The organism is Dokdonella soli, assembly GCF_039523175.1.
Classification (GTDB): Bacteria; Pseudomonadota; Gammaproteobacteria; order Xanthomonadales; family Rhodanobacteraceae; genus Dokdonella_A; species Dokdonella_A soli.
The window spans coordinates 115344-172396 of sequence record NZ_BAAAEU010000006.1; the positions used below are offsets into that span (position 1 = coordinate 115344).

General features: G+C 66.9%; 52 protein-coding genes and 2 pseudogenes (2 of these 54 cut by a window edge). 28 read left to right on the plus strand and 26 right to left on the minus strand.

What is annotated here, in order from left to right; all coding sequences use genetic code 11:
- The 7 genes from ABD002_RS06220 to ABD002_RS06250 form a co-directional block, all read right to left on the minus strand.
- On the minus strand, positions 1 to 1149 hold the 5' portion of the coding sequence (locus tag ABD002_RS06220; RefSeq protein WP_343788267.1) for an aspartyl/asparaginyl beta-hydroxylase domain-containing protein. It extends 162 nt beyond the left edge of the window; the window shows 1149 of its 1311 coding nt (coding positions 1-1149); its start codon is at positions 1147 to 1149; the stop codon falls past the left edge of the window.
- 103 nt (positions 1150 to 1252) lie between these two features.
- Positions 1253 to 2362: a PQQ-dependent sugar dehydrogenase gene (locus ABD002_RS06225; RefSeq protein WP_343788269.1), complete on the minus strand. Its 1110-nt coding sequence runs from the start codon at positions 2360 to 2362 to the stop codon at positions 1253 to 1255.
- Between the two features lie 10 nt (positions 2363 to 2372).
- Entirely contained in the window at positions 2373 to 4451 is a 2079-nt protein-coding gene (locus ABD002_RS06230) for a tetratricopeptide repeat protein (RefSeq protein WP_343788271.1), read from the minus strand.
- A gap of 145 nt (positions 4452 to 4596) precedes the next feature.
- Positions 4597 to 5661: a YheT family hydrolase gene (locus ABD002_RS06235; protein WP_343788273.1), complete on the minus strand. Its 1065-nt coding sequence runs from the start codon at positions 5659 to 5661 to the stop codon at positions 4597 to 4599.
- On the minus strand, positions 5654 to 6460 hold the full coding sequence (locus tag ABD002_RS06240) for a lysophospholipid acyltransferase family protein (protein WP_343788274.1): 807 nt from the start codon (positions 6458 to 6460) through the stop codon (positions 5654 to 5656). The genes ABD002_RS06235 and ABD002_RS06240 overlap by 8 nt, the downstream gene beginning before the upstream one ends.
- An 87-nt stretch (positions 6461 to 6547) precedes the next feature.
- On the minus strand, positions 6548 to 7501 hold the full coding sequence (locus ABD002_RS06245; protein ID WP_343788275.1) for a serine/threonine protein kinase: 954 nt from the start codon (positions 7499 to 7501) through the stop codon (positions 6548 to 6550).
- Between the two features lie 4 nt (positions 7502 to 7505).
- Complete coding sequence (locus ABD002_RS06250) at positions 7506 to 7943, minus strand: hotdog fold thioesterase (protein WP_343788277.1); 438 nt, start codon at positions 7941 to 7943, stop codon at positions 7506 to 7508.
- Between the two features lie 223 nt (positions 7944 to 8166).
- Between ABD002_RS06250 and ABD002_RS06255 the strand changes: the two genes are divergently transcribed.
- From ABD002_RS06255 to ABD002_RS06265, 3 genes are all read left to right on the plus strand, one after another.
- Positions 8167 to 9219: a CDP-6-deoxy-delta-3,4-glucoseen reductase gene (locus ABD002_RS06255; RefSeq protein ID WP_343788279.1), complete on the plus strand. Its 1053-nt coding sequence runs from the start codon at positions 8167 to 8169 to the stop codon at positions 9217 to 9219.
- A gap of 67 nt (positions 9220 to 9286) precedes the next feature.
- Positions 9287 to 9862 carry a DUF2845 domain-containing protein gene (locus ABD002_RS06260; RefSeq protein WP_343788281.1) on the plus strand — a complete coding sequence of 192 codons (576 nt, stop codon included), beginning with the start codon at positions 9287 to 9289 and terminating at the stop codon, positions 9860 to 9862.
- A gap of 49 nt (positions 9863 to 9911) precedes the next feature.
- Positions 9912 to 10064 carry a DUF2845 domain-containing protein gene (locus tag ABD002_RS06265; protein WP_343788283.1) on the plus strand — a complete coding sequence of 51 codons (153 nt, stop codon included), beginning with the start codon at positions 9912 to 9914 and terminating at the stop codon, positions 10062 to 10064.
- A gap of 35 nt (positions 10065 to 10099) precedes the next feature.
- On the opposite strand, the gene ABD002_RS06270 is transcribed toward ABD002_RS06265, so the two are convergent.
- Genes ABD002_RS06270 through ABD002_RS06280 form a run of 3 tightly spaced genes read right to left on the minus strand, consistent with a single transcriptional unit; the run spans position 10100 to position 13348 of the window.
- A complete protein-coding gene (locus ABD002_RS06270) occupies positions 10100 to 11362 on the minus strand; it encodes a heme biosynthesis HemY N-terminal domain-containing protein (RefSeq protein WP_343788285.1) in 1263 nt (420 codons plus the stop codon).
- Positions 11359 to 12483, minus strand: a complete 1125-nt coding sequence (locus ABD002_RS06275) for a uroporphyrinogen-III C-methyltransferase (RefSeq protein ID WP_343788287.1) — start codon at positions 12481 to 12483, stop codon at positions 11359 to 11361. Before ABD002_RS06275 ends, ABD002_RS06270 begins: the two co-directional genes overlap by 4 nt.
- A gap of 55 nt (positions 12484 to 12538) precedes the next feature.
- Positions 12539 to 13348 (minus strand): uroporphyrinogen-III synthase, encoded by an 810-nt coding sequence (locus ABD002_RS06280; protein WP_343788289.1) that lies wholly within the window; start codon positions 13346 to 13348, stop codon positions 12539 to 12541.
- Positions 13349 to 13447: 99 nt separating this feature from the next.
- Between ABD002_RS06280 and ABD002_RS06285 the strand changes: the two genes are divergently transcribed.
- From ABD002_RS06285 to ABD002_RS06310, 6 genes are all read left to right on the plus strand, one after another.
- A complete protein-coding gene (locus ABD002_RS06285) occupies positions 13448 to 13939 on the plus strand; it encodes a YiiD C-terminal domain-containing protein (RefSeq protein ID WP_343788291.1) in 492 nt (163 codons plus the stop codon).
- A gap of 46 nt (positions 13940 to 13985) precedes the next feature.
- On the plus strand, positions 13986 to 14411 hold the full coding sequence (locus ABD002_RS06290; RefSeq protein ID WP_343788293.1) for a hypothetical protein: 426 nt from the start codon (positions 13986 to 13988) through the stop codon (positions 14409 to 14411).
- 160 nt (positions 14412 to 14571) lie between these two features.
- A complete protein-coding gene (locus ABD002_RS06295; RefSeq protein ID WP_343788295.1) occupies positions 14572 to 15015 on the plus strand; it encodes a rhodanese-like domain-containing protein in 444 nt (147 codons plus the stop codon).
- 228 nt (positions 15016 to 15243) lie between these two features.
- On the plus strand, positions 15244 to 17037 hold the full coding sequence (locus ABD002_RS06300) for a peptide-N4-asparagine amidase (protein ID WP_343788296.1): 1794 nt from the start codon (positions 15244 to 15246) through the stop codon (positions 17035 to 17037).
- A 99-nt stretch (positions 17038 to 17136) separates the two neighbouring features.
- Complete coding sequence (gene secB, locus ABD002_RS06305; RefSeq protein WP_343788298.1) at positions 17137 to 17637, plus strand: protein-export chaperone SecB; 501 nt, start codon at positions 17137 to 17139, stop codon at positions 17635 to 17637.
- A 32-nt stretch (positions 17638 to 17669) separates the two neighbouring features.
- A complete protein-coding gene (locus ABD002_RS06310) occupies positions 17670 to 18698 on the plus strand; it encodes an NAD(P)H-dependent glycerol-3-phosphate dehydrogenase (RefSeq protein WP_343788300.1) in 1029 nt (342 codons plus the stop codon).
- Between the two features lie 66 nt (positions 18699 to 18764).
- Here ABD002_RS06310 and trmL read toward each other — a convergent pair whose 3' ends face one another.
- The 4 genes from trmL to ABD002_RS06330 form a co-directional block, all read right to left on the minus strand.
- Positions 18765 to 19250, minus strand: coding sequence for a tRNA (uridine(34)/cytosine(34)/5-carboxymethylaminomethyluridine(34)-2'-O)-methyltransferase TrmL (trmL, locus tag ABD002_RS06315; RefSeq protein ID WP_343788302.1), 486 nt, complete (start codon positions 19248 to 19250; stop codon positions 18765 to 18767).
- 50 nt (positions 19251 to 19300) lie between these two features.
- Positions 19301 to 19639, minus strand: a complete 339-nt coding sequence (locus ABD002_RS06320; RefSeq protein ID WP_343788304.1) for a hypothetical protein — start codon at positions 19637 to 19639, stop codon at positions 19301 to 19303.
- 284 nt (positions 19640 to 19923) lie between these two features.
- Complete coding sequence (locus tag ABD002_RS06325) at positions 19924 to 20187, minus strand: hypothetical protein (RefSeq protein ID WP_343788306.1); 264 nt, start codon at positions 20185 to 20187, stop codon at positions 19924 to 19926.
- 190 nt (positions 20188 to 20377) lie between these two features.
- Positions 20378 to 21070, minus strand: a complete 693-nt coding sequence (locus ABD002_RS06330) for an SDR family oxidoreductase (RefSeq protein WP_343788308.1) — start codon at positions 21068 to 21070, stop codon at positions 20378 to 20380.
- 167 nt (positions 21071 to 21237) lie between these two features.
- Between ABD002_RS06330 and ABD002_RS06335 the strand changes: the two genes are divergently transcribed.
- Together ABD002_RS06335 and ABD002_RS06340 are read left to right on the plus strand one after the other, a co-directional pair.
- A complete protein-coding gene (locus ABD002_RS06335; protein WP_343788310.1) occupies positions 21238 to 24075 on the plus strand; it encodes a M16 family metallopeptidase in 2838 nt (945 codons plus the stop codon).
- Between the two features lie 75 nt (positions 24076 to 24150).
- On the plus strand, positions 24151 to 24552 hold the full coding sequence (locus ABD002_RS06340) for a DUF4156 domain-containing protein (protein WP_379988734.1): 402 nt from the start codon (positions 24151 to 24153) through the stop codon (positions 24550 to 24552).
- 12 nt (positions 24553 to 24564) lie between these two features.
- Here ABD002_RS06340 and ABD002_RS06345 read toward each other — a convergent pair whose 3' ends face one another.
- Positions 24565 to 25956 (minus strand): hypothetical protein, encoded by a 1392-nt coding sequence (locus ABD002_RS06345; RefSeq protein ID WP_343788312.1) that lies wholly within the window; start codon positions 25954 to 25956, stop codon positions 24565 to 24567.
- Between the two features lie 153 nt (positions 25957 to 26109).
- Here ABD002_RS06345 and ABD002_RS06350 point away from each other — a divergent pair, with 153 nt between their 5' ends.
- Genes ABD002_RS06350 through ABD002_RS06370 form a run of 5 tightly spaced genes read left to right on the plus strand, consistent with a single transcriptional unit; the run spans position 26110 to position 30369 of the window.
- Positions 26110 to 26790, plus strand: a complete 681-nt coding sequence (locus ABD002_RS06350) for a ubiquinone biosynthesis accessory factor UbiJ (RefSeq protein WP_343788314.1) — start codon at positions 26110 to 26112, stop codon at positions 26788 to 26790.
- Between the two features lie 5 nt (positions 26791 to 26795).
- Positions 26796 to 28556: an AarF/UbiB family protein gene (locus tag ABD002_RS06355; protein WP_379988788.1), complete on the plus strand. Its 1761-nt coding sequence runs from the start codon at positions 26796 to 26798 to the stop codon at positions 28554 to 28556.
- 34 nt (positions 28557 to 28590) lie between these two features.
- Positions 28591 to 29310: a hypothetical protein gene (locus tag ABD002_RS06360; RefSeq protein ID WP_343788318.1), complete on the plus strand. Its 720-nt coding sequence runs from the start codon at positions 28591 to 28593 to the stop codon at positions 29308 to 29310.
- 40 nt (positions 29311 to 29350) lie between these two features.
- On the plus strand, positions 29351 to 29776 hold the full coding sequence (arfB, locus tag ABD002_RS06365; protein WP_343788319.1) for an alternative ribosome rescue aminoacyl-tRNA hydrolase ArfB: 426 nt from the start codon (positions 29351 to 29353) through the stop codon (positions 29774 to 29776).
- Positions 29773 to 30369 carry a 1-acyl-sn-glycerol-3-phosphate acyltransferase gene (locus ABD002_RS06370; protein ID WP_343788321.1) on the plus strand — a complete coding sequence of 199 codons (597 nt, stop codon included), beginning with the start codon at positions 29773 to 29775 and terminating at the stop codon, positions 30367 to 30369. Before arfB ends, ABD002_RS06370 begins: the two co-directional genes overlap by 4 nt.
- A 70-nt stretch (positions 30370 to 30439) precedes the next feature.
- On the opposite strand, the gene wsfD is transcribed toward ABD002_RS06370, so the two are convergent.
- Entirely contained in the window at positions 30440 to 31867 is a 1428-nt protein-coding gene (gene wsfD / locus ABD002_RS06375; protein WP_343788323.1) for a glycan biosynthesis hexose transferase WsfD, read from the minus strand.
- Positions 31868 to 32125: 258 nt separating this feature from the next.
- Between wsfD and ABD002_RS06380 the strand changes: the two genes are divergently transcribed.
- Positions 32126 to 34216, plus strand: coding sequence for a serine/threonine-protein kinase (locus tag ABD002_RS06380; RefSeq protein WP_343788325.1), 2091 nt, complete (start codon positions 32126 to 32128; stop codon positions 34214 to 34216).
- Positions 34217 to 34330: 114 nt separating this feature from the next.
- On the plus strand, positions 34331 to 34930 hold the full coding sequence (locus tag ABD002_RS06385) for a DUF1579 domain-containing protein (RefSeq protein WP_343788327.1): 600 nt from the start codon (positions 34331 to 34333) through the stop codon (positions 34928 to 34930).
- 48 nt (positions 34931 to 34978) lie between these two features.
- Here ABD002_RS06385 and ABD002_RS19780 read toward each other — a convergent pair.
- Positions 34979 to 35767, minus strand: a pseudogene (locus tag ABD002_RS19780) (3'-5' exonuclease); the annotation flags it as partial.
- Positions 35768 to 35923: 156 nt separating this feature from the next.
- A pseudogene (locus ABD002_RS19785) lies at positions 35924 to 37327 on the minus strand (UvrD-helicase domain-containing protein); the annotation flags it as partial.
- A 68-nt stretch (positions 37328 to 37395) separates the two neighbouring features.
- Between ABD002_RS19785 and ABD002_RS06395 the strand changes: the two are divergent.
- Positions 37396 to 38853: a M61 family metallopeptidase gene (locus ABD002_RS06395; protein WP_343788331.1), complete on the plus strand. Its 1458-nt coding sequence runs from the start codon at positions 37396 to 37398 to the stop codon at positions 38851 to 38853.
- 67 nt (positions 38854 to 38920) lie between these two features.
- On the opposite strand, the gene ABD002_RS06400 is transcribed toward ABD002_RS06395, so the two are convergent.
- From ABD002_RS06400 to ABD002_RS06420, 5 genes are all read right to left on the minus strand, one after another.
- Positions 38921 to 39556 carry a TIGR00645 family protein gene (locus tag ABD002_RS06400; protein ID WP_343788333.1) on the minus strand — a complete coding sequence of 212 codons (636 nt, stop codon included), beginning with the start codon at positions 39554 to 39556 and terminating at the stop codon, positions 38921 to 38923.
- Between the two features lie 83 nt (positions 39557 to 39639).
- A complete protein-coding gene (locus ABD002_RS06405; protein ID WP_343788335.1) occupies positions 39640 to 40686 on the minus strand; it encodes a saccharopine dehydrogenase family protein in 1047 nt (348 codons plus the stop codon).
- A gap of 91 nt (positions 40687 to 40777) precedes the next feature.
- Positions 40778 to 41107 (minus strand): DUF4410 domain-containing protein, encoded by a 330-nt coding sequence (locus ABD002_RS06410; RefSeq protein ID WP_343789375.1) that lies wholly within the window; start codon positions 41105 to 41107, stop codon positions 40778 to 40780.
- A complete protein-coding gene (locus ABD002_RS06415) occupies positions 41104 to 41298 on the minus strand; it encodes a hypothetical protein (protein WP_343789419.1) in 195 nt (64 codons plus the stop codon). Before ABD002_RS06415 ends, ABD002_RS06410 begins: the two co-directional genes overlap by 4 nt.
- A 697-nt stretch (positions 41299 to 41995) precedes the next feature.
- Complete coding sequence (locus ABD002_RS06420) at positions 41996 to 48436, minus strand: toxin TcdB middle/N-terminal domain-containing protein (RefSeq protein ID WP_343788337.1); 6441 nt, start codon at positions 48434 to 48436, stop codon at positions 41996 to 41998.
- A gap of 580 nt (positions 48437 to 49016) precedes the next feature.
- On the opposite strand from ABD002_RS06420, the gene ABD002_RS06425 reads away from it, so the two are divergent.
- Complete coding sequence (locus tag ABD002_RS06425) at positions 49017 to 49421, plus strand: helix-turn-helix domain-containing protein (protein WP_343788339.1); 405 nt, start codon at positions 49017 to 49019, stop codon at positions 49419 to 49421.
- A gap of 155 nt (positions 49422 to 49576) precedes the next feature.
- Here ABD002_RS06425 and ABD002_RS06430 read toward each other — a convergent pair whose 3' ends face one another.
- Positions 49577 to 49942 (minus strand): VOC family protein, encoded by a 366-nt coding sequence (locus ABD002_RS06430; protein WP_343788341.1) that lies wholly within the window; start codon positions 49940 to 49942, stop codon positions 49577 to 49579.
- 86 nt (positions 49943 to 50028) lie between these two features.
- Here ABD002_RS06430 and ABD002_RS06435 point away from each other — a divergent pair, with 86 nt between their 5' ends.
- A complete protein-coding gene (locus tag ABD002_RS06435) occupies positions 50029 to 50337 on the plus strand; it encodes a helix-turn-helix domain-containing protein (RefSeq protein ID WP_343788343.1) in 309 nt (102 codons plus the stop codon).
- A gap of 48 nt (positions 50338 to 50385) precedes the next feature.
- Here the strand turns inward: ABD002_RS06435 and ABD002_RS06440 are convergent, their stop codons facing one another.
- Both ABD002_RS06440 and ABD002_RS06445 read right to left on the minus strand, forming a co-directional pair.
- A complete protein-coding gene (locus tag ABD002_RS06440; protein WP_343788345.1) occupies positions 50386 to 51111 on the minus strand; it encodes a 2OG-Fe(II) oxygenase in 726 nt (241 codons plus the stop codon).
- Between the two features lie 83 nt (positions 51112 to 51194).
- Positions 51195 to 52217 carry a class 1 fructose-bisphosphatase gene (locus tag ABD002_RS06445; RefSeq protein WP_343788347.1) on the minus strand — a complete coding sequence of 341 codons (1023 nt, stop codon included), beginning with the start codon at positions 52215 to 52217 and terminating at the stop codon, positions 51195 to 51197.
- Between the two features lie 143 nt (positions 52218 to 52360).
- Here ABD002_RS06445 and ABD002_RS06450 point away from each other — a divergent pair, with 143 nt between their 5' ends.
- From ABD002_RS06450 to ABD002_RS06480, 7 genes are all read left to right on the plus strand, one after another.
- Positions 52361 to 52735 (plus strand): VOC family protein, encoded by a 375-nt coding sequence (locus ABD002_RS06450; protein WP_343788349.1) that lies wholly within the window; start codon positions 52361 to 52363, stop codon positions 52733 to 52735.
- A gap of 87 nt (positions 52736 to 52822) precedes the next feature.
- The gene (locus ABD002_RS06455) at positions 52823 to 53314 is read left to right on the plus strand and encodes a hypothetical protein (RefSeq protein ID WP_343788351.1); all 492 of its coding nucleotides are present in this window, start codon (positions 52823 to 52825) and stop codon (positions 53312 to 53314) included.
- 31 nt (positions 53315 to 53345) lie between these two features.
- The gene (locus tag ABD002_RS06460) at positions 53346 to 53960 is read left to right on the plus strand and encodes a DJ-1/PfpI family protein (protein WP_343788353.1); all 615 of its coding nucleotides are present in this window, start codon (positions 53346 to 53348) and stop codon (positions 53958 to 53960) included.
- A 222-nt stretch (positions 53961 to 54182) separates the two neighbouring features.
- Positions 54183 to 54701, plus strand: coding sequence for a cupin domain-containing protein (locus ABD002_RS06465; protein ID WP_343788355.1), 519 nt, complete (start codon positions 54183 to 54185; stop codon positions 54699 to 54701).
- A gap of 27 nt (positions 54702 to 54728) precedes the next feature.
- Entirely contained in the window at positions 54729 to 55142 is a 414-nt protein-coding gene (locus tag ABD002_RS06470; RefSeq protein ID WP_343788357.1) for a VOC family protein, read from the plus strand.
- A 52-nt stretch (positions 55143 to 55194) separates the two neighbouring features.
- Positions 55195 to 55893 carry a helix-turn-helix transcriptional regulator gene (locus ABD002_RS06475; RefSeq protein ID WP_343788359.1) on the plus strand — a complete coding sequence of 233 codons (699 nt, stop codon included), beginning with the start codon at positions 55195 to 55197 and terminating at the stop codon, positions 55891 to 55893.
- A 100-nt stretch (positions 55894 to 55993) separates the two neighbouring features.
- Positions 55994 to 57053, plus strand: the 5' portion of a protein-coding gene (locus ABD002_RS06480) for a DUF885 domain-containing protein (RefSeq protein ID WP_343788361.1). The gene runs 680 nt beyond the window's last position; the window shows 1060 of its 1740 coding nt (coding positions 1-1060); it begins with the start codon at positions 55994 to 55996; its stop codon lies beyond the right edge, outside the window.

Genomic DNA, 57053 nt, shown 5'->3' on the forward strand with positions numbered 1-57053 from the left:
GCTGAAGCAGCGCCCTTCCTCCCAGCGCCGCAGCTCGCCGCTGACATTCAGCGCCAGATCTCCGTCCGGCACGACCAGCGGCAGATGCGTGACCACGCGCGTGTTGGTCACGCCGTGGTGCGGCAGGATGTGCGAGCCGGGCGTCAGCACCGAGAAGCAGACTTCCGGCGCATGTTCGCGGACGTGGCACAGCGGTGTCGCGTCGAGTGCGGCCGCAGCACGCGGGCAGCGCAGCGCGTTCGCATCGTGGCGCACGCCGTGGCGATAGAAGAAGAACGCGTTCCACGCCGGCGCGCCGCGGTCGCCACGCAGGTAGTCGTGCAGCGTCTGCTTGTCGTCGACGTGCCCGAGGAACGGCTCGAAGTCGCGATCCTCGGCCAGCAGCGCGAGCATCTCGTCACGGATCACCGCGGTCTGCGCCTCGAGTTGCGCATACCACGGGAACAGTTCGCGATCGAAGAAGCGCGGCGCGGGAAGATCCGGGAAATACAGGAATTTCGGACGTTGCTTCGGCTCGGGATAGTTCGGCGGCAGCTCGCCCAGATAGATCGCCAGGCTCTTCTCCACGCGCGCGAGCGCTGCGCCGCCGTGACGCTCGCGCAGCGGCTGCAGCAGCCCGAGGAACAGTTCACGTCGACCGGCGCTGACCAGACGCATCGCATGCTTGACCAGCGGCTGCAGTTCCACCGCGGTCGTCGCATCGCTGAGCCAGTGCCCGTGCTCCTGCGCGGTCATGATCGCGCCGAAATAGACCGGCAACGCATCCGCGTGGCGACCCAGCGCCTGCAGGATCTCGCCCAGTCGCAGGCGCGCGGCGAACAGATCCGGCGCCAGTTCCGTGCCGCGCTTCATCGCGGCGTGCGCCTCATCGAGATGGCCGCGTTCGCGCTGCAGGGCGCCGAGGTTGACCAGGGTGATCGCATCGTCCGGCTGTGCGCGGTGTGCACGGCCGAGCAGCTCGAGCGATTCGTCGATCTGGCCGCGGCGGTGCGCGCAGATCGCGAGGAAATTCAGCGCGTCGACATCGTCGGGAAGTTCACGCAGCAGATCGCCGAACGCGCGCTCGGCCTCGAGCATGCGGCCCTGGTTGGCCAGTGCGAGCGCCGCAGCGCGACGCTCCGCGTGCGGAAGCGGGGAAGCCTGGTTCATGCCGGATCAACCGTGCTGGAATCAATCGCGCATGCTAGCAGCGAACGCGAGCACGGCGTGCGGAAACTGACGCGTCGGGAATGCCACGCTGCCGCCGCGTGCTTCACTTCTTCGCTGAGGGCATCGGCGCTGCATAACTCACACGGTAGACCGCCCCGACCAGATCGTCCGAGACGAGCAGCGCGCCATCGGGCATGACCAACACGTCGGCCGGCCGGCCCTGCGCAATCTCGTCGTGCTGGAAGCCATCGATCAGCGGCTCGTAGCCGAGCACACGGCTGCCATCGAGGCGCACCGTCATCACACGGTAGCCGGACTTCTTCGAGCGGTTCCACGAACCGTGCTCGGCGATGATCGCGGCGCCGCGATACGCGGCCGGAAACATCGTGCCGGTGTAGAAGCGCATGCCGAGCGAGGCGACATGCGCGCCGAGCTTGAGCACCGGCGGCGTGTAGTCCTTGCACGACTTGCCCTTGCCGAACTCCGGATCCAGCGTGTCGCCCTGGTGGCAGTATGGGAACCCGAAGTGCTCGCCCGTTCGCGTGATGCGGTTGAGTTCGTCGGACGGCAGGTCGTCGCCGAGCTCGTCGCGACCGTTGTCGGTAAACCAGAGCTGCTGCGTGCCCGGCTGCCAGTCGAAGCCGACCGAGTTGCGGATGCCGAGCGCGACATCGCGCCAGTCCGATCCGTCCGCCTTCATGCTGATCAGTTTCGCGAAGTCCTTGCCGGGTTTGCAGACGTTGCACGGCGCGCCGGTCGGCACGTAGAGCCTTCCATCGGGGCCGAACGCGAGGAACTTCCAGCCGTGATGGGTCTTGTCCGGCAGCTTGTTGGTGACGACGATGGGCTTGGGCGGATCGTCGAGATGCTGCTCGATATCGCGCAGCACGAGGATGCGGCTGACCGCGCCGATATAGAGATCGCCGTCGTGGAACGTGATGCCGCTCGGCATCTGCAGGCCGCTCGCGACCACGCGTACGCGCGCAGGCTTGCCTTCGTGGCCGGCGTCGGTCAGCGCATACACCTTGCCGGCGTCGCGCGAGCCGACGAACACGGTGCCGTTCGCGCCGCGCACGAGTTCACGCGCGTTCGGCACCGCGTCGGCATATACCTCGATGTGGAATCCGGACGGCAGCGACAACGAGTCCAGCGCAACCGCGGCGGAGCAGGCCGGCGCAACGAACAGCAGGATGGACAGCGCGAATCCGCGCATCGCAGTCTCCTTAGTCGAAGTGTCGGAACGCCTCCGCCAGCGCATCCCGGTAGCCCTGCCAGTGTCCGCCCGCGAAGCGCGTCGGCAAACCGCCGAAGCCACGCTGTGCGGCCGCGAACTGGGATCCCGGCTGCAGCGCATCGACGCCGAGGAAGCGCGCGAGCTCCACGCCACCCAGCTGCGCGTTGTCGAGCAGTGCATCTGCGGCGACGACCAGGCGGCGCGGATCGCCGAGCTCGCCGCCATGGCCGAGATGGCGACGCGCGCGAGCGAGCCATTCCGCCGCGACCTCGGGTTGCGCACACGGAAAGCCGTCCGCCCAGCCGAACGCAAGCCAGTTCAGCAGCGCATCGCGCGGATCCCGCTCGACGATGACCAGGCGCGTGCCGGGCATCGCGCGGCGCACCAGCGCAAGCAGATGCGCGTCCCAGCGCGGCAGCCAATCGATGACCGGTCGATCCAGCGCGACACCGCTCGCGCGCAGCGGCGTGAGCCAGCGCTCGCGCAGCGCCTCGCGATCGGCGGCGCCGAGTTCACCGCAGTAGTACGGGAAGCGCGGCCGGTTGAAGTCGTCGTCGCGCAGCAATCCGCCGATGCGGTCGCGCAGCACGATCAGCTGCGGCTGGTCGGCGAGCAGCGCGGCGACCTGTTCGACGCCGCTGCCCGGCGTGCCGAGCAGCAGGATCGGCGCCTGCGCCCACGGTTCCGCGACCGGTTCGGCGAGCGCCGCCTGCAAATCCGGATGCGGATCGTCCAGTCGCGGCATCGCGGCGGACAGACCACGCTGCGCTTCGCTGAAGCAGCGCACTGCCTCGACGGCTTCGCCGGCACGGTCGTGCAGCCGGCCGAGATAGTTCCAGCACAACCGGTTCTGGCTGTCGTTCAGCGCCTGCGACGCGAGCGCCTCCAACGAGGCGCGCGCGGCGACATTCTCGCCGTCGCGCATCTGCGCGCGGACCCGTACCAGCTGCATGTCCGGATCGACCGGCCGCGCATTCAGCACCAGATCGGCGTGGGCGCGCGCGGTATCGAGCTGTCCCAGGTGTTCGGACAACAGCGCGAGCCGGCTGCGCGCCTGCAGGTCGGCAGGATTCTCGTCGAGCAGCCCCTTCCAGTCCGTCGCCGCATCCGGCAGCCGGCCAATCATCATCAGCAGATCGGCACGCGCGGTGCGCACCGCATGATCGTCCGGCACCTTGGACAGGTGCGCGTCATAGGCCTCTATCGCTTCGTCATTGCGACCCTGCTGCGCCAGCGTCCACGCGAGCGCGCGCGTGGCCATCGAATGCGTGGGCGCCGCCATGAGCGCCGCGCGATAGCCGGTGGCGGCCTCGTCGAAGCGATGCTCGGCACGCGCGACATCGCCGAGGCCGATGTACGCCTCCACCGCGAAGTCGCGGATCGGCAGCAACTCGCGAAACTGCGCCTCGGCTTCGTGGAAGCGCTTGGCCTTCAGCAACAGCGAACCCAGCCAGAGTCGCACCTGGTGCAGATCCGGACGCAAGCGCAGCGCGTTCAGGAATGCCTGCTCCGCGAACGCCGGGGTATCGCGCTTCATGAAGGCCTGGCCGAGCGTCATCTGGATCATCGCGTCCTGCGGCGCGAGATCGGCGGCGCGACCGAGATGGCGCAGCGCGCCCTCGATGTCGCCGCGCTCGAGCAGCAATGCGCCCAGACCGGCCAGCGCATGCGGCTCCTCGCCGGCACGCAGCGCGATCCGGAAATGCTGCTCGGCCAGCGCGTGCTCGCCCTGCATCAAGGCGATCTGGCCGATGCCCGCATGCGCGCCGCCGAGGTTCGGATCGAGCGCCAGCGCGCGCTCGAAGTGCGGCTTCGCGGCGGCGTGGTCGCCCTCGCGGAAACGCAGGGAGGCGAGGCTGAGTTCGATGTTCGCATCCTGCGGCGCCAGCTCGTGCGCCCGCCCGAGCAGGCGCGCGCCCTCCTGCGCATCACCGCGCTGGTAGCGCAGCATGCCGAGCAGGTGCAAGGCGTCCGCGTCGTCGGGGTGTTCCACGAGCTGCGCGCGATAACCCTGTTCGGCTTCGTCGAGGCGGCCCTGGCGGTGCAGATCAATGGCTTCTTTGAGCATGCGGAGGAGATTCTTGCGATGGAAAGGGATGGCGGCGAAGCGCCGCCACGAGGCAGAAGGCGCCGGCATTGCCGGCACGCGGCGCGACAGGGCGTCTGAAATTATGCCGCATACCGCGCAGCTTGCGCGGCGCGGACCGGCAAGGCTAGGCCAGCGCCTCGGCGGACGCCGGCTCCACGGCTTCGGTGTCCGTGGCCAGATGCCAGCACATGCGTTCGGCAATGTAGTTCTCGGTGAAACTGCGCAGAGCGAGATCCTGGACAAAGCCGCAATGGCCGCCGTGCGCGGCGATATCGAGTTCCACCTGCGGCGGCAGCTCCAGCGCCAGGAAATCCGCGACCGGGATCACCGGATCGTCCGCCGCGGTCAGGATCGTCGCCGGCATGCGCAGCCCGCGCAGGCGGCTGCCGGCGATCGAATAGCCGTCGAGATAGTTTTCCAGCGAGCCGAAATCCGTGTGGCGCAATACCAGCGCGCGCGTGAGTTCGCGCAGGTTGCCGGCGAGTTCGGCCGGCGTGAACCAGTCGACATCGGGAAACAGCGCCTGCTTGCGCCGCAACGAGCTGCGCCACTTGTGCAGGAAGTAGCGCTGGTAGAACCACGGTCCAGCCTCGAGCCCGAACAACCCTGCGGCCGGACTGATCACCGGACACACCGCGAGTGCGTAGGTCAGCTCAATGCCCGCATCCGGCGCGCGCAACGCGACGCGCAACGCAAAATTGCCGCCGAGCGAGAAACCGGCGATCGCGAGCGGACCGCGCGCGAACTGCCGCTGCACCGCGCGGACCGCGCCGACGACCTCGTCGATGCGGCAGGAATGGAACAGGTCGCGATTGAGATGATGCGTATCGCCATGGTCGCGGAAGTTCAGGCGGAATACGTCGAAGCCTTCGCGCAACAGGCGCGCGCCGGTGTTCACGACATAGGCCGAGCGCGTGCTGCCCTCCCAACCGTGCAGCAGCACGACCAGCCCGCGCGGCGTAGCGAGCGCGCGCTGCGCGGTGTGGAAACCCTGCAGGCGCGCGCCGTTGCCGCAATCAATGACCTGTTCGGTCGCGTCACGCTCGATCTCGCGCAGACGGCGCGCGGACAGCCAGCGGCGCAGGCCGCTCGAGGCGAGCACCGATTGCAGGTGCGGACTCGCGAGCAGCCACGGCGGCCGGAAATCCGCCGCGCCGAGCGGCACGCCGGGCGTGCCCAGCTCAGGCATCGCCGTAGCCGAGCAGGCGCACGATGCGCGCGCGGCTTTCCTCGGCCATGCGCCGGCGTGCCTCCGGCGTCGCCGGAACCGGCTCGAGGAAATGGATCTCGGCATCCATCGACGGTCCGCCGAGGATACGCAGGAAATTGCCGAAGAAGCTTTCCCTCACGCCGAACGGCACGCGCGGATCCTGCGCGCCATCGCGGCCATAACGCAGCGCGACCGGCTGCACCGGCACGTCCGCATCGAGCGCGGTCTGGAATATGCGCGCGTGGAACGTGCCGACCGTGACGCCGTGTCCGCTGCCGCCTTCCGGAAACACGCCGACCGGTTCGCCCGCGCGCAGGCGCTCGACGACGCGGCCCATCACCGCGTTCAGCGAATCGGTGCTGCCGCGGCGATGGAAGATCGTGCCCGCGCGCGCCGCCAGCCAACCGACGAATGGCCAGCGCGCGATCTCGCTCTTGGCGACGAAGCTGATCGGACGCTGGCTGTGCATGAGTTCGATGTCGAGCCAGGAAATATGGTTCGCGACATACAGCACCGCGCCCGGCAGCGGTTCGCCGAAACGGCGGACGCGGAACCCGAAGATCCGCACCAGCGCCCCGGACCACCAGCGGATCATGAATTTCTCCAGCGTGGTGTTGCCGACGCGGAGGCGCGCGGCGAGCGGATTCAGCACCATCACGGCCAGCGGCGCCGCGATCAGCGCGTGCAACAGCAGCAGCGGCGTGCGGATCGCATAGCGCAGCACGCGCAGGCGGTCACTGGGCGGTGATACGGTCGAGATTTCGGCGGCTCGGTTCATCAGGATCGCAATGGTAGCGGATGTTCGATGCAGCGCAGCAATTCCCGCGCCGCCTATTTGCGGTCGGCCACGCCGCGGGTTGTGAGGTCAGTCGTCGACGAGATGGCTCTCGGCCTCAGCGAGATCGTTCAGATGCTGCTCCCACCAGCGCGCCTCGCCGACGTAGCCGAACGCGCGCGGGAAGGCCGGATCGTGCCAGCGCGCGGCGACCCAGCCGGCCCAGTGCACCTGGCGCATGATGCGCAGCGGTTCGATCACGCTGAGTTCGCGGAAGTCGAAGTCGCGGAACTCGGCGTAGCCTTCGAGCAGCGTGTCGCGCGCGCGTGACGACGGCGCGAGCATCCACAGGTCCTGCACGGCCGGGCCCATGCGCGCGTCGTCGAGGTCGACGAAATGCGGGCCGGTGTCGGTCCACAGCACGTTGCCGCCGTGGCAGTCGCCGTGCAGGCGGATGCGCGTCGGTTCGATCGCGGCGAAGCGCGCATCGATGATCGAGGCGAGTGTGTCGGTGCGTGCGCGATACGTGCCGTCGAGACGATCGGGCAGCAATCCCGACGCAAGCACGGCGCGCGCGGCGGCGCGGATGAACGTGTCCGTGTCGATCGAACCGCGTTCGCAAAAGCGCGCGCGTGCGCCGACGCCGTGCATGCGCGCGAGCAGACGGCCCATCCAGGCGAGGTGATCGGCCGATTCGAGTTCCGGGGCGCGGCCGCCGCGCCGCGGGTAGAGCGCATAGCGGAAGCCGGCGTGTTCGAGCAGGGTGCGACGGCCGATGACCAGCGGCGCCACGACCGGCAATTCCGCATCCGAGAGTTCCAGCGCGAACGCATGCTCTTCGGCGATCGCGGCATCGCTCCAGCGACCGGGCCGGTAGAACTTCGCGACCAGCGGCGCGCCGTCCTCGACGCCGACCTGATAGACGCGGTTCTCGTAGCTCGCCAGCGCGAGCAGACGACCATCGGTCGCGAAGCCGGCCGCGTCGACCGCATCGAGCACGAGATCCGGCGACAGGTCCGCATACGGTGTCGCGGCCGCGCTCATCGCATCAGATCGCATGCGGCGACGGGCGCGGCACCACAGCCAGGGTCAGGCGCGAGATGCAGACCAGACGCGCGCGCTCGTCTTCGATGCGGATTTCCCAGACCTGCGTGGTGCGTCCGACATGCAGCGGCCGCGCGGTGCCGGTAACGACGCCGTCGGTGACCGCGCGCAGATGGTTCGCATTGATGTCGAGTCCGACCGCCATCTCGCTCGATTCGATGCACAGGACGCCGGCGAGACTGCCGAGCGACTCGGCCAGCGCGACCGAGGCGCCGCCGTGCAGCAACCCGAACGGCTGCTTCGTGCGCGCATCGACCGGCATCGTGCCGCGCACGTAGTCGTCGCCGACTTCGGTGATACGCATGCCGAGATGCTCGACGAGGCAGCCGCGGTTCCATGCGTTGAGGCGGTCGAGGTCGGTGGGTTGTTTCCAGAGGCTCATGGTGCGGCACCGGTAGGTGAGCGATCGACTATAGCAGCGCGGCTTGTCCAACCCTTTTGCTTTCGTAGGAGCGGCTTCAGCCGCGATGCTGTCCTGTTGCGCCGGAGAAGCAGAGCATCGCGGCTTAAGCCGCTCCTACAAAAGCTGACGATGGTTCGGGCGCGCGGTCGCGGCAACAGCGCGACTTCGGCGACAATCGCGGCATTCCCCGGCGATTCGACACGTGCCCCACTTCGTCACCCTGCAGGCCAGCGGCAAGCGTTTCCGCGTCGACGCGGGCGAAACCGTGCTCGAGGCCGCCCGCCGTGCCGGGTTGGCGCTGCCGTATTCGTGCCTCGCCGGCGTCTGCGGCAGTTGCAAGGCGACCTTGATCGAGGGCGAGTGCGTCTATCCGCGCAATCCGCCGAGCGCGCTCGACGCGGCCGAGCGGATGCGCCACCAGGCGCTGCTGTGCCAGGCCGTGCCGGCCAGCGATCTGGTGATCGCGGTCCGCGAGGTCGCCTCGGTCGCCGACATCCCGCGCCGCGTGTTCACGCTGAAGCTGGTCGACAAGACCCTGCTCGGCCACGACGTCGCGCGCCTGACCTTGCTGACCGCGCGCGGCGAGCGCATGCGCCGCCTGCCCGGCCAGTACCTCGACGTGCTGCTGGGCAATGGCAAGCGCCGCGCGTTCTCGATCGCGAACGCGCCGCACGACGACGACACGATCGAACTGCACGTGCGCCGTGTCACCGGCGGCGGGTTCACGACCACGGTGTTCGACGCGATGAAGCCGGGCGCACAGCTGCGCGTCGAGGGCCCGCTCGGCACCTTCGTGCCACGCGAGGACAGCGAACGGCCGATGCTGCTGATGGCCGGCGGCACCGGCTTCGCGCCAATCAAGGCGCTGATCGAGCATTTCCTGCACCTCGGCACGCTGCGCCCGATGACCCTGTACTGGGGTGCGCGCGAACCCGCCGATCTGTACCTGCGTGGCCTGCCCGAGCGTTGGGCGCGCGAGGTGCCGGCATTCCGCTTCGCACCGGTGATCTCGGATCTCGAGCATGCCGGCGCGCTTCGAGGCGGCCTCGTCCACGAGGCGCTGCTCGAGGATCATCCGGATCTTTCCGGATTCGATGTCTACATGAGCGGCCCGCCGACGATGGTCGACGCCGGCCGGCGCGCGTTCGTTCAGGCCGGGCTGCCCGAGGAGCGGCTGTATTACGATTCGTTCGACTATGCGCCCGACGTGATCGCCGCGATCCTCGGCAGCCGCGCCGGCATCCACGGCCTGTGACGTGAACTTCACATCGGCCCGCGCGGTCGATGCAAGACCACTTCGATCATCCAGCTTGCGAGGTCCCATGCGTCGACACCTGCTGCCGATCATCGTTCTGCTCCTCGCCAGCCCAAGCGCGTTCGCGATGCGCTGCGGCAATCGCCTCGTCAGCGATGGCGCGCAGGACTTCCAGGTCCGCGAACGCTGCGGCGAGCCGTTCTGGACCGACCGCTACACGAACATCGAGGTGATCGGCGCCAACGGCCCGCTCGAACGCCAGCGTTCGCTGCAGTTCGACGTCTGGTACTACAATTTCGGCCCTCGCCAGCTGATGCGCCGCCTGGTGTTCCGCGAAGGTGTGCTGTTGCGCGAAGATGCACTCGGCTACGGCGTCGATGCGATCGGCAGCGACTGCAATCCGAATCGCCTGGCCGACGGTCTCAGCAGCGGCGAGCTGGTCGCGCGCTGCGGCGAACCCGCTAGCCGCCGCGACCTCTCCGAAACGATCGTGCGTCGCCCCGCGCCCGGCGTCGAGCTGTGGCGCGACCATCGCCGCGAGGAATGGGTCTACGACTTCGGCGACAACCGCCTCGTGCGCATCGTGCGCATCGTGCGCCTGAGCGACGGTCGCGTCAGCGGCGTGGATGCGGTGTCGCGATGACGGCGTAGGTTGGGCCGAGCGCAGCGATGCCCAACGCCGACCTTGCTCGATGTTGGGGTTCGCAAGCTCACCCCAACCTTCGGCCCTGTGGCGCGACCGTCGCCGCGAGGAATGGGTCTACGACTTCGGCGACAATCGCGTCGCGCACATCGTGGTCCTGAGCGATGGCCGCGTCAGCGGCGTGGATGCGGTGTCGCGATGAGGGGGCGATCTTTGCGTGATCACGTTGCCGGTTTGCTACTTCACACCCGGCAACCGCGGCACCCCATGCTCGCTGCGTTCCTCGAACGCGAGCGGATGGGTGTCGACCGCGCCGCGCGGCTGGCGCGGGCCGATCGGCGTGGTCGGCTCACCGCGCGCGAGGCGCAGCGCGTTCGCGTAAGCCGTGTTCGCGCTGGCGAGGTCGCCCTCGCCCTTGCGGCAGTCGCCGAGCGCTTCCCATGCGGCCGGCGATTCGGCAAGGCCGAGCGCTCGTTCGAGCGACTCCTCGGCCTGTGGCCACTGCGACTGCTGGCCGTATAGACGGCCAAGCGCGGTGAGCAGCGCCGGGCTGTTCGGCGCGACGGCGAGCCAGCCCTCGGCTTTGCGCGCGCGGGCAGGCACTTCGGCCGAACCCAACTCGCCATAGGCCGTCGCGAGCTCGTCGCTCCACTCGCGGCGCTGCGCGGATTCGATCTCGTCCATCGCGGCCAGGGTCTGGCCGAGTGCGGCGGCACGGCGCGCGAACGCGGCCACGAGTTCGGGACGGCGCCGTTGCGCGCGGCTGGCGCCGCTCCACAGCGCATTGAGTCTGGTCGCGTCAGGTGCGCCTGCGAGCGCGGCTGCGAGCACGCGCGTCTCCAGCGCGGCCTGGGTATCTGGAGTCAGCGACTGGCTGCGCGCCAGCGCCGGCAGCGCATCCAGCGCGGCGCGGGTGTCGCCGGTCGCGAGCGCGGCGTCGATCAGCAGGCGCCAGCCGCGCGCCGACAGGTTGTTGGCCGCCGCACCCTTCTTCAGCAGCGCGAGCGCCTCGGCATTGCGGCCGCCCTCGATCAGGAAGCGCGCACGCATTGCTTCGGCGGCGCGATGGCCGCTGTCACCGACCTCGTCGAGCGCCTGCCTCGCGCGATCGGGGGCACCGCGCTCGTGCGCGGCGCGCGCGAGCACGAGCAGGGCCGGCGTGCGAAATGCTTCGTGGTTCGCGGCCTTGGCCAGATCGCGCTCGGCCTGCGCATATTCGCCTTCGGAGAACGCGGTGAGACCGCCGGCGAGACGTTCGCGACCGCGCCGCTTGACCGTGCGGCCCCAGGCCCGGAACGGCCATCGCAGCAGCCACCAGCATGCGGTGATCGCCGCCCACAGCAGGAGCAGGAATGCGACCGCGACGACCACGCTGGTTTCGATCGTGGTCTGGCGGATGCGCAGCTGCAGGTAACCGGGGTCGGCCGCCAGCCAGTGCCAGGCGAACGCGGCGGCGACCGCGACGATCAACAGCAGCAGCACCGTGCGCCAGAGCTTCACAGGGCGGCTCCGTCGTGCTTCGCCGGGACGGCGGCCGACGCGGGCAGCTCGGAGGATTTCGATGCCGGCGGCTGCGACAGCACGCGTGTCGCGCGCAGGTTGCGCAGCTCTTTCAACGCGCTGCCGAGTTCAGGCATGGCTGGCGCCAGCGGCGTGGCGGCGAGCCGATCGAGCTCGGCCAGCGCGCTCTTGGTCGGCGCGGACCCGGCATCGAATGCCACGGCGATGCCGGCGCGCGCACGCTTCAGCGCGGCCTGCCACGCATCCGCATCGCGCGCGAGCAGCGCCGCTTCGGCGCTGCGCAGATCGAGTGCCGCGAGCGAACGGGTCAGGCCGATATCGCGGTCGCCCGCAGTGCCGGTGTCACCGCTGTGGCTGATGTGCACGAACTGCGCAAGAAAGCTCTGCCAGTGTGAGGGTGATGCGGTTTCACCCACCGCAACCTGTGGCAGCGGCAGCGTCGCCAGATCGGAGCGCACGCGCTCGAGCGCGGCGAGCGCGCCCTGCGTCTCGACCGGCTTGCTCGCTTCCAGCGCATGCTTTTCCGCGTTGATGGTCTGGCGCACCGACGCGAACATCGGATCCTCGGTCGCCGCGAGCGCGGAATCAGCCAACTGGTAGGCGGCGATCGCGGCCTGCGCATCGTGGAACAGCGCGAGGCGCTCCTGCGCCTGCTGGAGCAGGAACTCGGCCTCGTTCATCGCCAGCGCGTCGCGCCCGCTCATGCGCTGCTCGGCGAGGTTGGCGACCGCATCCTCGAGATGGCGCGAGCGTTCGCCGAGGCCAAGCAATTCCTCGCGCACGCTCTTGTTGACGCTGTCGGCGTCGGTGAGGCGTGCGCGCAGGCTGTCGAGATCACGCTTGCGCTGGTCGAGGCCGCGCGAGAGGTCGTCGACGCGCGCGGCGAGTTCGTTGCGCATCGCGACCTGTGCATCGGCCTGACCGTGCTCGATCGCGTAGGCACGCCACAACGCAACACCGCCGACGCCGAGCGCGCCCAGCGCAATCAGCAAAGCCACGCCGATTCCCCCAGCGCGCGGCGCTGGCGCGCGCGCTTCCGCTGCGCGTGGAGTCGATTCGTTCGTCGTCGCGACCGGCGCGGTGTCGATGTCTTCGCTCATGCGGGCATGCTAGCCGAACTGCGCGGTGGCGGCAGCAAGGCGATGCCCACGGCTGTTACAGACGGTGTCGGGCGAGTGCCCAGCGCGCTCCATCGAGCAGATCGCCAGGCAGCGCGGAAGCGGCTTCAACGATGTCGCCGAAACCGTGGTCGCGCGCGAAGCCGGCAATGCGCGAACTGCTGACGACAAGCGGCTGGTGATGCAGGCGGGCCAGCAACGGCGCGGGCAGCAGCGAGACCAGGTTCCGGAGTGCCTCGCCGCTCGAAATCAGCATGACGAGCGGATCGGGCGCCGCGACCAGCGCGTCGAAATGACGCCGGGTCAGGCGCGGCGCCACGCGCTGGTAGACATGGATCGCCTCGACGGTCGCGCCGCGCCGGCGCAAGGTTGACGCGATCAGGTCGCGGCCGCCCTGCGCGCCGATCAGCGCAATGCGCCGGCCGCGCACGTCGGCCAGTTCGGGCAACGCGAGCAGTCCCTCGCTGTCCGCGTGTTCGTGCGGCGCGATTGCCCAGATCCCATGTCGCGCCAGGGCGCGCGCCGTACCGGCGCCGACCCCGAACGCCTGCGCGCGGCGCGGCATCTGCAACGACGGCGACAGCCGGAACGCGAAGCGCACCGCGGCCGGACTCGTGAAGATCCACAGATCCGCAGCGCGCGCCGCACGCAGCGATGCGCGCGCACGCGCCGCATCCGGCGCTTCACGCAAGGACAGGCCCGGCACTGCGACCGCGTCGCCGCCGAGCAAGCGAGCGCGCGCGACGAGCGTCCGCGCGGTTCCGGCCGGCCGCGTCACGATCAGGGTCGCTCCTGCGAGCGCACTGGTGCTTCGCGACGTAGCGGATGTGGACGGGGGGATGGACATCGGCCTCTCCCTGCGGATGTGCGCGCGCCGATCATACGCGTGCGTTTGGGCGCAGCGCGGGCCTTGCGCACACTCGTGCCTGTCCCGCACGATCCCGGCATGAACGATCACTCCGGGCCCGACGCCAGCGCAAGGGCCGCACGCGCCGCCGCCGCACTCGGGCGCGAGATCCTCGCCGACATTCCGCTGACGCGCGCGATGGGCTTGTCGATCGTCGCCTGCGACAGCGGCTCGCTGACTCTGGCCGCGCCACTGGCGCCGAATATCAACGATAAGGGTTGCGCGTTCGGTGGCAGTTTGGCGAGCCTGATGACACTGGCCGGCTGGGGCCTGATCAAGCTCGCGACCGATGCGCGCGAACTGGACTGCGAGATCTACGTGCAGGACAGCACGATCCGCTATCTGGCGCCGGTCTGGCAGGACTTCGTCGCGGTCGCGCGGCTCGCCGAGGGCGAACACTTCGACGATTTCTTCGGCGCGATCACGGCGCGCGGCAAGGGGCGCCTGCGCGTGCACTGCACGGTGCCGCTCGCCCACGGCGGCGCGGCGGCGACGCTGGAGGCGCGCTTCGTGGCGCTCGCCAAGCGCTGACGCGCGGCGCGGGTTCAGTGCACAATCGCGGCTTCGGAGGATCGCCATGCATCGTCACCTGATCACCTGTGGGCTGCTGTTGTCGACCGCGCTGCTCGGCGCCTGCGCGACTGACCCGATGCGTTCGAAGCAGAAGATCCTCGACGATACGCTGCGCTCTTATGCAGCGACGATCCGCTGGGGCGACGTCGAACAGGCGCAGGCGTTTCTCGATCCGAAGCTCCGCGAGGAACATCCGCCAAGCGCGCTGGAGCTCGCGCGCTTCAAGCAGGTGCAGATCACCGCCTACAACGAACAACCGCCGCTGCCGGTCAGCGACAACGAGGTGCGCCAGATCGTCGAGATCGGCCTCGTCAACGTGAACTCGCAGAGCGCGCGCAGCGTAATCGACCGCCAGGTCTGGAAGTACGACGAACAGACCAAGCACTGGTGGCTGACCACGGGATTGCCCGACATCAGCCGGCACGAGTGAGGTCGAAACCGGCCTCAGCCGGTTGAGGGGGAGGCAGGATGCCGACCGGGGAGAGCCCCATGGATGGGTGCTTGAGACTCAGTGCTGTCTGCTTTGCCTCGCCGGCACCACTCCCGGATAATCCGCGTCCGCGCAGCTGCGCCCTCTTCCGCGAAGCCCCATGTCCGACATCCTGCACCGCCTGCCCGAGTTCCTCGGCAATCATTTCTATCTCACGCTCGGCTTCGTCGGCGTGCTGTTCGCTCTGCTGGTCACCGAGGCGCAGCGCTTCATGCGCGGCTACACCGCGCTGACACCAGCCGGCCTGACCCAGCTGATCAACCGCGAGAATGCGCTTCTGATCGACGTGTCCAGCCTGCAGGATTTCGAGAAGGGTCACATCCCGGGCGCGAAGCAGGTCGCGATGAGCCAGTTCGACCCGGAGAGCAAGGATCTCGCGAAGGTGCGGGAGCTGCCGGTTGCGATCGTCTGCAAGACCGGCCAGGCCTCGGCGCAGGCGGCACAGCGCCTGAAGAAGGCAGGTTTCACCAAGGTGTTCTGGCTCGAAGGCGGGCTCGTTGCATGGAATGAGGCGCAGATGCCGTTGGCGAAGGGCCGCAGTTAGCGGCAGCGCAATACCCTGCGGATTTTCCAGTTGGACAGGGCCACGAGGAAGTCCGGCCACGTCCTCCGGGGAATACACCGCTTGCATGACCGCTTTGCAGGCGACAAATCCCTGCAATCGTCAGGGTGCTGAAAGGGGTTTTTCAGCATCCTGCGGGATCGGAAGCCTCACCGTTCAGCCGGGTGGTACGGCGCGGTGATCGCGCAGGTCAACCAAGGGAGGATGGTCATGAGCCGCAAGGTCCCGTTGCATCTGGATGGTTTGTTCGTGCTGGCGCTGTTCGCCACGCTGTTGTCTCCAGCGATAGCGGCCGCCGATTCGCCAACGATCGGTTCGCCGAACGTCGCGGTCGCCGATCCGTTGATTCCACAGCCGTTGATGGCGCCGTGCACGGTCACGCTGTACCAGAATCAGGCGTTCGCCGACTACAACGCGAAGCCGTTCGCCTATGCCCCGCCGGCGGGTTGCCCGGGCCCGTGGCAGAAGGTCGTGCTGAGCGCCGACTACTCGGTGACGATGGGTCGCCAGTTCGATCGCACCGCGACGATCTGGCTCGGCGGCGCGATCATCTACTTCGGCACCACGCAGGAACCGTCGGCGACGGTGAGTCCGTCCTGGCATATCGAGCGTGACCTGACCGACTACAGCGCGTTGTTCGCTGACGCGCACAACGGGCGCGCGATCCTCGGCAACACGGTCGACCACACCTATACTGGCATCCTTCACGGCACCGCGCAGTTGCTGTTCTTTCCGCTCGCGCCGACCGTGCCGGATCATCCGCCGCGACCCGATCTGCTCCTGCCGATGGCCGGTAGCGCGGACGGCAGCACCGCCGACCTCGCCAAGCCGAGCGACCAGCTCGCGGTCACGTTCAATACGCTGCCCACCAATATCGAACGCGCGTTTCTCGATGTCTACGCGCAGAGCCAATCGGACGATGAGTTCTGGTACTTCAACCTGCCCGACGACATCGCGGCGACCTTCCAGGACGGCGGCAGCACGGCGTTCCGCGAAGCGGAAATCAGCATCGACGGACAGCCGGCCGGCGTTTCGCCGATCTACCCGTGGATCTACACCGGCGGCGCAGATCCGCTGCTGTGGCGGCCGATTCCGGGCGTGCAGACGCTCGCATTCGAGCCATACCGCGTCGATCTGACCCCGTTCGCCGGCCCGCTCAGCGACGGCCGGTCACACAAGATCGCGCTCAGTGTATTCAACACGATCAATCATTTCGCGACCGCGGCGAACCTGTTGCTTTATCTGGATCACGGCGCGACCCGGGTGACCGGCAGCGTCACCAACAACACGCTGACCGCCGCGCCGACGCCGACTGTGGTCGAGAACGTCACCACGAACAGCGGCGAAACCAGTGGCAGCGTGTCGGTGACCTCGAACCGCTCGTTCACGATTGCCGGAACGCTCGCCACGTCGCACGGCGTAGTGACGACGCAGATCCAGCAGAAGATTGCGTTCTCGAACGTGCAGCAGCTCGACACGTCCAGCACGGTATACAAGCAGGACATCGTGCAGAACACGACGATCGACTCGATCACCCAGCGCACCGACGGCGCGGCGACCAGCATCGTGCACGAGCAACGCAGCTATCCGCTGTCGTTCAACTTCGACCAGACGCCGAGCGCCAATGGCGGCCAGATCCAGGCCACCAAGGTCGATCAGGAATTCAAGCAGCAGTTCGACATCGGTTACCAGGGTTACACCGCGCGCACGGCGACCCGCGACAACCATGTCGTCACCAGCGCCACGCGCTCCTTCGATGCGGGCGGCAGCACCACCGACCTTCAAGCGGATGCGACGCAGACATACGCCTACGGTGATCCGTTCGGCGCCTGCTACGGCCGGACGATCAGCTCAAGCCGGCGCGGCCTCGCCAACCCCGCCACATTGACGGCGACGGCTGACGGCAACGGTTGCCCGTCGAGCACCAACGCGCTGTCGTGGTTCGACGACTATTACAACTACGGCTCGTCCGTGAGCAACGCGACCGTGCAGCTGTTGCGGTAGGCCCGGTCGCCACCGCCACCCGGCGCAGCCGCGCCGGGTGCGCCGCCCGTGTGTCCGTGGGATAATCGATACCCTTTTTCCTTCACACGAGCAGTACCCATGGCAGAGAACAGCAACGGCGCGGCCAACGGCCAGGCGCATCCGCAGCAGGACCAGGCCCAGCTGAGCCTGCAGCGCATCTACGTGAAGGATGTCTCCTTCGAGGCGCCGGGCGCGCCGCAGATCTTCCAGGTGCAGGGCCAGCCGAATGTCGAGCTGAACCTCAGCCAGCGCGTCGCGCAGATCGGCAGCGACACGTTCGAGGTCGTGCTCAGCGTGACCGCGACCTGCAAGCTCGAGGACAAGACCGCCTACCTCGCCGAGGTCCACCAGGCGGGCATCTTCGGTCTTTCCGGTTTCGACGCGCAGGGCCGTGACACCGTGCTCTCGACGTATTGCCCGAACGTGTTGTTCCCGTACGTGCGCCAATCGATCTCGGACCTGGTCCAGAACGGCGGCTTCCCTCCGTTCTTCCTGCAGCCGATCAACTTCGACGCGCTCTACGCCGAGCAGCTGCGTCGCCGCGCCGATGCCGCCGCCGGCGAAGGCGCCAACGCCTGATCGGACATGGGCCGATCGGACATGCAGGGGCCATGAGCGTCCCCCGGCCGGTTGCCGTGCTCGGCGCCGGCTCCTGGGGCACGGCGCTCGCCGTGCAATTGGCGCGCAACGCGGTGCCGACCACGCTGTGGGGCCGTACGTCGCAGGCGGTGGTCGACATGGCCGGCACACGGCGCAACGCGCGCTACCTGCCGGACCTCGAACTGCCGGACACGTTGCAACTGTCGGCGATGATCGAGCCGACCGTGCGCGATGCCGGCACCGTGCTGATTGCGGTGCCAAGCCACGCGTTCGATGAACTGCTCGGTGCGATCGCGCCGTGGGTCGCGCCCGGCGTCGGCATCGCCTGGGCGACCAAGGGCTTCGATCCCGCCTCCGGCCGCTTCCTGCACCAGCTGGTCGCGGAGCGCCTGCCCGGCCATGCCGCGGCAGTCGTGACCGGCCCCTCGTTCGCGCGCGAAGTCGCGATCGGCCTGCCGACCGCGCTGACCGTGCATTCGTCCGATGCGGAGTTCGCGCAGGACGTCGCGCAGAAGCTGCATTCGCCGCGCTTTCGCGCCTACACCGGCAGCGACCTGCTCGGTGCCGAGCTCGGCGGCGCGATGAAGAACGTGCTCGCCGTTGCGACCGGCGTCGCCGACGGCATGCAGATGGGGCTGAACGCGCGCGCCGGTCTGATCACGCGCGGTCTCGCCGAGATGCTGCGCCTCGGCGCAGCGCTCGGCACGCGCGCGGAAACCCTGATGGGCCTTGCCGGCCTCGGCGATCTCGTGCTGACCTGCACCGGCGACCTGTCGCGCAACCGTCGGCTCGGTCTCGCGCTCGGCCGGGGCATCGGACTCAAGCAGGCGATCGCCGACATCGGCCAGGTCGTCGAGAGCGTGCAGACCGTCGACACGGTGATGAAGCTCGCGGCCGCGCACGCGGTCGAGCTGCCGATCAGCGCGCTCGTGCAGCGCGTGCTGCACGAGGAGCTGACGCCGGCGGAAGGCATGCATGCCTTGCTGTCGCGCGAACAGAAGCCGGAATACCCCGAATCCGGCGAGACTAGCGCACGGTAGGAGCGGCTTCAGCCGCGATGCTCCTGTGCTTTCCTCTGTGTCAAAGCATCGCGGCTGAAGCCGCTCCTACGAATGGCCGCCATCGTCTCGCGCCTCACCCGTGAAGCCGAGCTGGCGCCACGCCTCGTAGACAACGACCGCAACCGCGTTCGACAGGTTCAGGCTGCGGTTGCCGGGACGCATCGGCAGGCGCAAACGCTGCGACGCATCGATGCCGTCGAGTACACCCTGCGGCAGGCCGCGGGTTTCCGGACCGAACAGCAGCGCGTCACCGTCGGCGTATGCAATCGCGTCGTAGCGCACGCAACCGCGTGTCGACAGTGCGAGCAGGCGGCGAGGTTGCGCGGCGGCGACGAAGGCGGCGAGATCGTCGTGCACCGCGACCGTCGTGAATTCGTGGTAGTCGAGTCCCGCGCGGCGCAGCTTCGCGTGGTCGAGTTCGAAGCCCAGCGGCCGCACCAGATGCAGCGCGGCGCCGCTGTTCGCGCAGAGGCGAATCACGTTGCCGGTGTTCGGCGGAATCTCAGGCTGGAACAGGACGACATGCAGCACGCGCGCATTATCGGGGCATCGTCCGCGCGCGCATAGCCGATGGCGCGTCCTCAGTCGCGCGCGCTGGCGATGCGCGCATCGACCGAGTCCGTCGCGATTGTGGTGATGAATGCGGACACATGCGCCGTGACATGCACCGTCGGCAGCAGCGTCACCGGCAGCGACTCGACCGCAGCGACGCGAAGCAGCGTGGTGGCGGTCGCATCTGTCGCTGCAGCGACGACGCTGACCGTCGGCAACAGGCTGGCATGCAGCGGCGCGCGCGCATCCACCGACATCGTGACCGAATCCTGCGCGGCAAGCGCATGCGGAGCGTGGGTGATCGCCACGAAACCGCCGAGCAATACAGCGGCGATCGCGGCGCGTATGAAGACGGTGCGGATGTTCATTGCGCTCTCCTGGACACTTCAGGCTTCGCTGAGCAAGCACCATGCCAGTCGCGAAGCCGTGCGGTGTGTGCGGAGTTGGATGCGCCGGCGCGCTATTGCGTTGCTAGTCCGGAAGTCATGCCCGCGGTGCCGGCCGACAGCGAATGTCCGTGCGCGCTCGCAAGCGGTCGCAGGCGATCTGCCTGATCGTCGTCTTGGCCGAATCAATCGCGCCGACGTGGCGGCGCACGGACACTCTGAGGACCCGCCGCGCACGGGCAGGCATGCCCGTGCGACAAGGCCGGTTACAGCACCCCGACACCCGCAACGCGCGCATCCGCTGCCTGCTCAGCGGCCGCGTGCATGCGTCCCGCAGGCACCAGGTTGAGGCGTGCATCGATCAGGGTCGGGGTTTTCTGCACGGGATCCAGCAGCAGGATGCGCTGCGGCTTTGTGGATTTCGCTTGTGGACACACGGGCAGCGGCGGGACATAGGTCTCCGCCGCGGCAATGCCGCCGATCACGACGAGTGCCGAGATCGCGCGGACCAGTTGCAAACGTAGTTTCATGGCTTCCTCCCACGGACTCGCCAATCGACGTGCTGCAACCATCGCGCCGACGTCGTCCGCGCGAGGTTACCCCATTGAGACGTGTGAGCGGTGCAAAAGGTTGCTAGGCCGGAAGTCATGCCTGCCGATACACGCCGGCGTCCGCGGACGGCGAACGGACAGTGCACGGACGGCATCGTGGCCGTCCGCCTCACCACGCGATGTCCGCTCCGTGCTGGTCGAGAAAGCGGCCATTGTCGGCGGCGATCAAGCGGTCGATCACGCCCAGCATGCTGGCGACCGAGTCCTGCGGCGCCTGCGGCGCGTTCGCGCCGCCCATCTCGGTGCGTACCCAGCCCGGACTCATCGCCACAACGATCGCCGCATGTTCCACAAGCGCGATCGACAACAGCTTGCTGGCCATGTTCAGCGCGGCCTTGCTGATCGCATAGCTCGGCGTATAGAACTCGTCCGTGCCGGCGATCGAGCCGAGGCCGCTCGACAGGTTCACGACCTTCGCCCCCGCAACGAGGCTCGATGCGAGCGCCTGGCTCAGCAGGAACGGACCCGCCGCGTTTGCCGAGAACGCAGTGCGCAGGCCGTCCAGCTCGATGCTGCCGAAGCGCTCGCCGGAAACGCTCAGTCCCGCATTGTTGATCAGCAGACCGATGCGCAGACCGAGCGCCTCGACCTCGCGCGCGAGTTCGGCGATCGAGCGCGCCTCCGGCAGGACCAGCGGCAGCACGGCCAGGTGGCCCGGATGCGCGCCGGCCAGCCGGGTCAGCTCGAGCGCGCGGCCCGGCTGACGGCAGGTCGCGATGACCCGCTCGCCGCGTGCCAGCAGCTGGCGCGTGAATTCCAGACCGAGGCCGCGGTTCGCGCCGGTGACGAGGACGTGGGTCATGCCGGTCTCCGCAACGAAACTTTACGCTACGACGGCGAGTCTACCGCCAGCCCGTGACGAACGTCCGTTGCGGTGGAACGCAGCGGCGGCTAGCCTGCCAAACCGTCCGCCGGAACGATGATTCGTGCATGCGTTCCGCTCGCTCACCACGCGCCGCAAGGAGAATCATGCGCAAGCCCCTCACCACCGCCCTCGCGGCCACGTTCCTGGCCCTCGGTCTCACGCACGGCGCGTCCGCCGCGACGACAGACGCCATCGACATTCCATTCGCGCGCTTCACGCTGCCGAACGGACTCACCGTCGTGGTCAGCGAGGACCACAAGGCGCCGGTGATCGCGGTCAGCGTCTGGTACCACGTCGGTTCCGCCGATGAGCCGCAGGGCAAGACCGGCTTCGCGCACCTGTTCGAGCACCTGATGTTCCAGGGCTCGGAAAACCACAAGGGCGAATTCTTCCGCCCGTTCGAGCTGGCCGGTGCGACCGACCAGAACGGCACCACCTGGTTCGACCGCACCAACTATTTCGAGACCGTGCCGACCACCGCGCTCGACATGACCTTGTGGATGGAATCGGACCGCATGGGCCACCTGCTCGGCGCGATCGGCCAGAAGGAACTCGACCTGCAGCGCGGCGTGGTGCAGAACGAAAAGCGCCAGGGCGAGAATCAGCCCTATGGCCGTGTCGACGAGCGCATCAGCGCGAACGCGTTCCCGGCCAACCATCCGTATCACCACGACACGATCGGCTCGATGAAGGATCTCGACGCCGCCTCGCTGGCCGACGTCAAGCACTGGTTCGGTTCGTACTACGGCGCCGCGAACGTGACCGTGGCGCTGGTCGGTGACATCACGCCCGAGCTCGCGAAGGCGAAGATGCTCGAATACTTCGGCGACATCCCGGCCGGGCCGCCGGTCGCGCGCCAGCAGCCATGGACCGCGCTGCGCACGGAATCGACGCGCGACACGATGCAGGACCATGTCGCGCAGACGCGCATCTACCGCGAATGGAACGTGCCCGGCCTCGGCGACGCCGACGCGATGCAGCTCGAACTCGCGGCCGCGGTGCTCGGCGGCGGCAAGACCTCACGCCTGTATGAGCGCCTCGTCTACAAGGACAAGTTCGCCGATGGCGTTACGGTCGGCGTGGAATCGTTCGCGCTGGCCTCGCAATTCAAGCTGCAAGTCGACGTGAAGCACGGCGTCGATCCGGCCAAAGTCGAGGCCGCGGTTGCGGACGAGTGGAAGAAATTCCTGAAGGAGGGCCCGAGCGCGGACGAGCTCGCGCGGGTCAAGGTCAACACGAAGGCCTCGTTCATCCGCAGCCTCGAAAAGGTCAACGGCAAGGCGACGATCCTTGCCGAGGGGCAGGTCTACAGGAACGATCCGGGCGCCTACAAGACCGACCTCGCGCAGATCGAGGCAGCGACGCCAGCCAGCGTGCGCGCGGCGGCGGACAAGTGGATCGCCAAGGGCGACTACACGCTGACCGTGACGCCGGCCGCGAAGGATGCGGATTTCTCCGCGCAGGACGAGATGGAGCAGCCAGGTCGCGCGACACTGGCTGGCCGGCCGGAGGCGAAGCTGCCGCCGAAGCAGGAGTTCAAGACGGTTGCATCCAACATCGACCGCAGCAAGGGCGTGCCGACGGTCGCGACGTTCCCGGATCTGACGTTCCCGAAGCTCGAGCACGGCAAGCTGAAGAACGGCATCGCGGTCGTGCTCGCCGAGCGCCACACGATTCCGGTCGTGCAGCTGCAGCTGCTGTTCGATGCCGGCTACGCCTCGGACCAGGGCCGCAAGCTGGGCACCTCGGCGTTCACGATGGCGATGCTCGACGAGGGCACCAAGGAGCTCGATTCGCTCGAGATCGCACGCCGCGCCGAACGCCTCGGCGCGGAGATCGGCGCCGGCTCCGGCCTCGACAGCTCGAGCGTGAAGCTCAATGCGCTGAGCTCGCAGCTCGAACCGTCGCTGCGGCTCTACGCCGACATCGTACGCAATGCCGCGTTCCGCGATGCCGACGTCGCGCGCATCCGCGGCCAGTGGCTCGCACGCATCGCACAGGAGAAGACCCAGCCGACCGGACTCGCGCTGCGCACGCTGCCGCCGCTGCTGTACGGAGCGAGCCATGCGTACGCGATTCCGTTCACCGGCTCGGGCACCGAGGCCTCGATCCAGTCGCTGGGCGCCGATGACATGCGCGCGTACGTGCGCGACTACATCCGCCCGGACAACGCGACGATCCTGGTCGCCGGCGACACCACGATGGACGCGATCGTCGAGAAGTTGAACGGCGTGTTCGGCGACTGGCAGGCACCCGCCTCAGCCGTGCCGAAGAAAAACATCGCGAACGTGGCCACGCCGGCCCAGCCGCGTGTGTATCTGATGGACAAGCCGGGCGCGCTGCAGTCGCTGATCCTCGCCGGCGTGGTCGCACCATCGACCAAGGCGAAGAACAACCTCGAGATCCAGACCATGAACGGCGCGTTCGGCGGCAGCTTCACCTCGCGCCTGAACATGAACCTGCGCGAGGACAAGCACTGGGCTTATGGCGCCGGCAGCTTCCTCTCGAACGCGGTCGCACAACGCCCGTTCATGATGTATGCGCCGGTGCAGACCGACAAGACTTCGGAGTCGGTCGCCGAGATCCTGCGCGAAGCGAAGGAGGTGATCGGCGCCAAGCCGCTGACGCGTAGCGAGATCGACAAGATCAAGGTCGGCGACGTGCGCAGCATGCCGGGCGAGTACCAGACGACTGGCGCGGTGCTCGGCGCGATGAACGGCATCAAGCTCTACGATCGCCCCGACGACTACGTGCAGACGCTGAAGCCGCGCATCGAGGCGCAATCGGACGCGGCCGTGCAGGCGGCAGCCAAGGAGGTCATCCGGCCGGACGCGTTGACCTGGATCGTCGTCGGCGACCTGAAAAAGATCGAGCAGCCGATTCGCGCGCTGAAGATCGGCGAGGTCAAGGTCATCGATGCGGACGGCAAGGTCGCGCGCTGACGCCGACGACCGCAACGGACATGCGGCGTGCTAAGCCACGCCGCGCTAGGATGGCGTACCCCTGTGGAGATCCTGATGAAAACCCTGCCGCTGATTCTCGCCGCCACGTTGCCGCTCGCCGCGTGCAGCTGGGGCATCAAGCTCGATTCCGGTGGCGAGAAGGTGCGCACCGCGTGGAACGGCGATGTCGCCGGCTGCAAAGCGATGGGCACGGTCACCGTGTCGGTGCTCGACCACGTCGGCCCGGTCGACCGCAGTGATCTCAAGGTACGCGACGAACTCGAGGTGATGGCGCGCAACGAGGCGGCCGGCATGAGCGCCGACACGATCAAGCCGCTCGGCGATCCGCGCGACGGCCAGCAGAGCTGGGGCGCCTACCACTGCGGTCCGCAAGCGCGCGCGGAGCGGCCGGCGATGCGCATCCAGCAGAAGGACGCGAACGGTACGGTCGAGACCTATCCGGTCAAGGATCACTGATCCCCGCCGCACTCACGGCTCGGCCGGCACGCGCTGGCCCGAGCGCCCGCCGCGAGGCTGCAGCAGAACCGGTGGAATCGGACGCGCGGAGTGTACGCCCGCCGGCACCGGAACCGGCACACGCGGGCGCACGATGCTGTCGAACGGCGCGACGACCGCAGCGGCATCGAAGCGGCACGGCCCCGCGGCCGTGCCGGCGGCGGCCAACGTCGTGCACGCGGCCTGCAATGCGGCGACGTCCGGTTGCGGCGCGCCATCCTTCCACGCGCGCAACGCCTCCCAGCCGGCCAGACCCTCAGCGGTGGTGAAGCCGCAATGCGTCGGTGCGCCTTCGTCGACGATCGCGCTGGTCACCTGGTCGGCGGGCAGCACCTTGCGCACGAATTCCTGGTTCGCCGGAATCACGAGCTGGTCGCGGCTGGTGTGCATCGACAGCACTTTCGCCGTGCCGACCGCACCGCCGAAATCCGAGGCCTCGCGAAAATGCGCGGCGGCCATCCGATCGGCGACGATGCGATCGATGCCGGCATCGATCGCGGGATCGCTGCCGTAGTCGACGCCCGCCGTCGTGAATGGATTGCGTCCACCGAGCTTGTCCGGCGCGCGCACGACGTCGCTCAGCACGAAGGTCGAGTAGCCGACATTGGTCACGAAGAAATCCTCGTCGGTGATGTGCGTGAACGCCATCAATTCGTCGAGGCGGCGCTGCATCGCGTCGTTGCGCAGGTACGACGGCAGGTTCACGCCGGTGCACTGGTTCAGCGGCAGCAGTGCGCGCGCGACCTGTGTCCAATCCAGCAGATCGCCGAGGTCGTCCGGAATCTGGCCGGGATTGAGCGCCCACGGCAGCGGCGGCTGCCCGGTCGGCAGGTCGCCTGCGCCGCGGCAGACCGCGTCGTAGGCAAGGCGCAGATCGATCGCCGAGTCCCACAGCCGTGCACCGCCGGCCGCCGGGCACAACGCGAAGACTCCACGCACCAGCGGGAAACCCGGCGCCTCGGCAAGCTTCAACGCGGTCAGACCACCGAGCGAGCCACCGAACGGAACGATCTCGCCCGGCGCGCCGGCCAGTTGCTTGAACAGCTGCAATAATTCGCGGTTGTCGTCGATCGCGGTGAACAGCGCCCAGCCGCGCTGGCGATAGCTGCTCGCCGCGATCGCGTAGCCTTCGGCGAGCATCACATCGCGCAGCGGACCGAGTCCGGGCGGGCTCGTCGCGGTCTTGAAGTCGAGTCCGTGCTGATACATGACCAGCGCGCCGCCCGGCCGCCAGCCGTCCGGAATCGCGATGTGATACCAGGCGCCGGACGGCGTGGTTCCTGTCAGTTCCCGACTCGCGGCATGCAGTGTTCCGGCGCATGTCAGGCAGAGCAAACCCAGCGCAGTGGCCAGATAGCGGATCATCGCCAGACTCCCACGGCGCCGTCGCCGCGGCGCCCTTCGTCAACATGGAGCGTGCACGCTAAGACGGCCTGACTGAGCGGAGGATTAAGGGGCGTTTTCCGTGGCTGCCACGAATCTGCGCGCCAGCGTGGCGCTGACAGGTAGAATCCGGCCATGCCCGATGTCAACGACGCCGGATCGGCCGGCCCCCAAGGCGGTGCCGCGCGCTCGCCGAATCCGCTGCTCGCCGTGCTCGGCCGCGTACTCGAAACCGCGCTGAACCGCGCGCTCGATCTCGATCCGGACACTAAAGCGCAGGTTGCCGCGCTCGACGGCCGCGCGATCACGCTCGAATTCAAGGGCACGCCGCTGGCGATGCGCGTCACCGCCGAGCACGACCGCCTGGCGATCGGCCCTGCGTTCGCCGGCGTCAGCGCGCTGCGCATCGCGGCGACGCCGGCCGCGCTGCTCTCGCTCGCATGGTCACGTGACGGCGGCGCCCTTCCGCCGGGCCGCGTCGAGATCGCCGGCGACGCCGAACTTGCGCGCCGGCTCGAACAGATCGCGACGCGCTTCGCGCCGGATTTCGACGCGGCGTTCGCGCGCGCGTTCGGCGACGTCGCTGGCTTCCAGATCGCACGCACGCTGCGGCGCGCGTTCGCGTGGTCGCGCACATCGGCGCGCGCGTTCGCGCAGGACTCCGTGGAGTTCCTGACCGAGGAGGGCCGCGACCTCGTCGCGAAACCCGAAGTCGAGACCTTCCTCGATGAGGTCGACGCCTTGCGCGAACGCGCCGACCGGCTCGACGCGCGCGTGCACCGCCTGGCTGCGCAACGCGGGAACCCTCGCGCATGACGCCGCTGCGCCAGATTCCGCGCCTGTTGCGTATTGCACGCGTGCTGGTGCGCTACCGGCTCGACGATCTCGTCGACGCCGGGCATCGCTCGCGCGTCCTCGCCATCGCACGCGTCGTGCTGCCGCGGTCGCGCGCTGACATCGCGACGCTGCCGCGCGGCGAGCGGTTCGCGCTCGCGCTGACCGAGCTCGGGCCGATCTTCGTTAAATTCGGGCAGATCCTGTCGACGCGCCGCGACCTGATTCCGGCCGACGTCGCCGATGCGCTGGTGAAGCTGCAGGACCAGGTCGCGCCGTTTCCAGCGGAAGTGGCTCGCGCCGCGATCGAGCGTGCGCTCGGCGCGCCGATCGCGACCCGCTTCGCGACCTTCGACGATGTGCCGCTCGCGTCCGCCTCGATCGCGCAGGTGCATGCGGCGAGGCTGTATCCATCCGCGCCTCACGAACTCGGCGCGCCCCCCCTTCCGCGCTCCGCGCACCTTCCCCCGCTGCGCGAGGGCAGGGAAACGGAGCGGCCTACGGCCGCGGAGTCCACTCTGGGTCGCGAGGTCGTGGTCAAGATCCTGCGCCCCGACATCGCGGCGCGCATCGCCGACGATGTCGCGCTGCTGCGCGCGCTGGCCGACTCGGTGCAGCGCTTCCATCCGAACGCGGACAAGATCCGCCCGCACGATGTGGTCAGCGAGATCGAGACCACGCTGATCAATGAACTCGACCTGCAGCGCGAAGGCGCGAACGCGTCGCTGCTGCGGCGCAATTTCGCCGGCTCCGACGATCTTTATGTGCCCGAGGTGATCTGGTCGCACACCAGCGAAGGCGTGCTCACGCTGGAACGCGTTCGCGGCATCCCCGTCGACGATCTCGCCGCGCTCGACGCGGCCGGCATCGACCGTGTCGCGCTCGCCGAGAAGGGCGTGCGTCTGTTCTACACGCAGGTGTTCCGCGACAACTTCTTCCACGCCGATGCCCACGCGGGCAACATCTGGGTGGATCCGGCGCGACCGCAGGAGCCACGCTTCATCGCGCTCGACTTCGGCATCATGGGCTCGCTGCCGGAGCGCGACCAGTACTGGCTCGCCGAGAATTTCCTCGCGCTGTTCAACCAGGACTACGCGCGCATCGCCGAGCTGCACGTGCGTGCCGGCTGGATGCCGGCGCACGCACGCCTGGACGAACTCGAAGCCGCGGTGCGCACGGTCTGCGAGCCGTACTTCACGCGCCCCTTGAGCGAGATTTCGCTGGCCGAGGTCGTGGTCAAGCTGTTCCAGATGGCGCGCCGCCACGAACTCACGCTGCAGCCGCAGCTGATCCTGCTGCAGAAGACGCTGCTGAACATCGAGGGCGTCGGCCGGTTGCTGCATCCGCAAATCGACATCTGGGCGACCGCGAAACCGGTGCTGGAGCGCATCTGGCGCCAGCGTCGCGGGCCACGCTCGGTCCTGAAGGCGTTGCGCAGGCGCCTGCCGGAATGGCTTGCCGCGGCACCGGACATGCCGCAGCTCGTGCACGACTACCTCACACAGGCAACCCGCGGCACGCTGGAACTTCGCATCGCTTCCGATGATCTGAAGCAGCTGGATCTGCGCGCGCGGCGTGGCCAGCATGTGGCCATCTGGCTGTCGCTCGGCGTTTCGCTGACCGTCGCCACGGTACTGATCGCGCTGCTCGATGCGGCGAGTCCGCACTGGGCCGGCCTGCCCGCAACCGCATGGTTCGGCGTCGCCGCCGCGCTGGTCGCGTTCGCGACCGCGGCGCGACGTGCATGAATCGACTATTTCGAATGATGATGGAGATCGGACGATGAACAAGATTGGCCTGGCGGCAGTGCTGTGCGCGATCGGCGTGGCCGCGTGCATGCATTTGCGCGAACCCAGTGATGCGCAGCTCGCAACTCTGCTGCTCGGCGAGCGCGCGAACCCGGCCGACGCCAACGCGCCGCTCGACACCAACGCGATCGATTGCCTGCGCGCCTGGTCCGGCGACAAGGAGCTGGCCAAGGGCCTGCCCGTGCGTATCGCCGGCGAGGACGGCATGAAGTCCTGCCGCGGGAAGCTCGACACATGGGTCGCCGACGCGACCCGCAACCCCGACAAGTTCCGCTTCGATGACGTGAGCGCGCCGAAGACGGTGCGCCGTGCGATGGCCCTGCAGGAAGCACGTCGCCTGTCGGCGGCAGCGAATCCGGCTGCGCGCGAGGTACCGGCCGCTCTTGCGAGACCAGCCGCGCCACCCGCCGCGCTCGCCACGCCTGATCCCACGGTCGATCTGGGCGTTGCCGGCAGCCGGTTGCAGGAAGCCGAGACCCTCTGCCAGCAGACCCAGCAGGCAGCCGCGAAGAAAGATGCAAACGCGGGCCTGAAGAGCTTCGCCGAATTCTGTGCAGGCAATCTCAGCAAGCTGCGCGCAACGATGGAGCAGTCGGCGCACAGCGGACAAGGCAGCGAGCGCCTCGACGCGATCGCCGCCAGTGCGGACAACATCGCGAACGTCGCGCGGAGCGTGCTCGCCGCGGGCAACTAGTAACGATCTGGGCGAGAGCGAGCATTGCTAGAATGGGCGCATGCTCGCGATCAACGATGACCTGACCATTCCCGAGGACGAACTCGTCGAGCGCTTCGTGCGCGCGGCCGGCCCCGGCGGCCAGAACGTCAACAAGGTCTCGAGCGCGGTCGAACTGAGATTCGACGTGGCCTCGTCGCGCGTGTTACCGGATGGGGTGCGCGCGCGGATGCTGGCGCGCCGCGACCGCCGGCTCACCGATGAGGGCGTGCTGGTGATCCAGGCCAACCGTTTCCGTGATCAGGCCAAGAACCGCGAGGATGCGCGTGAGCGGCTGGCCGAATTGCTGCGCGCCGCGACGATCGCGCCGAAACGGCGCATCGCGACGCGGCCGACGCGCGCCTCGAAGGAGCGGCGCATCGACGCAAAGAAGACGCGCTCGGCGATCAAGCGCACGCGCGGCGGCGGCAACTGGAGCGCCGAATGAGCGCAGGCGCGCGCCTGCAGCCACTGCCGCCCGCGATGCCGCAGCTTCCCCAGAATGCAGGGCGACAAGCCTGCGCATGGTTCCTGCGCCGCTGCGGCTGGCGCATCGCCGGCGATTTTCCGGATACCGCGAAGCTCGTCCTGATCGCCGCGCCGCACAGCTCGTGGTGGGACGGCGTCTTCGGCCTGCTGTTCAAGATCGCGCTCGGCGCCGACATCGCCTTCATGGGCAAGCGCGAGCTATTCCGCGGGCCCCTCGGCTGGGCGCTGCGCCGACTCGGCGGCATTCCGATCGAACGCGCCGCGACGCACGGCGTCGTCGAGCAGATGGTCGAACGCTTCCACTCCAGCCCGAAGCTCTGGCTCGGCCTCGCGCCCGAGGGCACGCGCAAGCGAGTGACGAACTGGAAGAGCGGCTTCTGGCAGATCGCGCGTGCCGCCAACGTGCCGATCCTGCCGGTCGCGTTCGATTATCCATCGAAGACGATCACACTCGGGCCGCTGTTCCAGCCGGGCGCCGATCTCGCCGCAGATCTCGCCGCTCTGCGCTCGTTCTATGCACCGTTCCGTGGCAAGCGACGCAATGTAGTGTGATTGGCAGGAGGCGAAGAACCAAACAAGCGTTGCGCCCCTTGGCTTGATCGACGTTCGACTTTGGCGCTGCTTACCGCTCGCGACTCGCGCTTCCTATGCCGCCCACGACCGCAACGACCAACCACGCCAACGCCGCATTGACGACGAGGTGTCCCTGTTTCGCAGCATCGGCGAGCCCGTCGCCGAGCACCGTGATCACGAACGTGGCGAGCATCGTCGCCACAGTGAGCGCGGCGTAGTCGAGTGCGCGGCTGCCGGCGCGAAGGCCGGGCCGCAGCAGCAACGCGAGCATCGCGAGCAGCGGCAGCACGAGGATCGCGAGCTGCACGAGCGGATTCGCATGCAGCAACCGACCAAGACTCGGCACCGACGAGGGCATCGTCGCGAATTCGCCGCCCTCGACCTGACCGAGGTTCTTCGCGATCCATGGATCGAGGCCGAGCACGCCGTGCCCGGCCAGGCGCAGCGCGATATCCGGATGGCGCAGCAACGTGCGCAACTCCAGACCACGATTGAAGTTGACCAGGCCCGTGCAGACGCGCTCGGGCAGGTCCGGGAATTCCCAGGCGTGGTGCTCGCTGTAGATCGCGCACTCCGGATCGATGCCCAGCTCGGTCAGCAACGCGCGCGGGTCGTCCGCGAACGGCACCAGCGCGGTGAACACGACGTCGGCGCGGTTGTACTGGTCGATCGCGTCCATCATCGCGCCGTCACGGTGCAGCTGCACGAACTGCAGCCAGAAGCCGGCGAATGCGCCTACACCAAGTGCCGCCGCGCGCCAGCTGATCCGGCCGAGGCGCACGCGATCGAGCACGATCACGACGAACGCGAGCCCGAGCGGCAGCAGCAGATGCTGGATCTTGCTCGTCGCGAGCAGGAACGCGACCAGCGCGAGCAGCGCGAAACGACGGCGGCTGCGCACTTCGTCGCGCCAAAGCAGGGCCAGCGCGAACAACGCGTAGGCCGTGAGCAGCGCAGTTCCTTCCGCATAGAACGTATCGAGGTAGAGCGTGTTGCCCGGATCGGCGAACAGCAGCGGCAGCAGCGCCGCGTTCGCTAGCGCCGCGCGCGTGTCGCCGCGACGCAGCCAGGCCAGCGACAGCGCAACCGACAGCGCGAGCAGCGCCAGCCAGCGCAGCGCACCGATCCAGCGCACATCGTGGACTTCGCCGGCGCCGAGCGCCTCGCCGATTTTCCAGATCGCTGCAGTCGCGCCGGTGAACGCGAGTTCGCTCGACCAGTAGCACATCGGATCCCCGCTCGCGATGAAGCGGTACTTCGCGAACGGCGCCTGCGGGCTGTTCCGCTGCGGCGGAACCTCGGCCGGGCGGTCCGGATAGAAGTGGAAGCAGTTCGTGTAGCGCGTCTGGTCGTAGCTGTTCGCATACGCGTAGAGCGGGTCGTGTACCCACAGCGTGAACGCGCGCAAGGTGCCGGCGAGCCACAGCACGACCAGCAGCGCGACGATGCCCATGCGGATCGGGCGATTGGGACTCATCCAGCCTCCGGAGATGAAACGAAGAACCCGCCTCGCGGCCCGACGGATGACGCCGGACCGCACGGGTCAGGGGCGCGAGTCTAGGCGGCCTGCATGACAGGCCTCAATCGCGATCCGGCGCCACGGCCTGTCGACTGCGTCACAGGCCGGGCGTGCACCGCGTCCGGGCGCGACCGCCAAGGCGGTCCGGGAGTCACCCCGGGGCGCCGGTGCTAGGATCGCCACCGTCGACGGGCATCCAGCCCCGAGGGGAGTGTCATGAGGACGCGCTTGGGCCATTACGACATCGTCGCCGAACTCGGCCGCGGCGGCATGGGCGTGGTCTACAAAGGCTACGAGGCTTCGCTGAATCGCTACGTCGCGATCAAGGTGCTCGCCGATTCGCTGGCGCACGACGAGGGCATCAAGGAGCGCTTCCTGCGCGAGGCGCGCAGCATGGCGGCGCTCAACGATCCGCACATCATCCAGATCTATTTCATCGGCGAGGACGAAGGGCAAACCTACTTCGTGATGGAATTCGTCGAGGGCGAGTCGCTCGGCTCGATGCTGAAGCGCGACCACCGGCTCACCGTCGAGCAATCCGCCAAGGTGATCCAGCAGACCGCACTCGGCCTGTCGACCGCACACGATCGCGGCGTCGTGCATCGCGACATCAAGCCCGGCAACCTGATGATCAGCAGCCGCGGCTCGGTGAAGATCGCCGACTTCGGCATCGCATTGTCCAACCAGGACATCTCGAAGAAGCTGACGACGACCGGCGAGTTCGTCGGCACGCCGGGCTATCTCTCGCCCGAGGTCTGCCTCGGCAAGCCGGTCGACCAGCGCTCGGACATCTTCTCGCTCGGCATCGTGTTGTTCGAGATGCTGACCGGTCGCATGCCGTTCAACGACGAATCGCCGCTCGGCCTGATGCTCGAGGTGGTCAAGGCGGACATCCCGGACGTGCGCCAGTTGAACACCGACGTCGATCCGCAGATCGCGCAGATCCTCGCGAAGATGATCGCGAAGGAACCCGCCGAGCGTTACCAGAACTGCCACGAACTGGTGGCCGACCTCAACACGCATCCGCTGGTCGCGAAGGGCGGCCCGATCACGGTGCAGACGAAGATCTCGCCCGCGGCGGCGACCCTGATCGGCCAGAAGACGCCGGTGTCCGGCCAGACCGCGCTGCCGAGCACACCGCCGACACCGCTGCGCACCGCGGCCGCACAGGCGAACACGCGTATCACGCCGAGCGGCCAGCCGCTGCCGCCGCCGTTTGCCGGCAGCGTGACCGCACCGGCGCACCAGTCCGTGCTCGACCGCCCAACCGCGGTCACCGCGCAACCGCGCCGCTCGGCCCTGCCGTGGGCGATCGCGGCGATCGTGTTGCTCAGTGTCGCCGGCGGAGCCTGGGCGTTCCGCGATCGCGTGCCGGCACTCGCCGGCCTGTTCGGCTCGCCGGCGGCGACGAATGTCGCGACAACCGCTCTGCCGGTCGCCACGGGCACGTCGTCGGCGAGCGATTCGATCCGCGCGTCGATCACGTCACCGGCAACGCCCGTAACGCCCGCATCTGCGAACGGCATAACCACAGCGGAAACGATCAAGGCGAGCATCGCGCAAACGCCGTCGGTCGCAACCGATGCCAATGGCAACGTAGCCGTGCAGGACAGCGACGGCACACGCGTAGCGGTCAATGCCGACGGCAGCGCCAGCGTGCACCGCGCGGACGGAAGCTCGGTAACGGTCGACAACAGTGGCGCACGGGTCACGCCGGCCGCTGATGCGGCAGTGGATGCGCCCGCCGCGCGCGCCTCGCAAGCCGGCATGCAGGCACTGCACGAGTTGCCCGCGGCACAGGCTGCGGAGAACGCCACGCAGCCGGCGCCGCGCGTCGCGAAGGTCACGCCTGCCGAATTGCCGGCCGCGCCGCCGAAGCCGCGCGTGCCGACCATCGCGGTCGTTTCGGCCGGTGACGACGTGATCTCGGCGCCGGCCGAAGACGCGCTGGTCAGCCGGCTGCAAAGCCGCGGCTTCCGCGTGATCGAAGGCGGTCATACGCACGGCGACCAGCCGAACCTGCGCGCGCTCGCCGGCCGGGCCGATGCGGTCGTGTTCGTGCACGCGCGCCAGGTCGGCACCCAGCAACTGGACTACTACGGCCAGAGTTCGACGCTGTACACGGTGCAGCTCGGCATCCGCGCCTATCGCGTCTCCGACGGCAGCGTGTTGTGGCGCAGCGGCGCCGAGCAGGTCAACTTCACCAGCCTGAATGCCGCGGAGAAGGCGCGCGAGGCGATCGAGCCGATGCTCGACAACGTCGACAGCCAGCTCGCCGAATTCCGCGCGCGCGGCAAGCGCAGCTGAGAGCCTCCAGGCGCCAGCCGCTTGCGGCTGGCGCGATGCGGCGGTCGTCCTTTTCCGGTCATCGGGCCGGGACTATCCTCCACGCCGCCATCCGGCACCGACGGGAGTCAAGCCATGAAGACATTGCAGATCGCGATCGTGTTCGCGCTGGCCGTGTTCGGCGGCAGCGCTTTTGCACAGGACAAGGCGGCGCCCGCGCCGAGCAAGGAGCAGCAGGCCATGATGGCCGCGTTCGAGCGCATGGGTGCGGTGCGGCCCGAGCACAAGCAGCTCGACTACTTCGTCGGCGACTGGAACACGAAGACCACGATGTGGATGGATCCGAAGGCACCCCCGCAATCCAGCGAAGGCAAGGTGCACTGCGAAGCGGTCTTCGGCGGCCGCTATGTCGAGAGCAAGTACGACGGCTCGATGATGGGCCAGCCGTTCAGCGGGCGCGGCGTGCTCGGCTTCGACAATCTCGGCGAGCGCTACTTCAATACTTGGATCGACAGCATGTCGACCGGGTTCTGGCTCGCCTACGGCCACCATGACAAGGCAACGAACACGTACGCGTTCCGCGGCGAAATGGACGACCCGATGCAGCCGAAGACCAAGGTGGCGGTGCGCGAAGTCATACACATCGTCGATCCGACCCATTACACGTTCGAGTGGTACGAGACGCACAAGGGCAAGGAAGCGAAGACGATGCAGATCGAGTACACCAAGCAGTAACCCGAAGCTTCCCGCGAGCGGCGGCGCCGCTCGCGGGAATGCGCGCTGCTACAACGCTGCGAGATTCGCATACGCGAGCACCAGCCGCTTGCGACCGGCGCCGGCGAAATTGATCTCGACCAGGGTGTGCGCGCCGGCGCCTTCATAGCTCAGCACGACGCCCTCGCCGAAGCTCGCGTGCTGCACGCGCTGGCCGAGCTTGAAGGGCGTACTGGCTTCCTGCAACGCGGGGCCGCTACTGCGACCGGCGAATGCGGGTCGACTGACCTGCACTCGCGGACGCACTTCCTGCAGCAGCTCGCCGGGAATCTCGCCCAGGAAACGCGACGGCCGCGCATACGATTCGACGCCGTGCAGGCGCCGGGATTCGGCATAGGTCAGCACCAGCCGTTCGCGCGCGCGCGTGATACCGACGTAGGCGAGGCGGCGTTCCTCCTCGAGGCGGCCGGGTTCCTCGGTCGACTTCTGGCTCGGGAACAGACCGTCCTCCATGCCGACCAGGAAAACGAACGGAAACTCGAGTCCCTTCGCCGAGTGCAAGGTCATCAACTGCACGCAGTCCTGCCACGCCTCGCCCTGCCCTTCGCCGGCTTCGAGCGCTGCGTGGGCGAGGAACGCGGCGAGTTCTGAAAGTCCCGCCTCGAGATCCTCCGGTGTGCGCCGGAAGCGGCTCGCGACGTTCACGAGTTCGTCGAGGTTCTCGACGCGCGACTCGGCGCTGCCACGACTGTCCTTCTCGTAGAAGTCGCGCAACTCGGAACGTGCCAGCGCGTGTTCGATCTGCTCGGACAGTGCGAGCGGCTCATCGCCGCCAGCCCCCTCTCCCCCGATAGCTTCACCATCGGGGGAGAGGGTTGGGGTGAGGGGGCGGGTTTCCGGGACATCGGGACGCTGCAAATTCGTGTCGCCCCGCCCCCTCACCCTGCCCTCTCCCCCAAGCAAGCTTGGGGGAGAGGGTTCAAGCGAGGCCCCGGGCGCGAGGCAATCCCGCGCCAGTCCCTCGATCAATTCCAGAAACCCGCGCAGCGCATTCTTCGCGCGCGCTGCCAGCGTCATCGAGCCGAGCTCGCCGAGCGCGGCTTCCCACAGCGAGGCACTGTCGTGTCGAGCACGCTGACGCAGCAGATCCAAGGTGCGATCGCCGATGCCGCGCGGCGGCGTGTTGACCGCACGCTCGAATGCGGCGTCGTCGTGCCGATTTGCAGCGAGGCGCAGATAGGCCAGCGCGTCCTTGATCTCGGCGCGATCGAAGTAGCGCAGGCCGCCATACACGCGGTACGCGATGTCGTGCTGGATCAGCTGCTCCTCGAAGTTGCGCGACTGCGCGTTCGAGCGGTACAGGATCGCGTTGTCGGAGGGCTTCGCGCCCGCGCGCAGGCGCTCGCGGATGCGCTCGATCACGTAGCGCGCCTCGTCCTGCTCGTTGTACGCGGCGTACAGCTCGATCGCATCGCCGGCATCGCCCGCGGTCCACAGCTGCTTGCCGAGCCGGTCCGGGTTGTGCGCGATCACCGCGTTCGCGGCGGCGAGGATGTTGCCGGTCGAGCGGTAGTTCTGTTCGAGACGGATGGTCTTCGCGCTCGGGAAGTCGCGCAGGAAGTGCTGCACGTTCTCGACGCGCGCGCCACGCCAGCCGTAGATCGCCTGGTCGTCGTCACCGACCACGAACACATGCCCGGTCGAACCCGCGAGCACGCGGATCCACGCGTACTGCAGCGTGTTGGTGTCCTGGAACTCGTCGATCAGCAGATGCCGGAATCGCTCGCGGTAGTGCGCAAGCAACGCATCGTCGTGCAGCCAGAGTTCGTGTGCGCGCAGCAGCAGTTCCGCGAAATCGACGAGTCCTGCGCGCTGGCACGCCGCCTCGTAGGCGCGATACACGTCGATCAATACGCGATTGACTGGATTGAATCCCGGATCAAGCGCGTCCGCGCGCTTGCCCTCGTCCTTCGCACTGTTGATGAACCAGGTCGCCTGGCGCGGCGGAAACCGTGCTTCGTCCAGCCCGAGCCCCTGGATCGTGCGCTTGACCAGGCGCTGCTGGTCGTCCGCGTCGAGGATCTGGAACGTCTCCGGCAACTTCGCCTCGCGCCAGTGCCGGCGCAGCAGGCGGTGCGCAATGCCATGGAACGTGCCGATCGTGAGCCCGCGCGCGCCGCCCTCGATCAGACTTTCGGTGCGCCCGCGCATCTCGCCGGCGGCCTTGTTCGTGAAGGTGACCGCAAGCACCGACCACGGCGACACGCGCTCGACCTCGAGCAGCCAGCCGATGCGATGGGTCAACACGCGCGTCTTGCCGGAACCGGCGCCGGCGAGCACGAGGTAGTGCCCCGCGGGCGCGGTCACGGCCTCTTGTTGGGAAGGATTGAGTCCGTCGAGCAGATGAGAAACGTCCATCGCGCAATTGTAACGGCCCACAGCAACGCGCTACGGAAACACATCGCGATGGAGCATGATGCGGCATCATGCCTTTGCGCCCGCTTGCCCTATTCGCCGCATTCATGCTGGCCGCCACCGCGCAGGGAGCCGGCTCTCCGCATTACCAGCTGCGATATGAGGCCGGCACGGCAACGATGCAGGTCACGCTGTGCTTGGCGCAGGCGGTGGCGGACGTGCACCTCGAAGCGGGCGACGACGCCGCGCGCCATCTCGACGGACTGGCGCGTGACAGCGGCGCGCCGCTCCAGCGCACAGACCGCGCCTGGAACGCGCACGACTGGCGGGCGGGTGAATGCCTGCATTATCACGTCCCGCTCGGCCGCATCGCGGACGACAGATCACGGCACGACCAGACCCGGCGTGGCGATGATCTGGTCATCGATCCCTCGAGTTGGCTGCTGCAGGTCGGCGATGCCGACGCAGCCGACCTGCGCGTCGAGTTGCCGCCCGGCTTCTCCATCTCCGTGCCGTGGCAGCGGCTGCCTTCGAGTGACGGCGCGTCGCATTACCGGATTCCCCGCACGCCGGACGACTGGATGGCGCGCATCGCGATCGGCCGTTTCAGGGAACAGGACATCGCGCTTGCCGGTGGCACGCTGCATGTCGCGATCTTCAAGGGCGCGGATGCAGCGCAGCGCGAACGGCTGATCGCCTGGCTGCGAAGGATCAGTCGCGATGCGCTATCCGCCTATGGCCGGCTGCCACTGACCGATGTGCAGGTGCTGGTCGTGCCCATCGGGCCGCAGCCGGACGTCACGCAGCGCGAGGCGGTCGTGTTCGGCCAATCGACGCGAGGCCAGGGCAACGCGCTGACGCTGTTCGTCGATCCGACACAGAACGATGATGCGTTCGACCGCGACTGGGTTGCCGTGCATGAGCTTTCGCACCTGTTGCACCCATACCTCGGCGATCGCGGCGCCTGGCTCTCCGAAGGGCTCGCAACGTACTACCAGAACGTGTTGCGCGCCCGCGCCGGCCTGCTGACCCCGGAGCAGGCCTGGGCACAGCTCGACGACGGCTTCGCACGTGGCCGCCGCGACACGCGTCCGGACCTCGACCTGGAACAGGCGTCCTTGCAGATGGGCGAGCGCCACGATTTCCAACGCGTGTACTGGAGCGGCACCGCGTACTGGCTGCAGGTCGATGCGGAATTGCGTCGCGCCAGCGCGAACCGCATGAGCGTCGACGAGGCGTTGCGCCGATTCGATGCGTGCTGCCTGCCGAGCTACCGGCGCTGGGCGCCCGATGAATTCGTCGCCAAACTCGATGCGCTCGCCGGCAGCGCCGTGTTCACCCAACGTTTCCGCGAATTCCGCGCGCGGCATGATTTTCCGGAACTCACCGCGTTATATGCCGCGCTCGGCCTCGGCCGCGAGGGCGAAACATTGCGCGTCGACGATCAGGCTCCGGCCGCGAATGTGCGCCGCGCCGTCATGCAAGGGCCGGCCTTGGCGAAACGCCCTTCGTCGGAACGAGTCCCGTAGCCGGCACAGGCGCCAGGACGCTGTCGTCACGGCCTCGAAATGCTCAACGAGCCGTTTCGGGGTGCTCTCAATGTTCCTCGATCGCGTATTCGCGCCGCGCGCCGCTGCCGCCACTCATCAGGCGGTCGGTCCAGGCGATACCGATCGCGGAGACGATGAACACGCAATGGATGATGGTCTGCCACATCACGCCGGTCGTGGTCAGCGTCGTGCACGACTTCGGACCGCCGACGACGAGCTCGTCAGCGATCTGGCCGACCAGTTCCGCCGAACAGAACGGCAGGCCGCCGCCGAGTGCACCGGCCTCGATGAAGCTCTTCAGAAGATGGATCGAGCTGATGCCGATGATCGCCATCGCGAGCTTGACCTTGAGCACGGACGCGTTCACGTGGCTCAACCACTCCGGCTGGTCCGGATGGTTCTCGAGGCGCAGCCGCGAGACGAAGGTTTCGTAACCGCCGACGATGACCATGACCAGCAGGTTCGAGATCATGACCACGTCGATCAATCCGAGCACGAGCAGCATGATCGCCTGCTCGCTCAGCGCCAGCGCCTCGTGGATCAGATGCCAGAGCTCCTTGAGGAACAGCACGACATAGACGCCCTGGGCGACGATCAAACCGAGATAGAGCGGCAGCTGCAGCCAACGCGAGGAGAAGATCAGCGCTGGCAGCGGCAACATGTCGGATTTCGCTTTCTGCATGGGGTCGTTCCGGGCGGTGGTCGCCGGATTCTAGCGTGGTTGCGACGACGCCCCGGTTGCATGGCGACCGCGAGCCGGGCCCCTCATTCGACGAGGTCGACGCCGGGCAACCCGAGCACGTATTCCGCACCCATCAGCTGCGAGGGCGTGTAGTAGCCGCCGGCCGGGCGCGCATCGAGCACGTGCTGCGCGATGCCGAGCGCGGATTGCACGGTCAACGCATAGCCGTTCGGTGTGGTCAGCGCGAGTCGCGCCTCGGCACCCGCCGCATTGCTGACCTCCCCCCACACGCGGCAATTCGTCTGTTCGCGCCGACCAGCGTCCGGCCCGGGCGATGATGCAGCAGCGCGTTCCTTGAGGAAGCGCTGCACCGGTCCGAAGCCGAACAGCGGTTTCATGTGGCGCAGCCAGCGCATGCGCGCGATCGTGCGTGGCGACATCACCATATAGGTCTCGATATCGGGGATACCGGTCGACACGAATGCGGTATAGACGTCGCCCCACGGGATCGTCATCGCGCTGCGCTGACTGCCGTCGCGCTCGAACGTGCGCGTCTTCCAGGCCAGCGGCACGTCGACGAGCTCTCCGCCGATGCGTGCCCGGCCGCCCTTGGCCAACCCTTCGATACTGGTCCGCGCCGTGCCGGGACTCGCGCCACCGCCCGCTTCGAACGCGAGCACGAGCTTGTTCGCGTCAGGCAGCCGACGCTTCAGCATCGCCGCGGCGCAATCAGTCGGTACGACATCGAAGCCGACGCCGGGCGCCACCACGATGCCCTGGCGTTTCGCGCGCGGATGCTTGTGGTGGCAAAGCGCGAAGACATCGATCTCGCCGGTGATGTCGAGATAGTGCAGGCGCAGGTCCAAGCTGGCTTCGAGCAGCGGCGCGGCGGTTTGCGAGAACGGGCCCGCGCAGTTCAGCAGCAGCTCGACGCCTTCGAGATTGCGCGCGACCTCGGCGGGATCGGTCAACTCGAACACGCGGCGCGTCAGCTTGAGCTGCTCGGCAAGCGCGTCGAGCGCATCGCGGTTGCGCCCGGCAAGGACCGGCTTGATGCCACGCAGCACGGCCTCCTCGGCAATCAACCTGCCGGTGTAGCCGTTCGCTCCGTAGATCAGGATCCGGCTCATCGCGCCCGCCTCCTTTCCCGCTCGCATCATGCGCCAGTCGCGGCCGGCGTGCTCTCACCCTGAGGTTCGCCGGCCCGCTCCAGTAAGCGCGTCACTTACGGGAAGCCGTGGTTCCCGCCGCGCCCGCGCCTCCCTTTTCGCCCTGAGCCGTCAGCGCATTGGCAATGCTTTCCGCGAAACTCTGTTCGATATCCTCGATAGTGGTGGTGCCGCCGTAGATGCCACCCCAAGCGAAGGTCTTCTGCACAGAAAACGCCATGGTGCGATTGTGCTCGGGCATCGCATAAACCTGCACGTCGCCGTCGATATGAATCTGGCCCAATCCCGCCAGCATCGCGCGCGCAAAGGCATTGCCTTTCTCGTAGCGCGTGATCGACACGTCAACCTGATAGTGGGCGGGATCAGCTACCGCCGAATTCAGCGCTGCGTCTTGATGCGATCGATGACGCGCGTCATCTCGTAGTCGGCGATGGTTATGCCCGAAGCCGGCATGACGTTCACCGACGTCGTATCTCCCGACCGTATCACGGCGCTCGCGTCCGCATGCTGGGAAAACTTCGCTGCCGGTGGCGAGGACGCACAGCCGGCCACGAACATCATCGCCACGGCCATGCTGATACTTTGGATGGAATGCCTTGAACTGTGTTTCATGATTTCCCCTGTGGAATGGTTGTCGCCGGGATAGGTGATGCCGTTTTCGGGCCGTTGCTACGTTGCTATCTCTCCTGCATTCAAACTGTCCTACACCAACCACCCGGCGGCGGAGGAAGTTCCTTTCTTCCTTCGTCGTTGCCGATATCGAGCGGTCGTGAGACCCGAGGCGCGCTTTGAAACTTGTCACCCTGACGGGACCGGTTCTACAGCAAAGCAAGTTCCCGCCTTTTGTTCGCCTCGCTCCACTTTGCGCCAGCATGTCGTAAGCTCGACGTTCTTTGGCAACGAGAAACGCCCCCACTCATAACCCTCGCGTAGCGTACTAATAGCTTGCGGAACACCAGCATGAGCCGCCTTGTAGATCCAACCAAGCGCTTCTTTCGCTGCAATCTTTGGCGGCGCCTTTGGCTGCGGATCCTCGACCCATTGGAGCAAAACCCATCCGACTGTGAACTGATATTCTGGGTCTCCAGCGCGCGCCATCGGCATTTCCAATTCAACGGCTCGTGCGTAATCACCTCTTGCTAGGGCCGCAGCGCCTTCCCTATCGATCGAACTATCGCGCCCTCCATCGCGAGCGGAAATTGTTGCCGAACAGCCCTGAGAAGCACCCACAATCAAAAGCAGAATTAGTACTAGTCTCATAACGCTGTCTTCACCATCCTCGACTAAAAGGCAAGATCGATTGATAGGTAGAGATTGGAGCCGCTCCCTGTACTCGAACCCCTTGGCCAAGATAGTAATAGTCCCTGACGATATCGCCCTGCTGCTCTATACCAAAACTAGAGAATGGTTTCCCCGGCGGCGCAGCGACTAAAGTGCCATAGTCGTAGTTTCTATCAAATATTCCACCCCAAGCGACGTTGATACCTTGTTGGTGCTGCCAGACGTGTACCATCTCGTGCAGGAACCAGGCTCGGCTGTCAACGCTTGCCAAAGAAAAGTCATCGAGATAGGCCTCCGGATGGAAATACATATTCCCATTTGGAGTCATAGCGATTTCTCTGGGCTGGAAGACGTGAAATTTCTTTCGATAGACCAAGACGTCGTCATAGTTCACGTCACTTCCAAAGACGCCCGAAGCCATTGCAATTTCTCCAGCCGAAAGACCGCGAGACCCTCCCACTCTGAGCTTAGCCTCGAGCGAACCATCCCCGGGCCCTGAGCCTTGACCTCCCACGCCACTCACAATCCTCGCAAACGCAAACCCAAACGCGGCAGTCACTGCCCCATTCGCGAACTTCCCTCCCGCCAGCACCGATGCCGTGCCGCCAACAGCTGCCGCCTGTATGGTCTTGGCGGCGGTCACGCCAAAGCTGTCGTTTCTGCCCATGCTCGGAGACAGGGCTGCGCTGATCCCTGCGCTCATGAACCCATGTCCGAATCGCCCTCCTTGCAGCTCCGTCATCACGCCGCCTGCGGCGCCGTGAGCCAGCGACCTCACCGCATGACCGGCGACCGTCATCTGATTGCCGCTGTAGGCCCAACTCGCATTGGTCGGCGTGAATGCGTTGCCGACGCCGTAGAACACGGTTGCTGTTACGGCGCCTGTTACCGCGCCTCTTAGGCTCCCCGTCTGCACCGCCCCGGCCGCGAATCCGCCCACCGCCATGATCGCGAAGGATTGCGCCGATCCGGCGACAACCGACGTGCCGAACAAGCCCCACGTCGCGCCGGCCGCGGTGCCTCCCGAATACACCGTGATCGCAATCGCCGCTGCCGTGCGCAGGAAATCTCCCGCCGAGAAGTAGCCCGACGGATCCGTGTAGGCGAGCGGATTGTTGAATCCGTAGCTGTAGCGGTTCCAGCTCTGCAGATCCTGCGGGCTCTGCACGAACGGGTCCGCCTGCAGGAACCGCGCGAGTTGCGGGTCGTAGATCCGGCCGTTCATGTGGATCACGCCCACCGACTCGGCCATCTCGTGACCCGTGTACCCGCGCGTAGTCGTTTCTCTCAGCAGGCTCTCCAGGCCGGCCGTCCACAACGTCGGCCCGGCCCAGGTCGTGCCGTCGCGGCGCCGTCCCCAGCTGTCGAAGCTCGTCGGGCTCGATGCGTTCACCGGCGTCAGCGTCATCGCGCCGAGCACCTGGTGCGTGCTGCCCTGTGCGTCGGTCAGCAGAATCTGGCGCTTGAGCCGGTAGGTGGCTCCGCTGCCGGTCTGCACCACCAGCGTGTTGCCGATGGTGCGTCGTACTTCCAGCAGCCCATTCGCTCCGCTCACAACGCTCGCCGTGTATCGGATCTGCGCGTCGCCTGCCCAGTGCACCACGGTGTCGGCGCTGACTGCCACCGAACTGGCGTAGTCCAGCCGACGCACCCGTTCCCGGTTCGGACCATAGCTGAAGCCCACCCGAGCGTTGTTCACCGTATCGCGGATGTCGCTCGCCTGATCCGCCGCTGTGTACTGGATGGTCTGGCTGCCCAGACTGTTCGTCTGCTTCAGCACGTTGCCGTTTGCGTCGTAGCACAGCGACACCCCGCTGATCAGACTCAGCGCATGCGGGCCCGGCATCGCGTTCTCTGCACAAGCCGCCGGGCGCGTGCCGTACACGTACGTCAACCCCGCGTCGCTCTTGTAGGCGATGTTGCCTTCAGCGTCGTAGCTTTGCGTGCGCGCGAACGTCGTCTGGCCTGCGCTCGTCACCACCCCCTGGCGCAGCCGTTGCAACGCGTCGTACGTGAACGTTTCGGTCACACCCACCGCTTCGCGGCGGTTCGTCCGGCTCGTCAGGTTGCCGACCAGGTCGTAGCTGTAACCGAAGTCCTGCAGCAGGCCCGACGCCGACTGCGCCAGCTGGCGCGTCAGACGCCCCGTGTTGTCGTCATAGGCGCGCTCCTGCGTGTACTCGGCACCCGCGGCGCCGCGCTCCTTCGTGACCTGCCCGCGCGCGTTCATCTCCAAGATCTCCCGGTACACCAGGAACGCGCCATCCTTCGGATACGCCGAACGCACCTGCGACAGGTATCCCTCCGCTCCGTATGCGTGGCGCTCGCCGGTGGTCGGCAGGCCCGGTGCGGTAAAGAAATGCTGGAAAGGGCGGCCGAACTGATCGAACGACCATTGCTCGACATAGGTCTTGCCGTCCAGCACGGTGTCCACCCGTACCGCGCGGCCAAGGCTGTCATAGCTCGGGGTGCGCCTGACCTGACTATTGACCTCTTCCGCCAGCGCGCCGATGCCCGAGAGCGCCGTGTCGTAGCTCCAGCTCGCCTCGCTCTCGAGCTGGCTGCAAGCCGCATTGCTGTGGTCGCGACGGTGCCACACGCGTCCGCGTCCGTCGTACTCACTCTTCGTGCAGGTCCCGCGCGGACTCACTTGCCGGATTACCTCGCCGGCACCGTTGACTGCATAGGTCCATGTGCCCGCATCCGGATCGGACATGCCGATCTTCCGGCCGAGGCTGTCATAGGTCATCACGGTCGTCGATGCGCCGTGGACGACCGCCATCACGTTGCCGGCCGCATCGTACTGGGTAGACACCTCGAGCCCGTTGACGTCGATCGTCTTCACGACTTCGCCGAGGCCGTTCTTCAACTCGGTCCGGGTCTGCGTCAGGCCCGAGCCATTCGCGGGCGATGTCGTCACCGTCTTCAGGCCATCGTAGGCAAGCGTCGTCGTCGCGCCTGTTCCGCTCTGGACGATCGTGGTTGGCCGGCTCAGCGCGTCGTACGTGCTTTCCGTCCATGTAATCGTCACGCCGGCCGCTGGTGTGGCGGCACCGACGCCCGCGTAGAGCACGCGGTACGGATCGGACTTGCGCTTCACGCTCCCGCGCGCGTCGTATTGGGTGATCGTTCCGATCCAGCTGCCTGGCTCGAAACCTTGCACCAACGCCACCGTCGGCCGGCCGAGCAGGTCGTGATAGACCATGCTGCCGGGAGAGCCGGCGGTCGTGGCCATGGATCGGTATGCCAATCCCATTCCGCTGGGGCAGGCAACCGTCGGCATGCCGGCAGCCACCGGCATGCCGCTGCAATAACGCGCGTCCCAGCGCGTGGATCCACCATTGGGCGAATACATGAAGCGCTTGCGGCCCAATGCCCCATAACGGATCTTCGAGGAGACGCCATTGGCATCGGTGATCTCGGTAGGATCGCCGGCAGCATTGCGCGCATACACCCTGGAACGCGTCCTTTCCTGTGCGGTGCCGCCGCCTGCCGAATACGCTTCGCGGGTTGCGTCGGCGAAGCGTCCGAGGCTGTCGTAGTCCGTGTTCGTGTATCGCATCACCGCGGTCGGGTCGGTTGGATGGAATGGATATCCGCCGCTCGAGGCGCTCTGGGCACGACAGCTCGATTCGGGAATCGTCGTGCTGCAGGTCGACGTCTTCGTCCGGTTGCCGAACGGGTCGTAGGTGTAATACGCAGCGACACTCGGGGCCGACGCATCCACGTTGAGGCCATTCGGATACTGGCCGGCCATCCCTTCCACTTTCTCCGATGCCAACAGTCCTTTTGCGTCATAGGTGAAGCTGGAGCGGCGCACGTTCGCGAGAACGCTTCCGCCCACGGCACGCGTCGTCTTCACAGTCGACGTCCTGAGGCGTCCGAGTCGCCAGTTCGGTTCGTCGTTGTCGTACTGGAAGGTGCTGTCGAGGCTGACCGTCGTACCGCCGCCCGACTTCGAGGCGGTGCTCGAAAGAGGATTGCCGTATGCGTCATAGCTCGCCAGCGGGAACGCGACGGACTCCGAGATCAGCGCGCCACCCGGGACACCCGATGCCAGGTCGTAGCTGCTGGTCAGGCTTTCGATGCGGGCGATGAAGATCGGCGCCTGCGCCAAGGCAAGAAGGCGTCGATCGTATTCGTCCGGCATGATCGGCGGATGTCCACTATTCAGGCATATCGCGCCCTGATCCGATGCGCCTGGCGCTTTCATCGCACCGACCGATGATGTCACTGCGCCGTTCTCACAGTACGGCTCCAGCGCCGCCGTGCCCGCACTCGTGCGCCATTGCCATCGATCGGCGCTGCTCTTGATCGTCCTGGACGCGTCGTTGATGCCAGGAAGATCGTCATCGCAGGTCGTGGCGCGACCCGCCTTGCACTTCGGCACGTACTTCATGCAGGCGGCGGAGTCCGGACCGGTTGCGCCGTTGCACGGGTCGGCGTCGTTGGCGACGAGACCGATGTTCCGCGTTTCCGTGAAATCCGCCAGCCCGGTGTACGGGAACCGCTGCTGGTAGTAGGAATCCACTTCGATGCCGCTTTGGGAATCGGTCGTCGAAATCCTTCGGAAGCCCAGCGAGCCGCGTCCGCCCGCCTGCACCTTGAGACCGGCGTAGCGGTAGCTCACGGTCGATGCCGCAGTCGGATCGTTCTGTATCGGCGCGCTGCTGCTCACCGAGCGAACCACATAGCTTGGGGCCGCCACGTCGAAGACCGGCGAGCCGCGTCCGGAAGTCGTGAACGGTGCATCGTAGTCGCGCAAGTAGACGGACGAGAACGTCAGCGGCGCATACGTGATCGTCGTTTTCGCGCCGAGCCCGCTCACGATCTCGGTGACGACACCACGCGGGCGATGATGGTGGGTGGTGCGTTGCAGATGCCAGGTGCCATCTGCCGGACGGACCAGGAAATTGTCAGGGATGCCGTCGCCATCGAAGTCCGCGGTCATGCGGCTCCATGTCGTGTCCGGGAAGTGATATCCGGTGTACAGGCCCTGCAACGCCGGAGACGAGGGCAACCCTGCCCATCCGCTGCCGGCCCACAGGTAGACGTCGTACTTGCTGCCGTTGAGCCTCCAGAAATCGAGCTTGCCATCGCCGTCGAAATCCAGCAGCTGAAGCGCGTGCTCTCCGCCTTTCAGCGAGCAGTCGGCGATGCAGTTGTCGGTGTAGACGCTGAACGGGCCGCCCATGCGGAAACGCCATACGTTGCCGCTGTCCATGTAGACGAGATCGGCGAGGCCGTCCCCGTTGACGTCGACCGTGCGCAGTTTTCGTGCAGCCCCTGCGGGATCGTTCGCGCCGATGACGACATCACCGAATGGGCGCGCGGCCTGGAAAACGAATTTGCCGTCCGAGCTGCGCTGTCCTTTGGAAAGAAAAACGTCCAAGCGGAAACCGGAATAGCCCGCACATCCTCGCGCATCGACCATGAAGCGCAGATCGGCCCTGCCATCACCGTCGAAATCCACCGCCTGGCTGAAGTTTTCTTCCTCGCGACTCAGGCTCGCCGTTGCGAATCCACAGCGGTTTCCAACCGGGCTCCCTGCTTCGTCCAGGAAAGCCGCTTGGATGGGATTGAGTACGAACGGCGACGCTGGAATGTTCGTGCGTTGTGTCAGCGCCACCCAGAACAAACCGTCCGGCGCACGGAATACGAGGTCAGACAATCCATCACCGTCGACGTCGGCCAGCATGCTGCTGCCGAGATAACGGAGATCACTGGGCGTCACCGGAGTTGCGGGCGCTCCGCCATCTGCTCCGCCGGCGATTTGCGCAACCAGCTCTCTCGATAGCTCGGCCGCGGCCGATGAATTGACCGGAACCGTAAACAGCACCTCCTCCGGACCCAGACAAATTCTTTGGCCGCCCGAACAGTCGTTCGTAGCGAGCCTTCGTATCCATGTGATCTGGTTGGGATTCGCACTCGGCGAACCGTCGCGATTGGCCCAGGCGAAGAGCAGATCGTCCCGGCCGTCGCCATCGATGTCGAAGACCTCCCACAAGCCGCCATTCAAGAATCCGTCGGGGAGCAAGGTATCCATCGAATAGACATCCACCATCGCAGGCTTTCCCTGCGCATCGACGCTAAGCCCGCTGATATGCAGCTGGTTGTTTCGTCCGCCGGCTGCCGCATTGCTGGTCCACCACAGGTCCGCGCGCTTGTCGCCGGTGAAGTCGCCGAATTGGTAATAGCCGAGCCCCGATCCCATGGAGCCGGTGAATTCCTCGACAGTGGGCGAAGCGCTGGTCCACGTGAAGTTCGTGGGCGGATAGCACGCACCGCCCTGCCGGTCGCATTCCTTCAGCGAAAGCAGCCGCGGGCGATACCGCTGCCACGAGGCGGAGGTGTTGTAGGCAGGCTCGTAGTAGCGGAGCGTGGTGCCGGTCGCACTCTTCACCTCGATGCCGCTCTCGCGCGTGCCCATCACGAATCAGCGCGTCGTTCGTGACGTCCCAAGCACAGGGAAATCCAGAGGCGCGAGGCGCCTGGCGGAATCGAAAGGCAAGAGTGCCGGCCGTGTGTCGACCGATGAGGAATTCGCGGACCGTGGGCAGACCGCCAGTCCCCAGACTGCCGGCCTACCTTTCCGCTTGAGAGCCGCAATGAATGCAAGAAACGCGCGGCGGACGATGCGATGACTCGCGCAATCGCAATGATTGCCCGCGACACCCAATCAGGTGATATCGACGTCCCCGAAGATCGCTCTACCCACGCCCCTGTACCCTTTGCAGGAAATCTCTGACAAAACGTGTCGGATAACGCTGCGACCCCAGTTTATTCGCAGCACTCGACACATTTTTCCCCATACTTGTCTTTGCCTGCCTCCCCTGTAGCACGCTTGCGCCGATTGTCTTCACGGTGCGCGCGTTCTGAAAGTGGTGAGCGGCTGGATTTTCATCAGCATCGCTGTGCATTCCGATGTTCTGCCGGAATCAACGCCTGACAGCTATGGCGAATTCAGCGCGGCTGAGTAATTTTCATCAGAGTTGCCAAGCGACTTAGAAATGCTGAGAGAAGAACGCATGCCGCCCGCACGATCGTGGAATACCCGAGCGCTCGCAACATTGCCAGACCGCATTCGTCACGTGCGCAGGCTGAACCGGCTGACGCAGGCCGCACTGGCGAAAAGGATCGGTGTCGGACCCAGCGCGGTGGCGCAATGGGAGCTTCCGGGAGGCACTTCGCCAACCGTGGAAAACCTGATCAAGATAGCTCTATCGGGTGAAGTCTCGTTTGAATGGCTGGCTACCGGACGCGGTCCGCTCAGATCCGAGATTCACCAAGCAGACGGCGTCGACGCTTTCCCGACTACGATGGATCGTATCGAGGATCGGCTCCTGTCAGCCTTTCGGCGGCTCAAGCCGCGCAAGCGCGAGCTGTTCGTCCATTGCATGGAAGAGATTCTCTAGCTTCCGCAGGCGCGACGTGGACGGTGCCGCACGGTTCCCGTGCCGATCATTGCTTCGAGAGACTGGCGTAAAGCTGCTCGGCGCGCTGGAACAACAGCGGATCTGCACGCGATCACCCGATGCATGGACCTTATCCATAGGACGGGCTCAGTTCGTTATTTGGAGCCCAGGACGAACTGGTTGCCGTCAGGGTCGCGGAAGATCGCGTAGGTGCCCCACGGCTCAGTCTTCGGCTCGCTGACAAATTCGACGCCGCGTTGCTTGAGCTGGCGATAGGTCGCCTCGGTGTCGTCGCAGGCGAACGAGCCGTTGAAGAACGAGCCGATGCGATCTTCCTGCCCATCGGGCGTGAACAGTACCAGGCGCGTGTCGGTGTTGCCGATGCGCAGTTCGATCCAGCGCTGTCGGTCGGTAAATGGTTGGTCGGTGACGACGCGGAAGCCGAGTTTTTCGGTATAGAACGCGAGCGCCAGGTCCTGGTTGCGAGTCGGTACGCTGACGAATTTGAGATGCGTGATCATGGCGGGACTCGGGTAGTTGGGTGGGTGCCAACCATCGCACATCGCCCGCGACCGTTAGGAGGATGGCTGCTATAGTTTCCATCGCCATGGCCGATCTGCCGCTCGATCGCTACATCGTCGATGTGCTGATGCCAGACCTGATCGGTCACGATCGCTCGGCTTCGACGTTCCTCGTGTACCTGTATCTGTGGCGGCAGAGCGTGGCGCGGGGACGCGCGACGGTCGAAGTCAGTCACCAGACGATAGCCAGCGATATCGGCCTGGCCAAGACGACGGTCCAGGCGGCCATCCGACGGCTGAAGCGGCGCCGTTTGCTCAGTGCCAAATTGCGGCACGCGACGGCGACACCGATTTATCAGCCGTTGCGCCCGTGGATCGGCAAGCTGCCGCCGTAGGATCCCTCGCGTCGGTTCTTGCGGTGAGATGCGTGGACTGATCCGCGATCAACGTGCCGTCGATGACGTTGCCGCGTTCGCATACAGCCGCTCCGCGCGCTGGAACAACACCCACGACGTCGCGATGTACTTGTCGCCGCCCTTCGGCATGTTGCCGCGATGCGTGTGCGTGAAACCGGCCGGCGCGATCAACAATGAACCGGTGCGCGGCACGATCTTGCGGTTCTGGTAGTGGAATTCGGTCTCGCCCTCGGCGAAGCCGTCGTTGAGATAGACCGACCACAGCAGCACGCGATGCAGGGTCTCGCCGTTGTCGGCCTTCGGGTACAGCTCGCAGTGCCAGTACGGATAGCCGCCCTGGTCGGCGTGGTATTTCTGCAGGTTGATCGCGCCGGGACGGAAGCACTTGGTGACGAGCCCCTGCAGCAGGTGGTCCGGCAGCGCGGCAACCGCGGCCGGATCAAGCAACACCAGCTCGCCGGTCTTCGGATCCGGCATGCGCAGCGTCATCGGCGCGAGCACCGCGTACGCGTACTTGCGCACATAGGCCATCACGCCACGCAGCATCGCGGTGTTGAAGTGGTTCTCGACCTCCTGCCATTCGCGATGGTCGCTGATGCAGATGTCCCAGCTGTCCTTCAGCCGCGTGTCGACGCCGCCGCCGGTCGCGCCGCGTACGGCCTGGCCACTGGCGTTGAAACGCGCGATCAGGTCGCGGCAGGTTTGTGCGTCGAGCGCGCCGTCGTAGGTCTCGATGAAATCGGCGTTGTCCATGCGATTGGGCTTCTCGGTAGGAGCGGCTTCAGCCGCGATGCTTTGGAAGGGGCATCGCGCCTTCACCGACCCTGCAGTCGGTGTCAGGCGGTGTCGGCCTCGCGGTGATACGCAGTGACCTGTTTGACCTCGTTCCTCGACCCGAGGAACACCGGCACGCGCTGGTGCAGCTTGTCCGGCCGGATGTCGAGGATGCGCTCGCGACCGGTGGTCGCCGCGCCGCCAGCCTGCTCGACGATCATCGCCATCGGGTTCGCCTCGTACATCAGGCGCAGCTTGCCGGGCTTGGACGGGTCCTTGAGGTCGCGCGGATAGATGAAGATGCCGCCGCGGGTCAGGATGCGATGCACGTCGGCGACCATCGAGGCGACCCAGCGCATGTTGAAGTCGCGCCCGCGCGGGCCGGTCTTGCCGGCCAGCAGTTCGTCGATGTAGCGGCGCATCGGCGGTTCCCAGTGACGGATGTTCGACATGTTGATCGCGAACTCGCCGGTGTCCGCGGGAATCTGCAGGTTCGATCCGGTCAGGATGAAGCTGCCCTGCTCGCGGTCGAGCGTGAACGTATGCACGCCGTCGCCGAGGGTCAACACCAGCACCGTGCTCGATCCGTACACCGCGTAGCCGGCCGCGACCTGCTGCGTGCCCGGCTGCAGGAACGCTTTCTCGTCCGGCTCGCTGACGCCGTCCGGACAGCGCAGCACCGAGAAGATCGTTCCGACCGAGATGTTCACATCGATGTTCGAGGAGCCGTCGAGCGGATCGAACACGAGCAGGTATTCGCCCTTCGGATAGCGGTGCGGGATCGGATGCGGATCGTCCATCTCCTCGGACGCGAGCGCGGCGAGGTGGCCGCCCCATTCGTTCGCCTCGAGCAGGATCTCGTTGGAGACCACGTCGAGCTTCTTCTGCGTCTCGCCCTGCACGTTCTCGGTACCGGCACTGCCGAGCACGCCGCCGAGCGCGCCCTTGCCGACCGCGATCGAGATGCGCTTGCACGCGCGCGCAACGACCTCGATCAGGAGGCGCAAGTCGCCGTTGATATGGCCCTTGTCGCGCTGCTCCTCGATCAAGAAGCGCGTCAGTGAAACCCGGGACGTGGACGGCATCGGCAGCATTCTCCGCGATATACAGACCCGCGCATTGTCGCGGCTCGGCCAGAACCGCGCCAGCCTGCTGACATCAGGTTGGCAGCAGGTCCCGCGCATGATCTGCGGCGTGCGGTTCGCGCACGTCCTGCGAGGAGACTCCGATGTTGAATCCTAATGTCCCGGCCTGGTTCGAGATCCCGACCAGCGACCTCGACCGCGCCCAGCGTTTCTACGAGACCGTGCTCGACGTCGAGCTCGAGCGCGAGAATTTCGGCGGCGGCACGATGGCCGTCTTCCCCGGCGGCAACAAGCCGAACTCACGCGGCGCGCTGGTGCGCATGCCGCATTGCGAACCCTCGTTTCACGGCAGCACGATCTACCTCAGCCTCAGCGACATCCGCCCTGCGCTGGAGCGTGTCGCGCAACACGGCGGTGACGTGTTCGTGCCACGGACGGAGCTGCCCGACGGCATCGGCTTCTTCGCGCAGATCCGCGACAGCGAGGGCAACCGCGTCGGCTTGTGGTCGCCGGCGTGAACACGCGGCGGCGCTGCTCGCGCTACGCGCGGGCGGCGGCGCGCGGGATGATCCACATCTTCTTTTTTCACGGGAGACAACGACGCGATGAACGCGAGCGACGGCAGGCGCGACTTCGATTTCTACCACGGCCGCTGGCGGGTGCAGAACGAGCGCTTGAAGGAACGCCTGGTCGGCTCCACCGATTGGGAACATTTCGAGGCAACCCAGAAATGCCGCCCGATCCTCGGCGGTCTCGGCAACATCGACGACTTCGTGACCGACTGGAACCGTAGCGACAGCACTGGAAAGTTCGTCGGCATGACCCTGCGCCTGTTCAACCCGGCCACGCGCGAATGGAGCCTCTACTGGGCCAGCAATCGCGAAGGCTTGCTCGAGCCGCCGGTGGTGGGTCGCTTCGAGAACGGCGTCGGCACGTTCATCGGTGACGACCGGCACGACGGCAAGCTGGTGCTGGCGCGCTTCATCTGGTCGGAGATCCGGCCGGACAGCGCGAAGTGGCAGCAGGCCCTGTCGACGGATGGCGGCAGGACCTGGGAAACCAACTGGATCATGCGCATGAGCCGCCGGTCATCCTGACCGCGCGGACTGCGCAGCAACGGAGGTTGTTGTGCGAGACATCGTGTACTTCTTCGTTTTCGACGGCTTCGCCGACTGGGAGGCCGCGCTCGCGCTGTGCGAGATCCGCCGGCCGGGCGACTATCGCGTGCGCGCGGTCGGGATCGACCGCCGGCCCGTGCAGTCGATGGGTGGCCTGACCGTGCTGCCGGACCTCGCGCTGGATGACATCGACGACGCGCGTGCGGCGTTGCTGATCCTGCCCGGCGGCACAGCATGGGAGCGCGGCGAATACGCGGCCATCACCCGGACCGTGCAGCGCCTGCACGCGCAGGGAACCGCGATCGGAGCACTGTGCGGCGGCGTGCTCGCGCTCGCGCGCGCAGGCCTGCTCGATGCGCGCGAGCACACCGCGAACTACGCCGGCTACATCGAGACCTATGTACCGGAGTACACCGGCACCCACCGTTGCGATGCGTCGGCGCTCGCGCTCATGGATGACCGCGTGATCACCGCCGGCGGTATCGGCGGCATCGAGTTCGCCCGCGAGGTGATCCGTCTGCTGAACCTCTACGACGCACGCGACACCGAAGCCTGGTACCGGCTGTTCAAGCACGCGCAGCCGCCGCCGTGGCTTGCGCCCGCGATCGAGACGCTGGTCAATTGAAGGAGACACCCGATGCCATTGCTGCCACGTATCCTCACAATGTATGCATCGCTGCTTGCACGCGGCGCCCTGCTCGACGGCCTGTCGCTGCCCGTGACCACCAAGGATCCTTGCCACGACGAGTCCGCAGCACGGGCGCGGACGTGCCACGATCGGCATACATCCCCGCCGCAAGCCGTCACGGCCTGTGCGTCCCTGCCTGCCTGAATACCGGAGTCCCGCATGAATCGCCCCATCATCAACATCGCCGATCTCGACTACCAGGGTTTTCCCGGTGGGATTCCCGACCATGCGCGCGAACGCTTCGATGGGGCCCGCATCGGCCAGGCCGGCCGCGCGCTCGGCGCGCGCAAGCTCGGCTACAACGTGACAGTCGTCCCGCCCGGCAAGCGCGCGTTCCCGTTCCATTGCCATCGCATCAACGAGGAGATGTTCTTCGTGATCGAAGGCAGCGGCGAGATCCGCATCGGCGGCGCCGTGCACGCCATCCGCGCCGGCGACGTGATCGCCTGCCCACCGGGCGGTCCGGAATCCGCGCACCAGATCGTCAACACATCGGCGGACACGGAGCTGCGCTATCTCGCGGTCAGTACGCGCATCACACCCGAGATCTGCGAATACCCGGACTCCGGCAAGTTCGGCGTCGCCGCCGAGTTCGATCCGGACGCGGACGGCAAGCCGCAGATGTTCTATCACCTCGGCCGCCCCGGCGACTCGCTCGGTTACTGGGACGGCGAGTGACCGCGCGCACAACCCGGTGAGAACCCCATGAACACGAACACATCCCCAGCCTCACCGCGCCTCGGGCGCCTGACGCCGGTACTGGTCGTGGAGCGTGTCGAACCGAGCATCCGCTTCTGGATCGACCGCTTCGGTTTCACGGCCGCTAACGAGGTTCCGGGCCCCGACGGCAGCCTGGTCTTCGCGAGTGTCGAAAAGGACGGCATCGAGGTCATGGTGCAGACGCGCGCCAGCGTGATCGCCGAGCGCGCGGATGCCGCCGGCGAACTCGATGGTCACTCGATCGTGCTGTTCATCGAGGTCGACGACCTCGATGCGATCGAGCGCGCGATCGGCGACGCGCCGGTCGTCAAGCCGCGCCATCGCACGTTCTATGGCAGCCACGAGATCTACGTGCGCGAACCGGGTGGCAACGTGGTCGGTTTCGCGCAGTTCGGATGAATCCGATGGACATGCCTTTGCCAGCACGGCGCATGCAGGCGATCATGTCAGGATGCGCCGCGCCGACCGACTGTTCCTTATCATCCACGCCCTGCGTGGCCGCCGCACCGCATTGCCGGCGCGGCGACTCGCGGAAACGCTCAACGTTTCGCTGCGCACGGTCTACCGTGATGTCGCCGACCTGCAACTTTCCGGCGTACCGATCGAAGGCGAGGCCGGCATCGGCTACATGTTGCGCAAGGGCGCGGACATACCGCCGCTGATGTTCAACGCCGACGAACTCGAGGCACTGGTCGTCGGCACGCGGTTCGTGAAGGCGTTCGCGGGCAGCCGCCTCAACGCGAGCGCACAGGCCGCGCTGCTGAAGATCGAGGCGGTGCTGCCGCCGGAATTGCGCCAGCGCGCGATGCGCTCACGCATCTACGCGCCGGCGCGCTGGCACGAGGCGAAATCCGGCGCGATCGACCGCCTGCACGAAGCGATCGCCGGGCATCGCGTGCTACGCCTCGACTACCGCGACGAATCCAGCCGTGCCAGCGTGCGCGAAGTCGAGCCGCTGTGCCTCGCGTTCTGGGGCGGAGCCTGGACGCTCGGTGCCTGGTGCCGATTGCGCACCGACTTCCGCAATTTCCGCCCGGATCGCATTGCCTCGTTCGATCCCACCGGCGAGGTCTTCACCGAGACCGCCGAGCGCGGACTCTCGGCGTACCTGCGAGCAGCCGGCGGCGAGCCGGATGCGCTGGACCTGTAGCAACCCACAGGACTCTCGCTCCCCTCCGCCCCATCCATCGGCACTCCCGCACCGGCGTTTCGGTGCGATCATCGCGCTTTCCGCCTCGATGGAGATCGCAATGACCCGATGGTTCGCTGGCCTGCTGTGCGCGGGCATTGCCCTGAGCGCGCTGGCTCATGCCGACAGCCCTGACGACCGCTTCAAGGCGCTGTACTCGAAGGAGTGGAGTTGGCGCCAGCAGCAGTTCGGCGGTGTCGACGACGAGGATCACGAGTCGAATCCTCATGACGACCATCTGCCGGATGTCGGCGCGACCGCGCAGAACGCCCGGCTCGCGTACTGGAACGACGTGCTCAAGCAGCTCGACGCAATCCCGGCGAAGGAGCTGTCCGCCGAGAACCGGGTCAACCTCGCGGTGTACCGGCCGCAAATCGAGAACCTCGCCGCGGACATCCGCTTCCGCGGCTACGAAATGCCGTTCAACAGCGACTCGCAGTTCTGGTCCGATCTCGGATTCATGACGCGACGCCCGCTGAAGGATGCGCAGACCGCGCGCAATTACATCGCGAAGCTCGGCGACGTGCCGCGCTATTTCGACCAGCAGACCGCGAACATGCGCGCGGGCCTGAAACGTGGCTTCTCCGTGCCGCGCGCGGTGCTGGACGGGCGCGACGTCTCGATCGCGAGCTACGCCGAGGTCAAGTCGCCCGAGAACAGCGAGTTCTATGCGCCGCTGAAGAAGCTGCCGTCAACGATTCCAGCGGATGAGCAGGCCAAGCTGCGTGCGGACGCGACGCGCGCGATCCGCGAGCGCGTGATCCCCGCCTACGCGAAACTGCTGAAGTTCTTCCGCGAGGACTATGTCCCGCATGCACGCAAGACGCTCGCGGCCGAGGCGCTGCCGGATGGCAAGACCTACTACCGCCAGCAGATCAAGGAGTACACGACGCTCGACCTCGATCCCGAGGCGATCCATCAGATCGGCCTGAACGAAGTCGCACGCATCGATGCCCAGATGCAGGCGACGATGAAGGAAACCGGCTTCAAGGGCGACTTCCCGGCGTTCCTGCTGTTCCTGCGCACGGATCCGCAGTTCTACGCGAAGACGCCGGACGAGCTGCTGATGCGCGCGTCGTGGATCGCCAAGCAGGTCGATGCGAAGCTCGGTCAGTTCTTCG

Coding starts and splice junctions, on each gene's coding strand:
- ABD002_RS06475 (WP_343788359.1), top strand. CDS start 55,195: ATGCGCCGCGCCGACCGACTGTTCCTTATCATCCACGCCCTGCGTGGC.
- ABD002_RS06265 (WP_343788283.1), top strand. CDS start 9,912: ATGTTGGGGTTCGCAAGCTCACCCCAACCTTCGGCCCTGTGGCGCGAC.
- ABD002_RS06360 (WP_343788318.1), top strand. CDS start 28,591: ATGAACAAGATTGGCCTGGCGGCAGTGCTGTGCGCGATCGGCGTGGCC.
- ABD002_RS06450 (WP_343788349.1), top strand. CDS start 52,361: ATGTTGAATCCTAATGTCCCGGCCTGGTTCGAGATCCCGACCAGCGAC.
- secB (WP_343788298.1), top strand. CDS start 17,137: ATGGCAGAGAACAGCAACGGCGCGGCCAACGGCCAGGCGCATCCGCAG.
- ABD002_RS06330 (WP_343788308.1), bottom strand. CDS start 21,070: ATGACCCACGTCCTCGTCACCGGCGCGAACCGCGGCCTCGGTCTGGAA.
- ABD002_RS06345 (WP_343788312.1), bottom strand. CDS start 25,956: ATGATCCGCTATCTGGCCACTGCGCTGGGTTTGCTCTGCCTGACATGC.
- ABD002_RS06225 (WP_343788269.1), bottom strand. CDS start 2,362: ATGCGCGGATTCGCGCTGTCCATCCTGCTGTTCGTTGCGCCGGCCTGC.
- ABD002_RS06235 (WP_343788273.1), bottom strand. CDS start 5,661: ATGCCTGAGCTGGGCACGCCCGGCGTGCCGCTCGGCGCGGCGGATTTC.
- wsfD (WP_343788323.1), bottom strand. CDS start 31,867: ATGAGTCCCAATCGCCCGATCCGCATGGGCATCGTCGCGCTGCTGGTC.
- ABD002_RS06325 (WP_343788306.1), bottom strand. CDS start 20,187: ATGAAACTACGTTTGCAACTGGTCCGCGCGATCTCGGCACTCGTCGTG.
- ABD002_RS06335 (WP_343788310.1), top strand. CDS start 21,238: ATGCGCAAGCCCCTCACCACCGCCCTCGCGGCCACGTTCCTGGCCCTC.
- ABD002_RS06350 (WP_343788314.1), top strand. CDS start 26,110: ATGCCCGATGTCAACGACGCCGGATCGGCCGGCCCCCAAGGCGGTGCC.
- ABD002_RS06290 (WP_343788293.1), top strand. CDS start 13,986: ATGCATCGTCACCTGATCACCTGTGGGCTGCTGTTGTCGACCGCGCTG.
- ABD002_RS06250 (WP_343788277.1), bottom strand. CDS start 7,943: ATGAGCCTCTGGAAACAACCCACCGACCTCGACCGCCTCAACGCATGG.
- ABD002_RS06275 (WP_343788287.1), bottom strand. CDS start 12,483: ATGAGCGAAGACATCGACACCGCGCCGGTCGCGACGACGAACGAATCG.
- arfB (WP_343788319.1), top strand. CDS start 29,351: ATGCTCGCGATCAACGATGACCTGACCATTCCCGAGGACGAACTCGTC.
- ABD002_RS06240 (WP_343788274.1), bottom strand. CDS start 6,460: ATGAACCGAGCCGCCGAAATCTCGACCGTATCACCGCCCAGTGACCGC.
- ABD002_RS06370 (WP_343788321.1), top strand. CDS start 29,773: ATGAGCGCAGGCGCGCGCCTGCAGCCACTGCCGCCCGCGATGCCGCAG.
- ABD002_RS06440 (WP_343788345.1), bottom strand. CDS start 51,111: ATGGACAACGCCGATTTCATCGAGACCTACGACGGCGCGCTCGACGCA.
- ABD002_RS06465 (WP_343788355.1), top strand. CDS start 54,183: ATGAATCGCCCCATCATCAACATCGCCGATCTCGACTACCAGGGTTTT.
- ABD002_RS06455 (WP_343788351.1), top strand. CDS start 52,823: ATGAACGCGAGCGACGGCAGGCGCGACTTCGATTTCTACCACGGCCGC.
- ABD002_RS06280 (WP_343788289.1), bottom strand. CDS start 13,348: ATGTCCATCCCCCCGTCCACATCCGCTACGTCGCGAAGCACCAGTGCG.
- ABD002_RS06300 (WP_343788296.1), top strand. CDS start 15,244: ATGAGCCGCAAGGTCCCGTTGCATCTGGATGGTTTGTTCGTGCTGGCG.
- ABD002_RS06385 (WP_343788327.1), top strand. CDS start 34,331: ATGAAGACATTGCAGATCGCGATCGTGTTCGCGCTGGCCGTGTTCGGC.
- ABD002_RS06285 (WP_343788291.1), top strand. CDS start 13,448: ATGAACGATCACTCCGGGCCCGACGCCAGCGCAAGGGCCGCACGCGCC.
- ABD002_RS06245 (WP_343788275.1), bottom strand. CDS start 7,501: ATGAGCGCGGCCGCGACACCGTATGCGGACCTGTCGCCGGATCTCGTG.
- ABD002_RS06310 (WP_343788300.1), top strand. CDS start 17,670: ATGAGCGTCCCCCGGCCGGTTGCCGTGCTCGGCGCCGGCTCCTGGGGC.
- ABD002_RS06435 (WP_343788343.1), top strand. CDS start 50,029: ATGGCCGATCTGCCGCTCGATCGCTACATCGTCGATGTGCTGATGCCA.
- ABD002_RS06295 (WP_343788295.1), top strand. CDS start 14,572: ATGTCCGACATCCTGCACCGCCTGCCCGAGTTCCTCGGCAATCATTTC.
- ABD002_RS06340 (WP_379988734.1), top strand. CDS start 24,151: ATGAAAACCCTGCCGCTGATTCTCGCCGCCACGTTGCCGCTCGCCGCG.
- ABD002_RS06395 (WP_343788331.1), top strand. CDS start 37,396: ATGCCTTTGCGCCCGCTTGCCCTATTCGCCGCATTCATGCTGGCCGCC.
- ABD002_RS06260 (WP_343788281.1), top strand. CDS start 9,287: ATGCGTCGACACCTGCTGCCGATCATCGTTCTGCTCCTCGCCAGCCCA.
- ABD002_RS06425 (WP_343788339.1), top strand. CDS start 49,017: ATGCTGAGAGAAGAACGCATGCCGCCCGCACGATCGTGGAATACCCGA.
- ABD002_RS06470 (WP_343788357.1), top strand. CDS start 54,729: ATGAACACGAACACATCCCCAGCCTCACCGCGCCTCGGGCGCCTGACG.
- ABD002_RS06400 (WP_343788333.1), bottom strand. CDS start 39,556: ATGCAGAAAGCGAAATCCGACATGTTGCCGCTGCCAGCGCTGATCTTC.
- ABD002_RS06445 (WP_343788347.1), bottom strand. CDS start 52,217: ATGCCGTCCACGTCCCGGGTTTCACTGACGCGCTTCTTGATCGAGGAG.
- ABD002_RS06230 (WP_343788271.1), bottom strand. CDS start 4,451: ATGCTCAAAGAAGCCATTGATCTGCACCGCCAGGGCCGCCTCGACGAA.
- ABD002_RS06405 (WP_343788335.1), bottom strand. CDS start 40,686: ATGAGCCGGATCCTGATCTACGGAGCGAACGGCTACACCGGCAGGTTG.
- ABD002_RS06420 (WP_343788337.1), bottom strand. CDS start 48,436: ATGGGCACGCGCGAGAGCGGCATCGAGGTGAAGAGTGCGACCGGCACC.
- ABD002_RS06415 (WP_343789419.1), bottom strand. CDS start 41,298: ATGGCCGTGGCGATGATGTTCGTGGCCGGCTGTGCGTCCTCGCCACCG.
- ABD002_RS06430 (WP_343788341.1), bottom strand. CDS start 49,942: ATGATCACGCATCTCAAATTCGTCAGCGTACCGACTCGCAACCAGGAC.
- ABD002_RS06380 (WP_343788325.1), top strand. CDS start 32,126: ATGAGGACGCGCTTGGGCCATTACGACATCGTCGCCGAACTCGGCCGC.
- ABD002_RS06320 (WP_343788304.1), bottom strand. CDS start 19,639: ATGAACATCCGCACCGTCTTCATACGCGCCGCGATCGCCGCTGTATTG.